Origin of the sequence: Natranaerobius trueperi (genome assembly GCF_002216005.1) — a bacterium.
Lineage (GTDB): Bacteria > Bacillota > Natranaerobiia > Natranaerobiales > Natranaerobiaceae > Natranaerobius_A > Natranaerobius_A trueperi.
The window spans coordinates 1-41575 of sequence record NZ_NIQC01000022.1 but is presented as its reverse complement, the minus strand read 5'-3'; the positions used below and the strand labels follow the sequence as shown (position 1 = coordinate 41575).

General features: G+C 34.5%; 39 protein-coding genes and 2 pseudogenes. 6 read left to right on the top strand and 35 right to left on the bottom strand.

What is annotated here, in order from left to right:
• Window positions 1-242 precede the first annotated feature (242 nt).
• The 14 genes from lysS to CDO51_RS09470 all read right to left on the bottom strand — a co-directional run bounded on the left by lysS (window position 243) and on the right by CDO51_RS09470 (window position 15350).
• A complete protein-coding gene (gene lysS / locus CDO51_RS09540; protein ID WP_089024040.1) occupies window positions 243-1724 on the bottom strand; it encodes a lysine--tRNA ligase in 1482 nt (493 codons plus the stop codon).
• Between the two features lie 124 nt (window positions 1725-1848).
• Window positions 1849-2337, bottom strand: coding sequence for a transcription elongation factor GreA (gene greA / locus CDO51_RS09535; RefSeq protein WP_089024039.1), 489 nt, complete (start codon window positions 2335-2337; stop codon window positions 1849-1851).
• 647 nt (window positions 2338-2984) lie between these two features.
• Window positions 2985-4082, bottom strand: coding sequence for a shikimate dehydrogenase (locus CDO51_RS09525; protein ID WP_089024037.1), 1098 nt, complete (start codon window positions 4080-4082; stop codon window positions 2985-2987).
• Window positions 4083-4104: 22 nt separating this feature from the next.
• A complete protein-coding gene (locus CDO51_RS09520; protein ID WP_089024036.1) occupies window positions 4105-5004 on the bottom strand; it encodes a quinate 5-dehydrogenase in 900 nt (299 codons plus the stop codon).
• Window positions 5005-5034: 30 nt separating this feature from the next.
• The gene (locus CDO51_RS09515) at window positions 5035-5568 is read right to left on the bottom strand and encodes a helix-turn-helix domain-containing protein (protein ID WP_205842200.1); all 534 of its coding nucleotides are present in this window, start codon (window positions 5566-5568) and stop codon (window positions 5035-5037) included.
• 133 nt (window positions 5569-5701) lie between these two features.
• Window positions 5702-6640 carry a tRNA dihydrouridine synthase DusB gene (dusB, locus tag CDO51_RS09510; protein WP_205842199.1) on the bottom strand — a complete coding sequence of 313 codons (939 nt, stop codon included), beginning with the start codon at window positions 6638-6640 and terminating at the stop codon, window positions 5702-5704.
• A 37-nt stretch (window positions 6641-6677) separates the two neighbouring features.
• A complete protein-coding gene (locus CDO51_RS09505) occupies window positions 6678-7649 on the bottom strand; it encodes an acyl-CoA dehydratase activase (protein ID WP_089024035.1) in 972 nt (323 codons plus the stop codon).
• Between the two features lies 1 nt (window position 7650).
• The gene (locus tag CDO51_RS09500) at window positions 7651-8730 is read right to left on the bottom strand and encodes a 2-hydroxyacyl-CoA dehydratase (RefSeq protein ID WP_089024034.1); all 1080 of its coding nucleotides are present in this window, start codon (window positions 8728-8730) and stop codon (window positions 7651-7653) included.
• A 2-nt stretch (window positions 8731-8732) separates the two neighbouring features.
• The gene (locus CDO51_RS09495; protein ID WP_089024033.1) at window positions 8733-9707 is read right to left on the bottom strand and encodes an acyl-CoA dehydratase activase-related protein; all 975 of its coding nucleotides are present in this window, start codon (window positions 9705-9707) and stop codon (window positions 8733-8735) included.
• Window positions 9708-9828: 121 nt separating this feature from the next.
• Window positions 9829-10338 carry a gamma carbonic anhydrase family protein gene (locus tag CDO51_RS09490; RefSeq protein ID WP_089024032.1) on the bottom strand — a complete coding sequence of 170 codons (510 nt, stop codon included), beginning with the start codon at window positions 10336-10338 and terminating at the stop codon, window positions 9829-9831.
• Between the two features lie 422 nt (window positions 10339-10760).
• Window positions 10761-10862, bottom strand: a complete 102-nt coding sequence (locus CDO51_RS15470) for a hypothetical protein (RefSeq protein ID WP_420811493.1) — start codon at window positions 10860-10862, stop codon at window positions 10761-10763.
• Between the two features lie 857 nt (window positions 10863-11719).
• Window positions 11720-13213, bottom strand: coding sequence for a complex I subunit 5 family protein (locus CDO51_RS09480; protein WP_089024031.1), 1494 nt, complete (start codon window positions 13211-13213; stop codon window positions 11720-11722).
• A 237-nt stretch (window positions 13214-13450) separates the two neighbouring features.
• On the bottom strand, window positions 13451-14872 hold the full coding sequence (locus CDO51_RS09475) for an aspartate aminotransferase family protein (RefSeq protein WP_089024030.1): 1422 nt from the start codon (window positions 14870-14872) through the stop codon (window positions 13451-13453).
• The gene (locus CDO51_RS09470) at window positions 14850-15350 is read right to left on the bottom strand and encodes a phosphatidylglycerophosphatase A family protein (protein WP_089024029.1); all 501 of its coding nucleotides are present in this window, start codon (window positions 15348-15350) and stop codon (window positions 14850-14852) included. The genes CDO51_RS09475 and CDO51_RS09470 overlap by 23 nt, the downstream gene beginning before the upstream one ends.
• A gap of 135 nt (window positions 15351-15485) precedes the next feature.
• On the opposite strand from CDO51_RS09470, the gene CDO51_RS09465 reads away from it, so the two are divergent.
• Complete coding sequence (locus CDO51_RS09465; protein ID WP_089024028.1) at window positions 15486-16085, top strand: c-type cytochrome; 600 nt, start codon at window positions 15486-15488, stop codon at window positions 16083-16085.
• Window positions 16086-16174: 89 nt separating this feature from the next.
• Here CDO51_RS09465 and CDO51_RS09460 read toward each other — a convergent pair whose 3' ends face one another.
• From CDO51_RS09460 to CDO51_RS09405, 12 genes are all read right to left on the bottom strand, one after another.
• Window positions 16175-17353 (bottom strand): NAD(P)/FAD-dependent oxidoreductase, encoded by a 1179-nt coding sequence (locus CDO51_RS09460; RefSeq protein WP_089024027.1) that lies wholly within the window; start codon window positions 17351-17353, stop codon window positions 16175-16177.
• 61 nt (window positions 17354-17414) lie between these two features.
• Window positions 17415-17573, bottom strand: coding sequence for a rubredoxin (rd, locus tag CDO51_RS09455; protein WP_089024026.1), 159 nt, complete (start codon window positions 17571-17573; stop codon window positions 17415-17417).
• 629 nt (window positions 17574-18202) lie between these two features.
• The gene (fdhF, locus tag CDO51_RS14730; protein ID WP_089024025.1) at window positions 18203-20902 is read right to left on the bottom strand and encodes a formate dehydrogenase subunit alpha; all 2700 of its coding nucleotides are present in this window, start codon (window positions 20900-20902) and stop codon (window positions 18203-18205) included.
• 43 nt (window positions 20903-20945) lie between these two features.
• Window positions 20946-22742, bottom strand: a complete 1797-nt coding sequence (locus tag CDO51_RS09445; RefSeq protein WP_089024024.1) for an NADH-ubiquinone oxidoreductase-F iron-sulfur binding region domain-containing protein — start codon at window positions 22740-22742, stop codon at window positions 20946-20948.
• A gap of 17 nt (window positions 22743-22759) precedes the next feature.
• A complete protein-coding gene (locus CDO51_RS09440; RefSeq protein WP_089024023.1) occupies window positions 22760-23137 on the bottom strand; it encodes a (2Fe-2S) ferredoxin domain-containing protein in 378 nt (125 codons plus the stop codon).
• Window positions 23138-23139: 2 nt separating this feature from the next.
• Entirely contained in the window at window positions 23140-23688 is a 549-nt protein-coding gene (locus CDO51_RS09435) for an ATP-binding protein (protein WP_089024022.1), read from the bottom strand.
• 2 nt (window positions 23689-23690) lie between these two features.
• Window positions 23691-24179 carry an NADH-quinone oxidoreductase subunit NuoE gene (gene nuoE, locus CDO51_RS09430; protein WP_089024021.1) on the bottom strand — a complete coding sequence of 163 codons (489 nt, stop codon included), beginning with the start codon at window positions 24177-24179 and terminating at the stop codon, window positions 23691-23693.
• A gap of 542 nt (window positions 24180-24721) precedes the next feature.
• A complete protein-coding gene (locus CDO51_RS09425; RefSeq protein ID WP_089024020.1) occupies window positions 24722-25066 on the bottom strand; it encodes a DRTGG domain-containing protein in 345 nt (114 codons plus the stop codon).
• A gap of 379 nt (window positions 25067-25445) precedes the next feature.
• Window positions 25446-25850, bottom strand: a complete 405-nt coding sequence (locus tag CDO51_RS09420; RefSeq protein WP_089024019.1) for a hypothetical protein — start codon at window positions 25848-25850, stop codon at window positions 25446-25448.
• A 16-nt stretch (window positions 25851-25866) separates the two neighbouring features.
• Window positions 25867-26232: a hypothetical protein gene (locus tag CDO51_RS09415; RefSeq protein WP_089024018.1), complete on the bottom strand. Its 366-nt coding sequence runs from the start codon at window positions 26230-26232 to the stop codon at window positions 25867-25869.
• 377 nt (window positions 26233-26609) lie between these two features.
• On the bottom strand, window positions 26610-27374 hold the full coding sequence (locus CDO51_RS09410; RefSeq protein ID WP_089024017.1) for a type III pantothenate kinase: 765 nt from the start codon (window positions 27372-27374) through the stop codon (window positions 26610-26612).
• A gap of 106 nt (window positions 27375-27480) precedes the next feature.
• Window positions 27481-28401, bottom strand: a complete 921-nt coding sequence (locus tag CDO51_RS09405; protein ID WP_276207020.1) for a biotin--[acetyl-CoA-carboxylase] ligase — start codon at window positions 28399-28401, stop codon at window positions 27481-27483.
• Window positions 28402-28604: 203 nt separating this feature from the next.
• On the opposite strand from CDO51_RS09405, the pseudogene CDO51_RS13545 reads away from it, so the two are divergent.
• Window positions 28605-28916, top strand: a pseudogene (locus CDO51_RS13545) (helix-turn-helix domain-containing protein); the annotation flags it as partial.
• A 29-nt stretch (window positions 28917-28945) separates the two neighbouring features.
• Here the strand turns inward: CDO51_RS13545 and CDO51_RS15060 are convergent.
• From CDO51_RS15060 to CDO51_RS09365, 9 genes are all read right to left on the bottom strand, one after another.
• Entirely contained in the window at window positions 28946-29080 is a 135-nt protein-coding gene (locus CDO51_RS15060) for a hypothetical protein (protein WP_276207019.1), read from the bottom strand.
• An 888-nt stretch (window positions 29081-29968) separates the two neighbouring features.
• Window positions 29969-31639: a formate--tetrahydrofolate ligase gene (locus CDO51_RS09395; RefSeq protein WP_089024016.1), complete on the bottom strand. Its 1671-nt coding sequence runs from the start codon at window positions 31637-31639 to the stop codon at window positions 29969-29971.
• Between the two features lie 402 nt (window positions 31640-32041).
• On the bottom strand, window positions 32042-32266 hold the full coding sequence (locus CDO51_RS13540; RefSeq protein ID WP_143824711.1) for a hypothetical protein: 225 nt from the start codon (window positions 32264-32266) through the stop codon (window positions 32042-32044).
• A 145-nt stretch (window positions 32267-32411) separates the two neighbouring features.
• A complete protein-coding gene (locus CDO51_RS09390) occupies window positions 32412-32960 on the bottom strand; it encodes an ECF transporter S component (RefSeq protein WP_420811492.1) in 549 nt (182 codons plus the stop codon).
• A gap of 117 nt (window positions 32961-33077) precedes the next feature.
• Complete coding sequence (gene ftsH / locus CDO51_RS09385; RefSeq protein WP_089024015.1) at window positions 33078-35033, bottom strand: ATP-dependent zinc metalloprotease FtsH; 1956 nt, start codon at window positions 35031-35033, stop codon at window positions 33078-33080.
• Window positions 35034-35130: 97 nt separating this feature from the next.
• On the bottom strand, window positions 35131-35658 hold the full coding sequence (hpt, locus tag CDO51_RS09380; RefSeq protein WP_089024014.1) for a hypoxanthine phosphoribosyltransferase: 528 nt from the start codon (window positions 35656-35658) through the stop codon (window positions 35131-35133).
• 13 nt (window positions 35659-35671) lie between these two features.
• Window positions 35672-37123, bottom strand: coding sequence for a tRNA lysidine(34) synthetase TilS (gene tilS / locus CDO51_RS09375; RefSeq protein WP_089024013.1), 1452 nt, complete (start codon window positions 37121-37123; stop codon window positions 35672-35674).
• Window positions 37124-37185: 62 nt separating this feature from the next.
• A complete protein-coding gene (spoIIE, locus tag CDO51_RS09370; protein WP_089024012.1) occupies window positions 37186-39645 on the bottom strand; it encodes a stage II sporulation protein E in 2460 nt (819 codons plus the stop codon).
• Window positions 39646-39800: 155 nt separating this feature from the next.
• Entirely contained in the window at window positions 39801-40166 is a 366-nt protein-coding gene (locus tag CDO51_RS09365) for a hypothetical protein (protein WP_089024011.1), read from the bottom strand.
• 118 nt (window positions 40167-40284) lie between these two features.
• Here CDO51_RS09365 and CDO51_RS15055 point away from each other — a divergent pair, with 118 nt between their 5' ends.
• The 4 genes and pseudogenes from CDO51_RS15055 to CDO51_RS15460 form a co-directional block, all read left to right on the top strand.
• Complete coding sequence (locus CDO51_RS15055; protein WP_276207018.1) at window positions 40285-40419, top strand: hypothetical protein; 135 nt, start codon at window positions 40285-40287, stop codon at window positions 40417-40419.
• Window positions 40416-40496, top strand: coding sequence for a hypothetical protein (locus tag CDO51_RS15465; RefSeq protein WP_089024010.1), 81 nt, complete (start codon window positions 40416-40418; stop codon window positions 40494-40496). The genes CDO51_RS15055 and CDO51_RS15465 overlap by 4 nt, the downstream gene beginning before the upstream one ends.
• Before the next feature lie 321 nt (window positions 40497-40817).
• Window positions 40818-41126, top strand: a complete 309-nt coding sequence (locus CDO51_RS09355) for a hypothetical protein (RefSeq protein WP_240503538.1) — start codon at window positions 40818-40820, stop codon at window positions 41124-41126.
• A 198-nt stretch (window positions 41127-41324) separates the two neighbouring features.
• Window positions 41325-41507: pseudogene (locus tag CDO51_RS15460) on the top strand (Mu transposase domain-containing protein); the annotation flags it as partial.
• Window positions 41508-41575: the final 68 nt, after the last annotated feature.

The window sequence follows — 41575 nt, the reverse complement described above, 5'->3', positions numbered from 1 at the left end:
AAGCACGCCGCCAGCGTTCGTCCTGAGCCAGGATCAAACCCTCCTAATTAAATTTAATTAGAAAAGCCGATCTGGCTTATTTATTCAAAACTTAACGCTTGCATCCTGTTCAGTTTTCAAAGAACAAAAGAAAATGTCGGCGAGGAACTTCCCCTCGCCATGGACAAGTAATACTATACCACACCATTTTTGATTTTTCAAGACTAATCTTAATATTTTTTAAATAAAATTATCAACAAAGTTTAACTCTCATCCTGTTTAGGTCTCATTGTCGGGAACAATATAACATCTCTTATAGATGTAGAGTTTGTTAAAAACATTATTAATCTATCTATTCCAATTCCAAGCCCACCAGTAGGAGGCATCCCATATTCTAGCGCTTGAATAAAATCTTCATCCATCATATGGGCTTCTTCGTCGCCTGCATCTCGTTTTTCAACTTGGTTTTCAAAGCGTTCCCTTTGATCTCTTGGATCGTTCAACTCTGTAAAGGCATTCGCTATTTCACTTCCCCAAACAAAGCCTTCAAATCGATACGTCAAACGCTCGTCCTGTTCATTCCTCTTTGCAAGAGGTGAAACTTCAACCGGATAGTCCGTGATAAAAGTAGGCTGAATTAACCTATCTTCAACTCTTTCTTCAAATATTTCGTTTAGAACTTCGCCCCAAGTACTATCATCTTCTATCTCTAGTCCAAGCTTTTCTCCAGCTTTCCTAGCTTCTTCGTGACTTGTAAGTTTAGAAAAATCTACGCCAGTTTCTTCATTTATAGCTTCTACCATAGTTTTTCTTGACCACGGAGGTGTAAAATCTAGTTCATAACCTTGGTATTCAACCTTTGATGAATTAAATAGCTTTTTAACAATTTCATATATCATATTTTCTGTTAGTTCCATCATATCATAGTAATCAGTATTAGCTTGATAAAGTTCTATAGAAGTAAACTCTGGGTTGTGCTTTGTTGAAATGCCCTCATTTCGGAATATCCTGCCGATTTCATAGACTTTTTCAAAACCGCCAACAATTAGCCTCTTGAGATGAAGCTCTGTTGCTATTCTCATATAAAGATTCATATCTAGCGCATTGTGGTGTGTTACAAACGGACGAGCATTAGCTCCACCAGGTATAGTATGAAGTGTAGGGGTTTCAACCTCTAGAAAACCTTGATTATCTAAATAATTTCTCATTTCTCTAATAACTTTACTACGAATTTCAAAAGTACTTCTTACGTCAGGGTTCATGATCATATCTAAATATCTTTTACGATATCGTAAATCTACATCTTTTAATCCATGCCATTTTTCAGGTAAAGGCCGTAAGGATTTACTAAGTATTTCAAATTCATTTACCGAAACTGTAACTTCTCCCTTTCGTGTAACAAAGACTGTTCCAGTCACTCCAATAATATCACCAATATCCAGTTCCTTGTATACTTCATATTTCTCTTCACCAACGTTGTCGATCCGAGTATAAATCTGAACTTGTCCATTAAAATCCTGAATATGTGCAAAACTTGCCTTACCATGACCTCTTTTCGCCATGATTCTCCCTGATAAACTTACAGTTTCTCCCGTTTCTTGCATTTTATCATAATTACTATTGATATCATTTGCATAATGAGTGACATGATATTTTTTACCATAAGGTTCAAAATTTTGGTTTTCTAATTCTTTAGCCTTTTCATACCGCACTTGCATGAGTTCATGTTGATTGTCACTAGTCATAGTCCCACTCCTTACTTTTATATTTCTATTTCTTTAGTTATCTTAAAACTGAATACAAAGTAAATTTCTAAGTCCCAGGTTAAATACCTGGGACTTAATTTACCATATAAGATTAAACATCTTATTATTTGATATCCATTATTTCATACTCAATAGTACCTGCCGGAACTTTTACATCTACAACTTCCCCAGCTTTCCTTCCAATAATCGCTTCTCCTACAGGTGATTCATTAGATATTTTAAATTCTGCAGGATCTGATTCAGCTGACCCTACAATAGTATATTCTACCTCTTCATCAAATTCAAGATCCTTTAATACAACTTTGTTTCCAACAGAAACAACCTGATTATCTGTATCCTCAACTATCTTAGCATTTCTCAACATTTTCTCCAATGTAGCAATTCTTCCCTCAACAAAAGCTTGCTCGTTTTTAGCATCATCATATTCACTGTTTTCACTTATATCACCAAAAGAAATTGCTGTTTTTATTCGTTCAGCGACTTCTTTTCGTTTCACCGTTCTTAAATGCTCCAATTCGTGTTCTAATTTCTCATATCCCTCTTGAGTAAGGATTACCTCTTTCTCGTTTGTATGAGTCCCTTTGCTTACCATAATACTTCTCCCCTCTTTCTAAAAGTTTCTTGTTTTAATAAATTATATGTTGATACTGTCAAGATATTTAAATAATGACCTATTCTTTAAATAAAAATTTAAAAATAGGTCAACACCACAACTTACATACATCAGATATTTTATTTGTAACATTAATATACTGTTACCTTATCTTGTTTCTTATTCCTTGCCATATCATCAAATTTTTGTAAATTTTGCTCTATTGTAAACTACACCTATGTTTTTGTCAAACACAACATCAAGTTTCCGTGTTCTATGATATTGTCACCCTGATCGTTCTAAGAAAATGTCATTATATCTAAAAGGTGACATATCAAATGACCTAATCAAACTATTGAAGGTAATATGACTATTAAGGAAGCAACCCTGATTTCAAACCTTAGTGAAAGACAAATCACACGATTAAAGAAAATAATTCAAGAACTAGGTTCTAGTTTTGTTATTCATAAAACCGAGGTAGAAAACCTGCTCATTCCATATCTAAAGAGGCTTGGTTCGGCACTGGATTTTCATGTGATCTGCACGGTGTCTGATGCTACAGAGACAATCCTTGGGATTAATTTGGTGCTCTAGAAGAACTAGGCGTAAATATTATTCCAGCTAACTTCATACTCAAAGTTTTACTATCAAGTTTTACTGATAACATTCTCCTGCTTTTTGTTTTTGAGAGCATTTTGTTTAATTCTTTGAATATTTTCCTGGCTTATCGCTCTTTCAAAACTTCTGAGCCCAGCTAACTTAAATCCATGCTTTTTAGCTAAACGTGAAATCTCATCAACTTGTTTAACTGTTAACTCTCTTCCTAGCGTAAAACTTTCATACTTTTGTTCTAAAGCAAGTATCATAGTCTCAGCCATACAGGCGTACGCAGTTTTCTTTGGAAATCCAAAATTAAAATTAAATTCTACTTCACCAGGAACTTCAACAACTCCTCCTTCAATAACTAATATATCATCTCTATTTTTAGCAACCCTCCAAGAAACATCTCTGGGGCGAGCTACATCACATACAATTGCTCCAGGTTTAAGCTCTTCACCAGTTATAACAGCATCCGCAGAACCAGTTACTGCTATAATTATATCAACTTCAGATAAACTTCTCTTTATATTCGTAGACACTTTTGCAGCTAACCCAGTATCATCATAAATACTATCTGACACTTGTTCAAGTCTTTTTTGATTTTTTCCTAGTAATGTTAACCACCTTACATCTTCTGCAAACTTACGTGCAACAACTTTACCAATTGACCCACTAGCACCTAGTACAGCTATGTGGCAGTTTTTGTAATCATACCCCATCATTTTGCTTGCATCTTTCACTCCATCAATAGCTGTTGCCACAGTATAACTATTTCCAGTTGTAACTGGTATATTCAAATTTTTTGCTATTGTAATACCAGCATCACCAACAACTGAAGTGAGTGCTCCTAACCCTAAAATATTTGCACCAAGTCGTTCAGCTTTTTTACCTGTTTGAATTATTTTACTTAAAACATAATCTTCTGATAATGTTAATATTTGATCACTTGATAAAGGACAACCGACAAACCAACCTTCGGCTTCATTATGGGGAGTTTTTACACCCTCAATGTAAGACACTTTAAAAGGAGGAAATCTTTTGAATACACTCTTTAAGACACTTTCAGGACAATTTTTAAAAAAAGGATATTTTCTTAATATATCACTATGATATATTGGGTGTAAAACAAACGCAAATTTTTCCATGTATATCCTCCTTGTCACAGCATTAGTAGAAGTCTACTATATGAGGAGAAAAGTTTAGATCATCTAGTAGTTCTTCATAAACTTTTGATTCTAGTTCTTTCTTTTTGCCTTTTAATGAAACTAGTAAAGCCTCCATAACATTAGTCCCAAATGTTCTCCCTTCTAAAGAAGGGGTAGTTGTTATCAACCTCTTCAATCCTCTAATCTTAAGTTTATCAATATCTTCACTAGTTACAGTATTAGTAATTATAGTTTTATTAGTAAGATTATTTGGTAAATACTTGTTTATATAATGAAAATCACCACAAATAATGTTAACTCTATTATAAAACTTTTCAAATCTATTTGTATTACTGTTTTGCTTATCGCCTGTAGGATATAGTAATTTGAATGGTAAGTATCTAATAATTGGTAAAGCCATCCGCGCCACTTTATCTAAAGTTGATAAAGAGTTTATTGGAATAGGTAAACCTAAACTAAATATCAAGTCTCCATAAGTTACATCACAATTGGTATCTGAAATCTTTTCTGCCATCCCAAAGCGATCTAATGCACTTACTACTAATACCTTTTCTTCGTTAACAAACATATTATATTTATTTTCCAGTTCTTGAATAGTCTTCCTTTCAAGGCTATTTTTTAAACCACTGCCATCCACAATCGGCGTTTTTTTTGCACAAGAAACAATCTTTTGTGCATCCTTTAATAAATAACGCCTATCTCCAATTGTTAAAAATAGATCCATACCTCCTAAACCAAAAGCATCGACGTGTCCATCTAAATCTAAAATAGTTTGTTTCATACGTTCTAGTGATCCGTCCATCCCTCTTCTTTCAATTAACACATTTTCTCCTAAAAACTCTTGTTCTACTTCGTGATCTCTTTTTGATGATCCTAAGCTCACACTAACAACACGCTTCATATTAAGCACTCCCCCAGTAACGTTACTATCTTACCCCTCTACTAGGTTTTTCATAACACTCTCTAGTCGTTTTGGATTAACATATATGTCTTCTTCAATTGGAGAATCACCAATTTTGACACCAACCACTTCTTTATTAAGTAATGCTTTAATTAGATTAATTCTATAGTTAGATCCTAAAACTACTATAATATCATAAGAACGCACTTCATTTACTATCTCCATAATTCTATTAATTAATACTTCTCCTGACTTACTTTTTAACCATTCCCAACGTTCTTTATCTGTCATTAGAAAGCTATATTCTACACCATACTTATTACAAAGTTTTTTCAATTCGCTTTTATTTGCAACTGGGAAACCAATTACAGCAACCTTTCCACCCTTTCTTACTTCCCCTATACTTTCAACTTTAGATATAAATGCTCTGTCTATATTAAGTTTTTTACTAACTTCACTTTGATTATAGCCTTGAGCTCTTAAATTCAAAATTTCTCTAATTATATTATCTATTTTATTAGGATTAATTACTTTATGTCCTATTCGTAAAAACTCTATACTCACTCTTAATCCCCCACATAATTATTATGTACACAAGTTGTTCACAATTAACCTTACCATTATTTTACTTTATATTTGTTAAGGATGCAAATTATTGAAATTAAAAAACTCCGATTTTAAATCGGAGTTATGTGAACTAATATATTTCTTCTATATATTCATTTAAAATATTCCAAACTGTATTCTTATCAGTTTCTTTCATGATTTTTTCTTTTATACGTGCATTGTTTGGTAACCCTTTTAAATACCATGCAATATGTTTTCTCATATGAACTACTCCGTGCTCGCCATAATAATTAATTGCTTCTCTAAAGTGGTCATTAATCACATTTATAAATTCTTCTTTTTTTAAAGAATAATGGGGTTCTTCATTAATTTCTTTTTTCACCCTGTCTATCAGCCATGGGTTCCCCATAGTCCCACGTCCAATCATAACAGCGTCACAACCAGTTTGGCTTAACATTTCTTTCGCATCTTCTGGCCTGAAAATATCACCGTTACCTATAACTGGAATATCAAGTTCTTCTTTAAATTTAGTTATGATATCCCAATCGGCTGTTCCGCTATATTGCTGCTCACAAGTGCGTCCATGTATCGCTATTGCTACTACATTTTGCTCTTGAATCCTATTAGCCAGTTCTAATACATCACAATTGTAATTATCAAAACCCTTTCTCATTTTTACAGTAACAGGAGTTTTTACAGAAGAAACTACTTTACGTACAATTTCTACTGCAATATCTGGAGTTTTTAATAAAGCTGATCCTTCACCAATTTTTGTAATTTTAGGTGCAGGACACCCCATATTAATATCTATTATATCTACACCTAATTTTTCAATCTCTTTAGCTGCTTTTGCCATTAGATCCGGGTCTTTTCCAAATATTTGCTGAGAAAAAGGCACAAAATGATTGTGGTGACTAACCATTTTTCGAGTCTTTTTATTTTGCTGAAGAAGTCCTTTCGAACTTACCATTTCACCACAAATTAATCCAGGTTTAAATTTAGCTATGATTTTACGATAGGGTAAGTCACTGACACCTGCCATAGGAGCAAAAATAACGGGGTTATCCAAATAGAATCCACCTAGTTGGATAACCCTAGCCCTGGAGTTATATGACATTCTTTTCTAAAACTTCCCATTTTTCGCAGCGACCGCCCCATCTAGCTAGTAACTCACCTTCACTCTTGATATTAACTATTTCACACATGTTAGGACAACTAGAACATTCGAAACTAGACGCTTCATATTGTAAATCACTTGCTTCAAACCCTCTAAAGTTTGTCTTTTTACCATCTCTTACTGCATCTCTCGCTAATATAGCTGACCCAATAGCTCCCATTACATTAAAGTTTTCAGGTACCGTAATGTCCATACCTAGTTCTTGCTCAAAAGCAGCTTTTATACCGTTGTTTGCGGCTACTCCTCCTTGAAACACTAGTGGTTCTAGTATTTCTTTGCCTTTGCCAACATTATTGAGATAGTTTCTTACTAAAGCTTCACTAAGCCCTCTTATGATATCTTCTGTTTCGTGTCCCATTTGTTGTTTGTGGATCATGTCAGATTCAGCAAACACTGAACATCTACCAGCTATCCTTACAGGGCTATCTGATTGCAAAGCTTTATCACCAAAATTCTCGATCGGCACTCCTAAACGTTCTGATTGATGATCTAAAAATGAACCTGTCCCAGCAGCACAAACAGTATTCATTGCAAAGTCTACTACCACACCTTCTCTTAATATAATAATCTTAGAATCCTGCCCACCAATCTCTAAGACTGTTTTTACATCTGGAACTTGTTGAGAAGCTGCTACTGCATGTGCTGTGATTTCATTTTTCACAGCATCTGCACCTAAAATAACACCTGCAAGTGTACGCGCACTACCTGTGCTTCCAACACCTTGCACCTCAACTTCTTCACCTAACTCATCTTTTACATCTCGCAATCCAGTTTGTATGGCTTGAATTGGTTGCCCTTTTGTCCTAAGATACCTTTTGACTAGCACCTTACTATTTTCATCCAACGCTACAAAATTAGTACTAACTGAACCAACATCCACACCTAAGAATACTTTTTTCATTTTAACTCACCTCTCCAAGGCGTTTCTTTTTAATTAAGTCTACAAAAGCTTCTAATCTTGTCTGAACGCCTGCTTTACCCGTCTGTTCATCTAAAAATAAAGTTATGACAGGTATATTATAATCTTGACTTACCTTAGGTATGATGCTTTTAGCTACGATTTCTGGTATACAGGTGAAGGGGGCTAAATGCACCACACCATCAAAATCATTTTCGGCATAATGAATAGTTTCTCCAATACTGTTTTGACCATGCCCACCTACTAATTGATCAAGGTAAGGCCTTGCAAGCTTTTTCACACCTTTTTCCCCATCTATCAGTGTATTATCTCTTGTCCAATTAGTTAAGTGTATTGAACGATCAACTTGAACTCCTAATTCACCTAATGTTTTCTCAACATCTGCGTTTATAAATGGCTCTAAAACAACATATATTTCACCAATCAGACCAACTTTGATGGGTTTTTCAGGCCGTTCAAGACACTTAACTTTTCTTATTGCTTTCAGCGCTTCATTTCTAGCTTCTTTAATTTCTTTCATACTTTGTGCCTCATCTAACATACTCTGACCTATTTTTAATTGTTTTGATGTCTCTCCCTTATTAAGCTCATATGGACGAATTTTATTCACTTCACTTTCTAAATCATCTAGCGCAATTAATTTATGCCATGTACGTCTAACAATATCAAGTAGAGCAATCCAAGAATTATTTCCTTTTAGAATTTTTATTTTACTCATGAAATCAGATAAAGATTTAAGAGGGGGTTCAAATATAACAAAGTCTGGATTATATCCAATATCTTGTAGTATTTTATTTTGCAGCTCACCATAATATCCTGCTCTACATGGCCCAACACCACCAGAGCTTACAATTGTATCTGCTCCCTTTTCTATAGCTTCAAGATATGTTCCCAATAATACCTTAAAAGGGATACAAGCAAACTCCGGAGAATGCTTAGTTCCATAAGTCAAAGTCTTTCTTGTCGGTGCAGGAGGTTTAATAACCTCATGACCTAATTCCTTAACTAACATAGAAAACGCAATGTGAGAGCTCCCCATATGAGGAAATGTTATTTTTTTCATAATTATCCCCTCTTTCTTTTTAACATATCAACAAAAGCTTCTACCCTAGTATTCATACCAGCTTCTCCAGTGTGTTCATCTAGTGATAACGTTAAAAAGGGTACACCACTATGCTTACATTCAAGTTCAACAAACTTATCTACCATAGCATCTGGACCACATCCAAAGGCGGTCACATGTATAACACCATCTACCCTGGGTTTTTCTAGATAGTATAAAGCTGATCGTACCACTTGATTACTATAATACCAAAACATTTCCTTAGCGAATTTCTTTCGCTGACGAAGTAAGTCCACAGACGGTACATTGTCTTTTGTTAATACTTTTACATTCATCTTTTTTAAATTATCTAAAAGTCCTACACTAATATAAGGATCATATATAGTATAAGGATATCCAAGTAATGCTATTGTTATATCACCTTTTTGCTGTATTTTGTCACCTCTTGATTGATCCTTATCAATTAGCTCCCAAGCTTCTTGTGGAGAATATTCTTTGAGTAACAGGCTTTGGTATTTATTGAATTTATCCCATGCAGCTCTATAAGACATCAGTATTTTCCAAAAACTTTTATCTAGCTTCCTACCTATCCGATAGAAAAATTTCCAAAACTCTAGTTTTCCTTTTCTTAAGTCTAATCGATTATCAATAATGGGTGGTAAACCATCTATAGAGTATCTAACCATATCAGGTAGCCCTAAGAATTTAGGACACACAGTTTCTTCACCATCTAAGCTAACAAGTCTAGGAATAAATAAATAATCTACCTTTTCCATAAGATCTTTTACATGCCCGTGATACATCTTAATTGGGACACACGCATCATTAACCGTTTCTTTTACTCCTTGGTCTAACACTTGCTTATTACTTTCATTTGATAGTAAAACTTCAACTCCTAGTTCTTTAAAAAAAGTATTCCATAACGGAAAATACGTATAATAAGCAAGTGATCGTGGCATACCTACCTTCAGGGCCATGCCTGCCACCCCTTTCTAATTTACTGAGTGAAGTATCCTCTTCGATTTTAAATTAAATTTCTAATTTTTGCAAGAAACAAAAAACTGCCGACAATAGCGTCAGCAGTCCTTTCAATGTATTCTATTCTTTAACTAGATACTTTTGTGCTTTTTTATAATAATTTTCAGCAGAATCTATTAATTTTTTAACTTCTTCTTCTGATAGTTCTTTAATAACCTTACCAGGAACACCTACCACTAAACTTCGTGGCGGAATTTCTTTACCTTCTGGTACCAAAGCTCCTGCTGCTACTATTGAATTCTCCCCTATTTTAGCTCCATTTAATACTGTTGCTCCCATACCAATTAGGGCACCTTTTTCTACTGTACATCCATGTAAAATTGCTCCATGTCCAACTGTTACATAATCAGCAATGATTAACGGCTCATCCTTATCAACATGACAGATACAACCATCCTGAATATTAGTTTTCTGACCAATTGATACTTTCTCTAAATCTCCTCTTAACACAGCATTGAACCAAATACTTGCTCCATTTTTTATTAAAACATCTCCGACAATTTGCGCGCCTGTAGCTACAAATACATCTTCTGAAATTTTTGGAGAATAACCTTCATATTTATGTATCATACATCTACCCCCTTAAACAATTTCTTTCTTTATAATTTTACGGATCTTACATTTAAATTGCAATCTAAATCAACTAATAAAAAGGGATTATCCAAAAATATAATTGAAATTTATGGGATATCTCTTACTTGTAAGATTGATTTAAGATTTTAAATGCTTTTTTTCATTTTTATATTTTCGGGTTCTTCCTCTAAACGATTCTAGTTTCGCTACGGTAGTTTTTAAGTCATCACTAGTTATTTGACTTTCTTCTCCTTACTCGTCTAAACCTTTATCTCCATAAAGCTCATTTTCATGATTAGCTTCATAACGATCGGTAGATCTTCCACACTAAGCTATAACAATTTACATTTACTTCTGTTTTGTTCTAGTACTGATGTAAACACTTCCTCTTTTACGTGTTTCATTCTCTCTGATGTTATCTATTTATAGGTACTTTTCTTCTTACACTGCTTACACAAGTACATCCGAATTCTGCATCTAACCCATTCGTTAAAGCAGTAATTTTGTTCTTCATACGCAATGGAGAAGTAAACGAGCCAACCTGTAGTGAATATTTTAAGCTCCTTAAGTGTCTGTTGAACTAACCTAACACATTACGAATTGTTATCTGTCGCACCTTGTCATTGAACCGTTTTATGGACTTTTGTGCGGTCGGATACCAGCCTTCCTTCTAGCTTTGGAGAAGGAGAAGCCAAGAAACTTAAGTTTAAGTGTGCTTCCAGTATTACTCTTTCTCGGTTCACCTTAAGTTTTAATACCTCTTCAAGCTGTTTTATACAGTTGGCCATTGCTCTTTAGCGGCTCTCCTATCCTACTCTTGATGTAGGTAACACAATCATCAGGTATCTCACAAATTTGTGCCTTTGCCTATCTCACCTTCTCTATAGTTTAAAAGACTACCATTGTTCGAGCCCTTCCATTTCGGGTAATATAACCTCTGCTGACTTCTTACGGTTCAACCGTGCATCACCGCACGATTTGTCGCTGTGGGTTGTTGGTTAAACCCTCTTGTCGGCAACCCCCGTAAGACCTCCCCTGTTAAGAACGGTAACTTTCCTCTCATATATCTGCCACATTTACACCGTAGAGCTCGGGTGGTATCGGATTTTTGTGTTGTTCAGCACACTTGTCCGCTCTACATATGCCTTGTATGTGGTTTCTGTTCGTCAGACCGAGATTTTGCATCAGGCTTCCTTCAGACTCCACCTCACGATGGACGCCCTTGCCATTTGCTAACAGTTCCTACCACCAAGCCTGTAGCGGACTTTCACCGCCTAGCTACCGCCCATGCAGGGCAAACTGAAAAAGGGCTGTCCTAAAGTTTTTACTTTTGAGACAGCCCTTAAATTTTTAGTATCTATGTTAACCCGCATGTTATTTAAAATGGTGTTCCATTTATAAGCGCTTTCGCTGCTAATTGAGATAATTCATACGGAAGGTTTGTCGGAAATAAGCTAAGAATTAAACAACCAAAACCAAGTATAACAACTGGTAGCACCATTGTCATTGGTACTTCAGAAGACTTAGATTTTACTGCAGTGTCCTTTTTTTCTTTCCCAAAAAAAGCTATATTTATAATAGGCAGATAATATACACTATTCATTAGACTACTTAAAAGTAATACTAAAACATAATATGGTTGCCCTGCCTCTAGCGCCCCTAAACTTAATGACCATTTACTGATAAATCCATTAAGTGGTGGTATTCCAATCATAGCTAAAGCAGCAATAGTAAAAGAAATCATTGTTAAAGGCATTTTGTAACCAATTCCGCTAAAATCGGAAATTTTATTTTTACCAGTTTTCTTAATCATTGCTCCAGCTGCTAAAAATAGTGTACTCTTCATAAATGCATGACTAAATATATGAAAGATATCTCCTATCATTGCTGTCTCTGTCAAAATTGCTAACCCAAGTAAAATGTAACCCATTTGTCCAATACTTGAATAGGCAAGTCTTCTTTTAAGGTTTTCTTGAGTAATAGCAACTGCGGATCCTAAAAAGATAGTAATTACTGCTACAACAGCTAAAATCCAATTCCACCCAGAATCTAAAATCATTTGATAATCAAAAACGTGAAATATAACTCTTATTAGTCCATATGCACCAGTTTTAATCATTATTCCAGATAATAAAGCACTAGCCGGCGATGGTGCGACCGGATGAGCTTCTGGTAGCCATACATGTAATGGGAACATTCCTGCTTTCATCCCAAAACCAATAACATAGGAAATAAAAGCTGCAAAAGCTAACATCGATGGTGTATCGATTATTGCCATTTGATTTAGAGAAATAGTTTGTGTTAATTCGAATGTCATTATAATCCCAAAAAAAAGAAATAAACCACCCATTATAGTGACAATTAAATATTTGTAACCTGCTTTTAATGCTTCTTTTGTCTCACTGTGAATAATCAGTAAATATGATACTAATGACATTAATTCGAAAAATATAAATAAACTAAATAAGTCACCTGCTAAAAACAACCCCATACAACCACTTAAGGTTAGAATTAGTGAGGGGTAATACCTATCAGTATGCTCTTCTTGTTTCATATAATCCAATGAATAAATTGAAACTAACATCCAAATAAAAGAAGATAATAAGCTTAAGCCAAAGCTAAGGGCATCAACTCTAAAGGATATACCAAAAGGCGGAACTATGTTTGCCAACTGATAATAAATAGTATCTCCATTCATTATAGTTGGATACATAGCTAGAACTAACACAAAGGTTACAATAGGTGTGATAACAGACAACACATTTCTTCCAAATGTAGACCGTCGTTCAACAAATGCGATGACAAAAGTCATCATAAATGGAAATACAAAAATCCAAGCTGGTAAAAAGTTGATAATATCAGAATAACTCAAGTAGATGACCTCCTCTTATTTTTTCTGTTCACTTAATATAACAGTTTATAAATAACCACTTTGCTCTTTTTATGCATTTTTTCCCCATCAAGGCACCTCCTCTTTTTTCAGAAAAATTTTAATATTCTAAAATCTCATATAATTATAATGTACGATTTTAATTATATGTTAACAGTTAAATAGAAACAGGTCAACATTTTGTTTAAACATTCACATGTTAGTTTAGAAAGGTCCAATTTAGGACCTTTTAAGAATTGAGCTTACCGCCTTTTTTCCGCTTGAAAACGCCAGTCTATAGAAATCACTATAACTATCAAGAAGCTGATCTAACGATTCTAAAACATATTCTATTTCTTGTTCGTTTACTATCAATGGGGGTTCAAGCCTAATTACATTTGGATTATTTAAAGTATAAGCAGTAATTATATTATAGTCATTTTGAAGTTTTTCTGCTACAAAGGCACCTATATATTCTTTACTTAACTTTGAAATCATACCTTGCGACACCTTATTTAAAAAGCCTTCTTCAGGGGAGGTAAATTCAACCCCAACTAATAAACCTTTTCCTCGTACATCCTTAATCAAAGAATACTTTGATTGTAGCTTTTTAAGCCCTTCTTTTAGAAGTTCACCTTTTTTTCTAGCTTGGTGATCTAGTTTTTGTTTTACTATTTGGTTAATTGACGCTATAGAAGCAGCACAAGCAACTGTGTTACCCCCAAAGGTTGAGGTATGTAATAATGCTTCATCTATTTTACCATAAGCATTATTCCAAACTTCAGAAGTAGTTACCATCGCACCTATAGGTACTACACCTCCACCTAAGGATTTTGCTAAGCATATTATATCGGGTACTACTTCTTCCCATTCACATCCGAATAGTCTACCTGTTCGACCTAAACCAGTTTGTATCTCATCAATTATAAGCAGTACATTGTTTTGAGAACATATGTTTCTTACCTCTTTAAGGTAGTTACTTGTTGGCTCGACAATCCCACCTTCGCCTTGTATTGGTTCAAGAATAATTGCTGCAATATCATCATCGATTTCATCTCTTAACGCTTCAATATCACCAAAAGGCACCTGTTTAGATTTTAATAACATGGGTGAAAAAGGTTGTTTATATTTTTCTCTACCAGATACAGAAAGAGCTCCCATTGTTTTACCATGAAATGATCCTTGAGTAGATATAATTGTTTGTTTACCAGTACTTTTCCTTGCTATCTTAATTGCAGCTTCTACAGCTTCAGCTCCACTATTACAAAAATATGAATGTTGTAATTTCCCTGGAGTGATACTAGCTAAGTTTTCCCCTAAAGATGCATTTAGTACTCCCATTGAAGCTTGTAGTAAATTCGGCTTTTTTTTAACCATATTAATAGCTTCAAAAACCTCTGGAGGATTATGCCCTAAGTTAAGTGAACCATAACCACCTAAAAAATCTAAATACTCTATTCCTGATTCATCCCAAACTTTTACTCCTTTAGCTTCAACAAATTTTTTATCAAACGATAATAAACTTAACATCTTTCTAAAAGCAGGATTAAGATAATCATCATGTTGTCTTTTAATATCATTAATTGACTTCTCTAACGCTTCCTCTACAGTTATTAGATTATTCACGTAATCACCCTTTCTATTCTTCGTCAAACTCACCATCTTTTGCCCTATGAGCAATACGCGAAGCTGATGCAGCTGCGAGTGCGGCAATTAAATCATCTAGGAAGGTGTTTACCTTGCCACTTTTTTCGTTATTAATCCGCTCAATAACACCTGGTTTCTCTTTATCTAAATAACCAAAATTAGTAAGACCTATAGATCCATATATATTTACAATACTTAATGCTAGTATTTCATCTACTCCATATAAAGGATCATCAGTTAACAGTAATGATTGTAAGGGTTCATCAACTTCTCCTTTTTCTGAGGCTATATCTAAATATATACCTGTTGCAACAGCATTTTGCACTTCTCTTTTTCGTAGCACAGCATCTACACTATTTCTTGCATCTTCAAAAGTTAAATTATCTAGATAAGGCTTTTGTAACTCAAGGACTAATTTAGCCACTTCATCTAAGTTAACCCCTCTATCTTTTAACATAGCAAGAGTTGCTTGATGTAATTGATTATATTCCATAAAATCACCCTTTCATAAAATCTTTCCTTTACACTATTATATTATACTCCAGTTGTTTCCATACAACAAATTGATTTATAAATATATAGTTTGGGAATACTTAAAAATAGGATTTGGTTTTAAGGAGGTATTATAATGAGAAAAGTTGTTTATGCTATACTAGGAGTATTAGTAGTAGGGCTTACGATTGGGAGTTTTGTCGGTCTTCTAACTATGGGACCACGTTTTATAGGGTATGACTCTCCTCGTTCAACAGATATGTTTGGGGCAGGAGATAGACGTTATGACTATAAAGGTGAATGGTTTTTCAAAAGTGGAAGAGATGGTGCATCACAGTGGCCACATACTGATACCTATGACCAAGATAGAAGATCAGGTACTTATCTTAATAACGGACAAAGAATATATTTCTCATCTGCCAGTAAATCATCTATTCCTGTCCAAGCAAGAATAGGCGCAATGCCTATGACCAGTCCAATGATAAGTTGTGCTGATTGTCATGGTAGTGATGGCAGTGGTAGTACTATTCAAACAAGACAAGGTGAAGTTAATGTTCCTGACATAAGATATGAACAATTATCAAGTAATTATACAAGAACAGAACTGAAAAAAGTTATTAGAGACGGCGTAGATCCTGAAGGCAATAGTTATGACTGGCCTATGCCTAATTGGGTAATGTCTCCTGATGACTATGAAGATTTACTTGACTATTTAGAAACTAAATCAATTGAATAATTAAAATAAAATGATATACAAAAAAATGAAAAGCTCCCCAATAGTACACATATTATAATAAAAGTTGTTTACCGAAGGGGAGCAGTCAATTAATTAAAGATCATTTCTGGGTTATCAACTTCTGTTTTAGTTCGTATAAGTTTATTTAAGCTAGGCAAGGCAGTTTTATCTCCTAATAGTATAGCTCCTATTAATACATTATCTCTGAAAACTGTTTTTTTATATATATTATTTTGAAAATCAACTTGAGCCACTACATTATCATTTTCACTTGGGTATATTTCTCCAATAGATACTAAATCTATTCCCAATATTTTTAAAGAAGTAGATGATACTGTACCATTATATTTTTTTGAATTAATATATACCATATTTTCAGCAACTAACTTCCCTTGCTCTATCGCTGCTGGTATAATGCCATAACATTTACCATTAGCTTCTGCAACATCACCAGCAGCGAAAACGTCTAAAGCACTTGTTGAAAGATAGTCATCAACTAAAATTCCTTTATTAGTCTCTATACCAGCTGAACTTGCAAGTACAGTATTAGGAATTACTCCAGCAGAAACAACAACTAGGTCCGTTTCAATCTCTTTACCATTAGTTAACACCAACTTTAAGTTACCTAGACTATCTCGCGTTATATTTTCAGTTTGACTATCTAGAATGATCTCTATGCCAAATTCTTCTATACTTTCTTTAAGTATATTACTTCCTTTCATATCTATTTGTTTCTTTAAAACCCAAGGATTTCGGTCCACAACTTTCACGTCTAACCCTAATTGTTTTAAACTATAAGCCGTTTCTAAACCTAAAAGACCTCCTCCTATAACAACACTACGAGTTTTATCCCGAGCATTCTTTTGTATTCTTCTAACATCTTCTATTTTTCGTATTGTAAATACTCCAGCTTGTTCGATTCCTTTTATAGGAGGAGTATTTGGGCTACTACCAGTAGCCAAAAGTAGTTTGTCAAAAAAAATTTTTTGATCACAATCAGTTACTATTTTTTTATTATCCACATCTAGATTTTTAACAATAACATTTAAATACAACTCTATATCATTTTCATAAAACCAATTCACAGGCTTTAAAGGAATATCTTCTATACCTAATCGATTACCTAGCACTTCTATTAGTTGAGGTCGACTATAACAATAAAAGGATTCATTACTATAGATTGAAATACGTGATTTTTTATCTAATTCTCTCAAACGTTTTGCGGCTGTTATACCCGCAATTCCATCTCCTACAATTACATAATGCATCCCATATCACCTCGCCTATACATAATATGCGGGCCACATCTGTGGTCCCGCATAATTTATATTACTCTTCTTCAAACATGCTTTTATCCACACCACATTCCGGACAAACCCATTCTTCAGGAATATCATCAAAAGCCGTTCCTGGCGCAACACCATTATCTGGATCACCTAGTTCAGGATCATATACCCAACCACAAACAGTACATACATATTTTTTCATAAAAACTCTCCTTTCTTAATAATAATAACTAATTAGTCATAATCATTTTAACATAAATTCATTCTATATTCTAGAAAAATAACCATAATTTTAACTGTTTACATTATCTAAATCGTGAACCTTTCATGTCTAAATTTACGAGAAATGAGTGACGACTCTTATAAATTCTGTGAATTAATTAATAAACCGCCTACTGCATCAGTAACAACAAACATATATAATAGCACTGTGAATTACTGCATCTACACCATATTATAAAGGCTTATGTGAATAAGGGGTTATGATAGTATTGTCTACAATTGTGCATAAATTATTATCTTTTGCTAGTTATGATAAAACCTCTAAGCGCTATTTTTAAGTAGAGTTTGTTGATGTTTCAAAGTAGAAGGTACAGAACAATAGTATTTTCTTTTATAACTTTATTAATCAGATTTCTAAACCTAGATATCCTTCTTCTCCAACAGTTTTGCTTATAGCTCCAGTTACTAGACAAGGGTCTTGCTGACCATGTACTGGCTGCGCTTTAAATTTAGCCTCCATTTTACCACTTTTAATTTACATTTTACTTTAAAGAGTTAAACATTAAAAGAACCTTTCCAAATCCCCTTATTTGGAAAGGTTCTCATCTACTATTTAGACTTAGTTTCTTTTATTTTTTCAATATTTACAGTACTCACTTTTAATTCAGGTGTTCTTGCTTTAGGATCAAGAGCATCATTAGTTAGTTGGTTGATAGCCTCTTCTGCAAAATGGAAGTTCATATAAACCACACCTGAAGCTATTTTTTCAGTTACCATAGCTTGTGTTTTTACAGCTCCTCTACGTGAAGAAACTTTCACTATATCACCATCGATAATCCCTAAATCTTCAGCATCTTCATTATTTATCTCTACATAACCTTTAGAAACCTTTTCATTTAACTCAGCTACTTTTCTTGTCATTGTTGCATGGTAGTGATATAACATTCGTCCAGTTGTTAAAATAAACGGATATTCCTGATCTACATTTTCTGCAGGCGGTTTGTAATCTATAGCCACAAACTTTCCCCTGCCTCTTTTGAAGTTACCATCTTTATGAAGATACTTTGTACCAGGATGATCTTCTGTTGGACACGGCCATTGAATGCCATTTTTCTCTATACGATCATAAGTAATCCCTTTATAACTTGGTGTAACTTCTCTAATCTCATCCATAATCTCTACTGGATGACTATATTCCATTTTCAGTCCCATTTTTGATGAAAGTTCACATATTATCTGCCAATCAGGTTTACTGTCTCCTACAGGTTCAATAGCTTTACGTACTCTTTGAACTCTTCTTTCAGTATTAGTAAATGTTCCATCTTTTTCTGCATATGAACTAGCTGGTAACACAACATCTGCCTTTTGTGCAGTTTCTGTTAAGAAAATATCTTGTACTACTAAAAACTCTAAACTTTCAAAAGCTTCTTCCACATGACATAAGTTAGCATCTGTTACCATAGGGTTTTCACCCATAATGTACATACCCTTGATTTCTTCACCTGCAGAGTTAATTATCTCGGTAACAGGTTTTCCTGGATGAGGGTTTAAATCTGTCCCCCACGCTTTAGAAAATTTATTAACAATTTCTTTATCAGCTATTTTTTGATACCCTGTATAGACATTAGGAAGTCCTCCTAGATCACAAGCACCTTGTACATTATTCTGTCCTCTTAATGGATTGACACCAGTGCTTTCACGCCCAAGATTCCCTGTCATCATTGCTAAGTTAGCAATTGAAGACACTCCATCTGTACCTGTTGTGAATTGAGTTATGCCCATTGTATATAGTATACAAGCTTTACCATTCTCACCATAAATCAAAGCTGCCTGTTCAATTTTCTCTTTTGGCACTTTTGTTATTTCTGATATTTGATCTAATGAAACATCCTTTAAGTTCTTTTCTAATTCTTCAAAGTCTTCTGTGTTATTTTTAATAAATTCTTTATCTATTAACCCTTTATCATATACAACCTTCATCATACCTTTTAATAAAGCAACATTAGTTCCCGGTAGATTCTGTAGCCAAACATCTGCTTTTTCCGCAATTCCTGTTTTCCTTGGATCAGCAACAACTAGTTTAGCACCTTTCTTTTTAGCTTTAAATATTTTTTGAGCAATTATAGGATGTGCCTCAGTAGTATTAGTACCTATAGCGAAAATTGCCTCAGTCTCTTCTATTTCACCAATACTATTTGTCATCGCTCCACTTCCAAACTGTGTGGCCAGACCGGCCACTGTAGGAGCATGTCAGAGGCGAGCACAATGGTCAACATTATTACTTCCAACAGCTGCTCGTGCAAATTTTTGAAATAGATAATTTTCCTCATTGGTACATTTAGCTGAGGTTAAAAATCCTAATGATTCCCCTCCATATTTTTCTTTTAACATTGTTAAGTTTTCTGCAACTTTACTTAAAGCCTCATTCCAGTTAGTTTCAACCAATTCACCATTTTTTCTAACTAAAGGCTTAGTTAGTCTATCATCACTTTGAATGAATCCAGTACCAAAACGACCTTTGACACATAAATATCCATCATTAACTACTGCCTCATCATTAGGGGACACCCCAACTACTTCTCCGTCCTTCACGTTTAGATTAAAGGTACAACCCACTCCACAATATGGACAAGTTGTTTTAACCTTATCAAATTCATAGAGTCTTCCTTTTCCCTTCGTAGGCTTTGATTCTAAAGCCCCTACTGGACACACTGTAATACAGTTCCCACAGTTGACACAGGAAGATTCATCAAGAGAGTGGTCATAAAAGGTAGAAACTTTTTTATAGAAACCTCTACCGATAAAGTCAATGGCTTGCGACCCTTGAATATCATGGCAAACTTTAATGCATTTACCGCACAGTATGCATTTTACTGGATTTTTCTTAATAAACTTACCTGAAATATCTGCATCTACTTTTCTTACTTCTCCTTCAAAACGAGATTCTTTGACCCCGTACTCATAACAATAGTCTTGTAACTTACAGTCTCCAGTTGCTTCACACGTTAAACAATCATTTGGATGATTTGCCCATAACAGCTCAAGAACCATTTTTCTGGCTTTGTGAACTTTTTCAGTGTTTGTTTTAACTACCATCCCATCTTTAACAGGTAACGCACAAGAAGCTGGTAAATTATCTACATTTTCAACTTCAACCACGCACATACGACAAGCTCCTACTATTTCTAGGTCTTTTTGATGACAAAGCGTAGGAATTTTTTTTCCCGCTTGTTCACAAGCCTCTAAAACTGTTGCAGTTTTAGGAACTTCTATGGTTTGTCCGTCAATAGTTACGGTAACAAAGCTCATCTTCCCTCTCCCCCTTTTCTTCATTTATACTCTAGAATGAAGGTTATCCTAAAACTACTGCTTCAAACTTGCACTTTTTTAAACATTCGCCACACCCAATACATTTATCAGGATCAATTTCATGTGGCTGTTTCTTTTCACCGGAAATCGCATCTACCGGACAAACTCTTGCACAAGCAGTACATCCAATACAATTATCTGGAACAATTTGATATTTAACTAAATCTGAACATACACCAGCAGGACATCTTTCATTCTCTAAATGCTCTTTATATTCATCTTCAAAACACCTTAGTGTACTTAAAACTGGGTTTGGTGCTGATTTACCTAGCCCACATAAAGAGGTATTAATTATCATATCGCCAAGCTCTTTCATTAATTCAATATCTCCAGATCGGCCTTTACCTTCGGTAATTCGCTCTAATATTTCTAACATTCTTTTTGTGCCTTCACGACATGGAGTACATTTTCCACAAGATTCAGATTGAATAAATTTCAAGTGAAGTTTAGACTCATTAACTACACATGTCTCTTCATCCATTACTACAAGACCACCTGAACCCATCATTGCACCTGCATCATCTAACGTGTCAAACTCAACAGGTAGGTCTAATTTATCTTCAGGAAGACAAAAGCCTGAAGGGCCTCCTATCTGAACTGCTTTTATTTCATTGTCTTGTTGTATTCCGCCGCCCCCGATATCAAAAACAATATCTCGAATACTTGTCCCCATTGGAACTTCAACCAAACCAGTGTTTTTCACCTTACCTGTTAACGCGAAAACTTTAGTTCCAGGACTTTTTGGGGTACCGTAATTAGTGAACCAATCAGCGCCATTTGCTAAAATATACGGTACACATGCTAATGTTTCAACATTGTTTACAACTGTTGGTTTGCCCCATAATCCTTGTTCTGTAGATCTTGGAGGAGTAGGTCGTGGCATTCCTCTTCTACCTTCTATGGCTCTAGTAAGCGCAGTACTTTCACCACATACAAATGCTCCTGCACCCTCTACTACTTTTAAAGTAAAGTTTACACCTGTTCCAAGAATATTTTCACCTAAAAGCCCCAATTGCTCAGCTTGTTCAATTGCCATCCTTAAACGACGCACTGCTAATTGGCATTCCGCTCTCACATATACATAACCAATTTCAGCCCCAATAACATATCCTGCTATTACCATACCTTCTATAACACTATGAGGGTCCCCCTCTAAAATACTTCTGTCTATAAATGCACCCGGGTCACCTTCATCAGCATTACACACCATATATTTAGGTTCGGCAGGTTCTTGACCCGCTAACTTCCATTTCTCCCCGGTAGGGAATCCGGCTCCTCCTCTACCTCTTAAATTTGATTTAATAACTTCTTCTGTAACCTCTTCTCTTTCAAATTCAACAAGAGCTTTTGCTAGTCCTTCGTAGCCACCCTGTGCAATATATTCATTAATACTATCTGGGTTAATATAACCACAATTTCTTAATACGATTCTTTCTTGCTGTTTATAAAAGTCAATTTCATTATAGTAAGGAATTTTCTCTTCACTGTCACGGTCATGATACATTAATCGATCTACAGTCCTACCTTTAAGCAAGTGTTCTTCAACAATTTCTGAGACATCATCTTGCGATACTTTAAAGTAAGAAGTCCCTTCTGGATATACTATGACTATAGGGGCTAGCTCACATAAGCCATGATAACCAGTTATTATTAACTTAACTTCATTAGTTAACCCATTTTTTTCTAATTCTTCAGTAAATTTCTCTTGTATTTGGGGACTATCGGATGAATTACAGCCTGTATCTCCGCATATTAAAACATGAGATCTATATGATTCCATTTTTACCCCTCCTCTCCCTATTTACTTTGAGGTTTTCCTATTACTAAATCGTTAACTATTTTTCCATTAACAACATGATCATTAATTATTCGTGGAACATCCTCAGGAGCAACATTACCATAGGTAATTCTCTCCTCACCTTGCTTTTTAACACCTACTAACACCTCATTTTCACACATCCCAATACAACCAGTTTGTGTAACTGTTATATCACTTAATTCTCTTTTATTTAACTCTTCCATGAACACATTAAGAACTTCCCTAGCACCTGCAGCTATACCACAAGTACCCATCCCTACTATAAGTAGATTTTCATTAGTTTTCCTAGCTTTTATAGTTTCTTTTGCTTGCTCTCTATATCTTTTTAAATCTTCTAATGATTTTAGTTTAGACAAATTTAGTCACCCCCATTTAACTGTATGTTTTCTTCTAAATACTCCTTAACCCAGTTAAGCACCTTCAAATTTCTAAATGCATCTTTATTGAGGACTGCTTTTACTTCCTCAGTAGAAAATTCAAAATTAGAATTTTCCACTTGATAACTAAATTCTAAATCAAGATCAGGATTAGCTTGAAAAACAGTTATTATAGTATTTATTAATTTACCAATTGGAGGCCTATCCCAGTGACTATATTTAAACCAAACTGATACCTTGGTTCCTAGCCCCTTTAAATTAGACTCTACCTTAATTCCACCATCACACTGCTTTGCTTTCATTTCAAGTAAGGATAACCCTAGTCCTACCCTTCGTGTTGTCCTAGTAGTTTTAAAAGGGTCTGTCACCTGTTCTTTCAAACTATCCTCTATACCTTTACCGTTATCTATAACTTCAATGATAAGTTGATCATTAACATAACTCAAATAAACTTTTACATATATCTTAGTTGCTGAAGCTTCGATAGAGTTTTGTATTAAATCTAATAAATGTAGTGATAATTCTTTCATATCTATTTATATTTTTCTATTATCTCAGGAATCTGATCAGGGGTTAAACGACCATGAGTATTGTCATTTACCATAATAACAGGCGCTAATCCACAGGAACCAATACAAGCTACAGGCGCTATTGTAAATTTCAGATCTTCGGTGGTTTCTCCTGGTTGAATGTCAAGCTCTTCAGTCAACCTGTCAATGATTTCTGCGGCCCCTCGTACATGGCATGCTGTACCAGTACAAACTCGAATCACCCATTCACCTCTTTGTTGTAATTGAAACTGATCATAAAATGTTGCAACTCCAAACACTTTACTTAGAGGCATATCAAAAGCATCGGCAACTTTTTTCATTCCTCTTTCAGGTAAATAACCATAAAAGTCTTGTACTTTTTGCAGTGCTGAAATCAAGGTACCTTCCTGGTCTTTAAACTCAGATAAAATTTCTTCTACTTGTTCCTCTTCTTGTTTCTTTACTGCATGATCGCACTTACATTCAGCCACAATACCTCCCCCTTCCTATTTATATTTATCCTGACTCTTTAAAAGTTAAAATTTCTCTTGTTCTTAAAAACTTTAATAAACACCACCTTTTCTGTTTAGTAAAAACTTCTTTTTTCATCCAACATGGTTCCTTTAAAAGAAACCATGTATAATTTGTATTCATTCTTATATGTATAAATTCATGCGTCTCTGAAAAAACTATTATAAGATATTCTTTTACTATGTCTTCATTGTTTCGTGTATTAGAAAGTGTTTTCGAAAATACAGATCAAATAAAGCCATTGTTTCATGATTCGGAAAATAGATAGACAGTGTATTTCTTATTTTGTTTGTACTTCCATTCTAGGTATAACTGTTTATACCAAATACTTTGGCTGTTTTTTAAAAGCTGGAATGTTTAACCCGGTATTATGATCTGTAATCGCAATAATATCAATCCAATTATTTTTACTAGTAGTTAGTATGTTTTTGGGGCCCATATCGAAACCTGTACATATAGAGATAACACACAATGAATGTGAGGATCTCCTTTATACCAACAATTATTCTTCACTATTAATACCTAGTTGGTATAATTTGCCTACGATTTGATAACAATTTTGATCTGTTCTTATAATAATCGTTTCTTCCCTTTTAGCTTTATTAATAGTTTCTTCTTCAACTTCGCCCCCTTCTGCTATCAGCACTGCTGATAACCCAATTAAAGATGCCAAAGCTACTATATTAGGGTGACTCTGAAGTGTGACCCAGATATTGTTTTTATTACAATTTGACATAACAAAACTCAACAAATCAGAACAATAACCACCTATAACTTCTTTATTTAGTTGATCATCTCCAACAATGACTTCTAACTTTAATTCATTGACCAATTCTTGTAATTTCAAACTCCCACCTCACTTAGATTAAGTTACATATTTAACTTACCTCTAGAATTATAAAAGTCTTTTTGACGCATTTTTAATATGTGAGGTATTCCTTTAGCTAAAAATCTACATGATGGGATTCACATGCACCACAATCTAATTGCGGAACTGTTCTGCTAACTTTTCATTTTCTGTTAACGTCTTTACTGATTGGCTAACCCATACTGTTAGTCAAATAAAATGATGTTTAAGCTAGCTAATTCGTAATATCAATAAAAAACCACCCCGTCAGTCTGTTTTGGAGGTTAACAAGTATTTATACTCTAAGTTCTACTTTAAAGTTAAATTCCTTCTACTTATACTTAATAAAACAGAATTACACGGGGTGATATATTTTAGTCTAATAGGATTTATTTACTTTTTTTGTATTTAAAATAGGCATGTCCACATTTTCTAGTAGACGCTGATACCCAAAGAAAGTTCCACATGATAGTGCCGCAATTGTACCTAGTCTACCTCCAATTCCAACATTTACAGAATCTGTTGCTAAAAATATCAACGCACAAATCAACCCTACCACTGCACAATCACGAAAATCTGTTACTTTTTCCTGTGAGACCATTCCTACATAAGAAGCAGCTGCTAGAATCCCTGCATAAGAAGTACCTAGGGGTTCTAAGATTATCCCTGCCAGCAAAACAACCACAGCTGAAGCCATAACATTTCCTTTACCTGAGTGTACACTTATATAATAAGTTAACATTGTACCTAAAATAGCAATTGAAATTATTATGATTTCTGACATTTTCAACACGCTCCTTTTACAAGCTGAAAATATTAATAACAGCTAGTGTCAACACCACAGACAATGCAGCTGTTGTTCCGCCTTTTCCTCCCCAACCAGCAAGAATAGGTTTAGTTATTATAATCATTATTCCAACTATCAGACCAGCCAAAGCAGCAATTGTTAATGACGGAATTACAAAGTCATCTGACATACCAACAAAAGAAGCCGTATATGTCGCAGCTGTTAAACCTTTTGGTAATAGTAAAGCTGCTAATATGCCAACAAATCCATTAGCAATAAATGGACCATACCCTACAATAACATTTAATGTATATGTTATTAATGCAGATACAATCGATAACCCAACTATTGTGATATGCTCTTTATTTTTTTCATTCATTTTCCACTCTCCTTTTCATAGATATGGTAGATAGCTCTATCAGAAACTCTTGCTTCCTTTTCAAATAGTTCTTTTGTATGAGCTTTATTTACATAATAACTGACTCTACATTGGCTAGAGAGTACAACATCATTTCAATAGCAACCACATTAAACAAGGCCAACCCTAAACCTCGTATATAGCCTCCTTGTATAATAGAGTTAGTTTTGACATGCTATTTTCATAGTTAAGAATTCACTGATCTTTGAAATTTTATACTATTGATAGCACGTCTTTAAATTATCGGCTTTTTAAATGTTAAAGTTTTCACTTTCGCTTTGCAATCTTAGTTTACTATGCTACGAATTATCTGTCAAGATTATGAAAATTCTCTATTCTTACTGATTTCTTTCATGTATTATTCTTAAACCTTCTAATGTAAGGAAAGTATTTAAAACATCAATTGTTTCACTCTCTCGATATATAAATTGTGCCATTCCTCCAGTAGCAATTACCTTTGGTTCTCTCGAGAATTCTTTTTTCATTTTTTTAATTATCCCATCTACTTGCCCTATGAAACCATAAAATATACCAGATTGCATACTTGAAATAGTATCTTTCCCTATTACTCTTTCAGGTTTTGTTAATTCTACTCTAGGTAGTTTTGCTGCAACTTCAAATAGAGCATTTGTAGAAATAGAGATACCTGGGGCTATAGCACCACCTAAGTAATTCCCTTGTCTTGATATAGCACAAAAAGTGGTCGCAGTACCAAAATCCACAATAATTAGAGGTGCACCGTACAGTTCGTACCCTGCTACCGCATTTACTATTCTGTCTGCCCCAACTTCTTTTGGGTTATCATATTGTATATTTACCCCAGTCCTTATCCCAGGCCCCACAGTCTGCGGCTTTATGTTCATAAACTTAACACTCATTCTAGTAAGTGTTTGAGTTAAAGGCGGGACAACTGAGCTTATTATTATATTATCTATAGAATTTGGTTCTAAATGGCTGTGATAAAATAAATTTTCAATTAGCACTCCATATTGATCCTCCGTTTGGGACTTGTCGCTCTCTATACGCCAATGGCCTAGAAGTTCATCATTTTTATATAATCCAAGAACTATATTTGTATTACCAACATCGATAGCTAATAACATATTATTACCTCCTTATACAATAGAGTTAGTTAGACATGCTATTGATAGTTAAGAAATCACTGATCTTTGAAAAATTTATACTTGACTATTCATAGCACGTCTAGTCTTAATTATGGAATGTATCTCCACTTAAAATTTTCTCTTTCCCATGTTTAGTCTCTATAATTAGTGCACCTCGCTCATCTATATCTATTGCATATCCCGCTAAATTTCTTGAAGAAACCTGTTTAACAGTAATTTCTTTTCCTAACGTACAGGAAAATTCTTTCCATATGTTTAAAACATCAGATATGTTTTCATTAAGCATGTTAAGTAGAATTGTTATTTCATCAAGAACTTTACATAGTAAAACTTTACGATCAATAGGTTTTCCCTTTATCTTCTTTAAGGTAGCTACCTTATCTTGTAGCTCAGAAGGAAAGTTTTCAACTGTTTGGTTTGCATTGATTCCTACGCCAATAATAGCTTTTTGAGGTGCATCAGTTTCACCAGAAAGCTCTACTAATATACCAGAAACTTTTTTATCATTAACTAACACATCATTTGGCCATTTTATTTGAGCATGTATATTTAAATGATTTCGAAAAACTCTAGCAATAGCAGTGGCTATCACTAATGGTAAAGTAGGAATCTCATCCATTGAACAGTTAGGATTAATAACTAACGAAAAATATATTCCACCATGAAAAGAAGCCCAGCTTCGTCCGAGTCTACCTTTACCACTAGTTTGTTGTTCAGCCAATACAATGTGTGGTGAAGTTACTGAATGTCCATATCTATTGGTAGAATCAATTGTACTAAAATGTGTCATATCAAATTGTTCTCTAATATTTTGATCTAATTCCCAAGGATATAATAAATCTGGTATAGATATAAGATAGTACCCTTTGCCTCTCACTCTATCTATTCCGTAACCGAGATCAACTAATCCTTCTATATTTTTCCAAATTGCTGTGCGAGAGATATTAAGATCAGCTTTCATATTTTCTCCAGAAACATAAGTATTAGACTTTAATAGATCTAAAATATTTAATTTTGTTCTATTTATCTTAGTTTCAGTAGTAATAGCTACTCACCTCATCAATATTAACTTAAAAACTCAATAAGATTTTAACACCTTGTTCAAAACTGTCAAGTCTAAATAGTAAATTAGTGTAATTGTTCTGTGATATTGTCACCCTAAGAATGTTCTGTAAAAATGTCACTATGACTAAAAAGGTGACATATCAAATGACTCAAGAAGAAATAAAAAAACTGAATATTATCAATCAAATAATTGATGGTTACTTGACCATTAAGGATGCAGCTCAGGCTTTATACCTCAGTGAGCGACAAATCAAACGACTAAAGAAAGGAGTACAACTAGAAGGACCTAGTTTTGTCATACATAAAAACCGAGGTAGAAAGCCCACCCATTCTGTTTCAGAAAATACTGAAAAGCTCATAGTCGGGATTTCTAGCCCTAAAAAGCACAAGAAGAGTAAAAGCCATCACAGACGCAAACGCAAGGATAAAATGGGACTTTTAGTACAAATAGATGCTTAACCTTATCAAATTTTAGATAAAAATAGTCAACTGGTTCCTAAATCTAAAGTTGCTGTCCTATCTACTCCTAAATTTGGAGTTAAAGCGAAATATAAAGATATAGTGTTTGACACAAAAATAGTAGACAAGCATTCCACTTCTAAAGCAGTAAATAAAGTCAAATAAACTCGATCACCTAAAACTAAAACAATTCCAAATGAAAGGCATCCTTGAAAAAAACAGAACAAAAGAACTGATGTGAGTTTCGACTTGGATGACTAAGAACTTTTAGATGCTATACTTAATTCCAGAGACCGAGTTTAAGACTCGGTCTACCTTCCTGGGGGGTGACATTTTCTCTGAACAAATTTATGCGTTTTTAGGTGACATTTTCAAAGAACATTGACAGTCTAAATAGTAAATTAGTAGAATTACCTAAATATATTACATGATTTAAATAAACTAAAATCATTAGCCAAAATTACTATGGCTTCCATTCTCATAGTTATAATATTTGACCATGTCAATCATATATTATTACCTATTATAGCTGTAATCAGTTTATTACCACTTACCCATTGAAACTTTATTTACTATTTTTCTATTAATATTATTAAAAGAACTTGTATCAATAGGGATTATTTGTATGAATTTGACGGGCATCTTATCAACACATTACCGCCACTGTTCTTTTCTACCCTCTTTAGGGCTTCGTTCACGTTCTACCGTAACATGACCATTTTCAACATTAAGACATGATCCCCTGAGTGAACCATTCCCCCCCTAAGTCCCCCGTGAAATTCACCACTTCCTCAACAAGGTAGGTATTTAGTTTATCTGTTTTTCAAAACAGATAAATGTCTAGTAATTATCTTACATAATTGCATCGGTCCTTCCTTGCTCTCTTAAACTACCAAGTACTATGACATCTGTCAACGCTATTCTAATCCCTCACCCTATAGCTTATACTCATGCTGAGCACACATAAAAAAAGATGGCCTCTTAGATCAGAGACCATCTTTTTTATTTAACTTTTGTGAATTGTAGTGGGAAGTTTCTGTTTTATCACACTAAAATAAACCAGTAATCTGCCCATTATCATCAATATCAATTCTTTCAGCCGCTGGTTCTTTCGGCAGCCCTGGCATTGTCATAATATTTCCACTCTTAGCTACCGCAAATCCTGCCCCAGCAGAAATTTTTATTTCTTTTATAGTAATGTTGAAATCTTTGGGTCTTCCCATAAGTTTAGGATCATCAGAGAATGAAAATTGCGTTTTAGCCATACATACTGGAACACGATCTAATCCTCGTTTTTCTAATCCTCTAATATTTCTCTTAGCTTGAGGAGTAAATTCAACTCCAGAAGCACCATAAATTTCTTTCGCGATTGTTTCTATCTTTTCCGGTATTGACTTATCTGTATCATACAAGGTTCTAAAGTTAGAAACTTCATTTTCAACAATGTCTATAACTTCTTTAGCTAATTCTTCACCACCTTCGCCACCTTTAGTGAACACTTCACTTAAAGCAACACGATAACCTTTTTCCTGGCATTTCTTAATTAATAAATCAAGTTCTTTTTCTGTGTCAGTTGGGAAACGATTCACAGCAACAACTGCAGGAACCCCAAACTTACTTACATTTTCTAAATGTTTTTCAAGGTTTTCAACCCCTTTTTCAAGTGCCTCTAGGTTCTCTTCTTTAAGATCATCTTTAGAAACTCCACCGTGCATTTTTAAGGCTCTAACAGTAGCAACTACTACTGATGCTTTAGGTTTAAGTCCTGAAAATCTACACTTAATATTGAAAAACTTCTCAGCACCTAAATCAGCTCCAAAACCAGCTTCTGTTACAAGATAATCAGAAAGTTTAACACCCATTTGTGTTGCCATCACTGAGTTACAACCGTGAGCAATGTTAGCAAAAGGTCCACCATGTACAAAAGCTGGAACATTTTCATAAGTCTGGACTAAATTAGGTTTAATTGCCTCTTTTAATAGTACAGCTAATGACCCCTGCATTTTTAAATCCGCAACAGTTATTGGTTCTCTATCTTTAGTGTATCCTATGATGATTTTAGATAATCTTTCTTTTAAGTCTTTAATATCAACTGCTAAACAAAGGATGGCCATAATTTCACTAGCAACTGTTATATCAAACCCATCTTCTCTTGGGAAACCATTCGTTCTTCCGCCTAAACTAACTAATGTATTTCTTAGAGCTCTATCGTTAAGATCTACTACTCGACGCCAGCTCACTCTTCTTACATCTAAATTTAAATCATTGCCATGATGTACATGATTATCGATTGCCGCTGCAAGTAGATTATGTGCGGTAGTAATAGCATGAATATCTCCAGTAAAGTGCAGGTTAATATCTTCCATAGGTACAGTTTGAGAATATCCGCCTCCAGCAGCTCCTCCTTTTACTCCAAAGCTTGGACCTAAAGAAGGTTCTCTAAGTGCAACCATAGATTTTTTTCCAAGTTTCTTTAAAGCTTGACCTAACCCTACAGTAATTGTTGACTTACCTTCACCAGCAGGAGTAGGACTAATTGCAGTCACTAGGATCAGGTTACCATCTTGTTCCTCTTTCAGTCTTTGCCAAGCTGTAAAAGATATCTTTGCTTTATAATCCCCGTACAACTCAATTTCTTCGTCTTTAATTCCTAAGTCGTAAGCAATGTCTCTAATAGGTTTCATAGGAGCTTCTTGTGCAATCTGAATATCACTTTTCATACATTAACCCTCCTTTATAGTTTCTGGCAAAAAAGTACCAATTTTGCCACTATTTTATATTTATTCTATATAAAAATTTTTTTTCCTGTTTCTCTTCATTATTTATTATTAGAAAAATAAAGAATAAAAAGGGACTGTCCCAAACATATATGCTCTACTCTCCACTTCGACCTTTCTTTTTGAAGAGAGCTTTTTTCCATGGTGACGATCTTTTTTATAGTTTTGACTTTTTTGTGAATTTTCGGTTTTTAATCTTCCTCTAAACGTGATTCCAGTTTATCTGCGGTATTTTTAAGTCATCACTATTTATCTGACCTGCTTCTCCTAACTCGTCTAAATCTTTATCTCCATAAAGTTCAATTTCATAAACGTTTTCGGAATCTATTTTTTCTAATAATTTTCTTATTTTGGCTTGTAAATCAGCTTCATAACAATCAGTAGATTTCTTCCATACAACGCTATAGGATTTGCATCACCTCTATTTTTGTTCCATCTAAAAAGTAATTCTCTAATTTTAGGTAACCTCTTGTACAAAAACTCTATTACTGATGTAAGTACTTCATCTATTACATGTTTCATTCGTTCTGATCTAAAGCTAGAATCAGGTTTTATCGTACTGCTATCCACATAAAAGGTAATTGTTCTCTAACTGCTTTTGCTCTTTACCTTGAAGTATAATACATGATTCTTTGCTTGTTTTTTATATTCATTTAAATAAAAAGGGGCTTTAATCCCAAAAGCTTTTACTTTTGGAACAGCCCCTTTTTATTCTTTAACTGTGTATTTTTTTCTTTGAAGTACCACCAATATGGTTTACAATCACTCTACCGATAATTACAGTTACTACTATAGCAATGATTATCTCTGGGATTCCGTGAGTCAGTAATATTATATAAGCACCTTCTACTGGAATATACCCTCGTATTGAAGCTAATATCAATACACCCACAGTATTAATTATAGTTCCAATAAATGCCCCTATTGAAATAGAGAAATTTTGTGATCGAAAGATTTTCTTTGTAAGCTGCATAAAGTAATAAGCTCCCGGACCGATTAGTAATCTTGGTAAAATAGCTATTACAGGATCACCAAAAAACTGTCCTCCCCTTATGAAGCTAGTTAAACCAAAGATACCACCAACTACTCCTCCAACTATAGGTCCTTCTAATATCCCAGCAATAATGACTGGTATATGCATTGTGGTTACAGCACCAGCAGGTGTCGGTACAGGCACAAACCCCAAGGGAGTAAGGCTCATCACAATACATAAGGCAGCTAAAATACCACCAATAGTTAGCTTCCTAGTATTCAATAAGTCCACCTCCGTTCCAGCTTCCTAAAAGGAATGCCGGACATTTCGTAGAATTTAAAACACATTTTTGTAATCCAACTATTATCCCAGCCAAAGGTCTAGGTAATAGCTCACCTCTTAATAAATCTATTCCTCATCTTTATTTTTGTTTCGATAGTCAATCTTAACATTAATATCATCAGAGTCTTTCTGTCCAGTATGTTCATCTTTAAAGTCTATAGTATCTTTTTTATCTTCTTGTTCTTCAGCTAATAAGTCTAACTCTTCTGAGCTCTCCTCCATGGGAGGTAGTTCCTCACCTTCCATTAAGAGCTTTACTTCCTTTGCTGTGAGAGTTTCTCTTTCCATTAATGCTTGAGCAATATTTTCAAGTACATCAGCATTTTCTCTAAGAATATTTTCAGCCTTTTCATACGCTGTTTCAACCATTGTACTAATTTCTTTATCAATTGCATATGCAATGTTTTCACTGTAATCTTTGTCTCTAGCTATATCTCGACCTAAAAAGACTTGATCTTGCTTACTACCTAAGGTAATAGGTCCTAAATTATCACTCATTCCGTACTCCATAATCATTTGCCTAACTATAGTGGTTGATCTTTCTAGATCATTCTGAGCCCCTGTACTGATTTCATCAAGAGTTAGCTGCTCAGCTACTCTTCCTCCAAGTAATGTACTTACCCGTTCTAAAAGTTCAGTTTTCGTCATAAAATATCTATCTTCTTCTGGTAGCATTAATGTGAAACCACCAGCTCCTCCACGAGGGATAATAGACACCTTATGCACTGGGTCTGTATGGGGGAGCAGATACCCTACTATAGCGTGACCTGCTTCATGATAAGCAACAATTTTCTTCTCGAATTCACTTATAACACGGCTCTTTTTCTCAGTACCTGCCATCACACGATCTATGGCTCCTTCGAGTTCTTTCATACTAATTTTCTTTTTGTTCTTCCTAGCGGCATAAATTGCAGCTTCATTAATTAGGTTCTCAATGTCAGCACCAGTGAACCCAGGAGTCCGTCTAGCTATCACATCCATATCTACAGTATCTTCTAAAGGCTTATTTCGTGCATGTACCTTTAAAATTTCTGATCTTCCCTTTAAATCAGGTGCATTAACTGTTATCTGTCTATCGAATCTTCCAGGACGTAATAAAGCAGGGTCTAAGATGTCAGAACGGTTTGTAGCTGCCATGATTATTATTCCTTCATTAACATCAAAACCATCCATCTCAACAAGTAATTGGTTAAGAGTTTGTTCTCTTTCATCATGACTTCCACCTAATCCAGCACCTCTTTGTCGCCCGACAGCATCAATCTCATCAATAAAAACAATGCAAGGTGAATTCTTCTTAGCGTTTTCAAATAAATCACGAACACGAGAAGCACCTACACCAACAAACATTTCAACAAAGTCTGAACCACTGATACTAAAGAAAGGTACACCAGCTTCACCAGCAACAGCTCTTCCTAGTAGGGTTTTACCCGTCCCTGGTGGACCTACAAGTAAGACACCTTTAGGAATCCTAGCCCCTAGGTCAATAAACTTTTGTGGTTCCTTTAAGAATGTCACAACTTCGACAAGTTCTTCTTTTTCTTCATCTGAACCTGCTACATCGTCAAAGCTAACATTAGTCTTCTGTTCTCCTTCATGAAGCTTAGCTTTGCTCTTCCCAAAGTTCATCATTCGACCGCCGCCACCTTGGGATTGCTGCATAAAAAAGAAGAATATGGCTATAATTAACACAAATGGGATTATATACGTAAATAACGATGCCCACCATGGGGGACCTGGTGGTTCATGACCCATTGTATCAACATTGTTTGCTAATAACCTTGGTACTAATTCCGGATCACCGGGATCCCTTGTTACAAATTCTGTCCCGTCCTCTAAAGTTCCTTCAATTTCACCATCTGTGATATCTACGTCCTTAATATTTCCTTCTTCTACATGCTCAACAAATTTATTGTAAAGGATTTCTTCTTGTGCCTCTGGTCCCTGGGTAATTTGTTGATAAATACCGACTACAATCATTAAAATAAGTAGATATAAAACAGCCTGTCTTGTGAAGCGATTCAACTAGAGCCCTCCTCTCTTATCAAACACATTTCAACAAATATACATCATAATATTATAACACAGGTATAATATTAAAACAACTCATATCTACCAAATGTTATTCATCACTTTTAATATAAACTCCAGGTAAGTTTCTATAGTATTCGGCAAAATCTAACCCGTAACCAATTACAAACTCATCTGGAATTTCAAAGCCCACATAATCAGCCTTCATATCAACTTCCCTTCTTTCCGGTTTATCTAAAAGTGTGCATACCTTAAGTGATGCAGGTTTTCTTGTAGATAAAGTTTTCATAAGGTAGTTTAGAGTTAATCCTGTATCGATGATATCTTCTACAATTACTACATGCTTGCCTTCAATGCTACAATCTAGATCTTTTAAGATTCTAATAATACCACTTGACTCGGTACTTGCTCCATAACTAGACACAGCTAAAAATTCCACTGTACTTGGAACAGTCACTTCTCTTAATAGATCAGCTGTAAAAACAAAAGAACCCTTAAGTACGCAAATTGCAAGAATTTCCTCACCCTTATAATCTTCAGATATTTGCTTTCCAAGCTCCTTCACTTTATTTTGAATTTCTTTTTTACTTATTAATTCTTTTAAATTTTCTTGTTCCATATTATTTCCTCCTTTACCCCTCTTCGTTATTCATAACTTCTAAATATAATATTTTCTTTGTCTTAGAGGTGACCCTAAACTTATGATTAATCCGATATCCAACAACCCATAAAACTTGATCATCTAAAGTTACTAAAGGTAGCTTATCTCTATACGCTTTAGGCACTTTATTGTCAATTAAAAAATCCTTTAATTTTTTATTATTAGTCATTCCTAAAGGAATTAACCTGTCTCCTGGTTTTCTACTTCTAATTATAAGAGCTGAATTAATACATTCATAATCAAGATATGCTTTTTTTTGATTCTTATTCTTGATATTATCATTATTTCCATTAAATTCACTAATATCCTTAATTTCTGCATAAATCCATTCATCTGTAAGTGGCCAATACGTCCAACCATTTAAGATAAGATTTTTTTGAATCATATCTTCTGTTTTTATATGTGACAATGGTTTGATTTTAAGAGTTTTCCCGTAAGTAGTCACATCCAAAAATGCAGATAATTTTCCAGGTAAACTAATATATTTACCTGTGTTTCCACTCTCTACAGTTTCAAGTAAAAGGTCAATATGATGCTTCGTGACATCGTGTTTGTTGTGAGCGCCAATAAGGTTTAAAGCAAGACGCACCCCTTTTATTAAAGTTCGCCTTAGAATAGGTTTTAGAGCGCTAACTAGTTCACTTACTTTCAAAGCAACTACTGTTTCTTCAGAATCTATTAATGCATCATTAAATTTATTTTGAGCTTTTTTATCTAAATAGTTATCTTCTTCTTCCAAAATCTCCATAGTCTCAAAAATTCTTTCTGGTAATTGTGGGTTAATATTAGTCAAAAGAGGGACAACTTCGTGCCTAATTTTATTTCTTTGATAATTTGTTTCCTCATTAGTAGGATCAGTTTGAAACGTTAAATTAAGTTTATTTAAATAATCAATAATTTCTTCTTTTGTTACATTTAAAAGAGGCCTTATTATTTCGATTTCTTCAGTTAAAAAACGTTTCACAGGAATCCCTGATAAGCCTTGAGTTCCTGTTCCTCGTAGTAACCTTAATAAAAACGTCTCTACTTGATCGTCTTTGTGATGTGCTAATGCGATTTTATTTGCACCTAACTTTTCGGCTACATACTCAAAAAATTGATAACGTTTAATTCTAGCCCCCTGTTGGGAGGATAGTTTATTTTCTTTAATATATTTTGTCACATCCCACTTTTCCTCCACAATAGGAAGCTTATATTGTTTAGCTAAATTTCGCACGAATAAAGCATCTTCTTGAGCTGATTTTTCCCTGAATCCATGGTTTAAATGAGCAATATATATGTTACATAAGAGTTCTTTAGAGAGCACATATAACACATGAAGGAGGGCTACCGAATCAGGCCCTCCCGAAACTCCCACAACAACATTGTCATCTTTTCTAATTAGCTCATTTACAGTAATGAATTTTTTTATTCGCCTTTTCATATGTAACCCCTCAAGACACTAAATTTATTTCTTAATCGATACATAATTAGTTCGTCATCACTTTATGAAATCCTGCTAATATCATAATAATTTATTGTTGCAGCTTTATTAGAGTTTTTAGAAACAACCTTACTAACCAAAATTGTTATGTCATCAGGCACTTCACCGTAATACCTTCGCTTCACTTTATCCATTAACGCATCCGCCATCACTTGGGGGTGTCCAGGCTGCAATTCAGAAATAGCCTTTTCTAACCAACGATCCCCTTCTTCTGCATCATAAATACCATCACTAACTAAAACAATATAGTCACCATGATTCAATTTCTGTGAGATTGTTTTTGGCTCTACTTTATCAATTATCCCTGCAGGTAGTGCACCTGTACTTACTCGTTCTACCTGTAAATCTTTTGTTAAAACATAGGAAGAAACAGCGCCAGCCTTATAAAACTCTCCACTACCAGTATAAAGGTCAACTAGAGCTAAATCAACAGTAGCAAAGCTTTCATCGCGATTTTTTATGGAAAGAAGAGAATTTGCAGACTTAATTACTAGGTCTTTATCTAGCCCAAAATTAAGCATTTTCGATATTAGATCTATTGTTTCCCTACTTTCTTGGTTAGCTTTAAAACCTGAACCCATTCCATCACTTAATAATAGAAGATGTTCTCCTGTAGTTAAAGTCTTTGAAATATAATTATCTCCTGATAAAGATTCACCTTCTTTCGTTGCCTGACAACTTCCGGATACTATATAATAATTAAGCTCTGGTCTTAACCGTAACAAGCAATTATCTTCATTATAAGAACAATCCCAGTTATTTATTGCTACTTTTCTTCCTAAAGTTTCTGTAGCGAGTATGGAGAGGTGTTCTCCTTGGCACTGTCCACACTTACATTGTGGCACTACAACTTCAATCTGTAAGTCATTTAATGATTTTGAAATTATATTTATTGCATTAAAATTATAACCATGTTCCTTAAGCTTTGTTTTGAATTTCTCTTCTAGTTCTTCGTCTTGCGAATCTTCAATACTTTTTTGCTTTGATAGATTTTTCAATACATTCCCGATACCTTTAAGCTGTTGTGCTAAAAATCTTTTTTCTTCTTCTGTTTTTTCTCTTTGTTTTAAATATGAATACTGCCGTTTAAAAACATTTTCCATGTTACTTATTAACATATTTGGCCTAATACAATTTTTCGTGAGATATAATGGTAAATCTTCTTGTGTTAGCTTTTTATTTTTGTCTAGACCACTTACAATATTAAGAAAGTTTTTGTATGTTATAAAAAAATATTCCTCCCAGCAATTTTCCATCTTTGAACAAGTTCCACATACTTTTTCAGCAGCCGTTTGAACAAACTCTTCTAATTGACTCTCTTGCCTATCATTATTATGGTCTCTTACACCAAAGATATCAGCAATTTCGCAAAATAGATCAGCGAACTCATCCATTTTATAATTAACGATTTGTTTAGATTTCTCTTGCTCCACACTTCCGTCGATATCATCTATTATATCCGGAAAATATGTTTTGTAAACTTTTTTAGGTATTGCTAAAAACACCCCAGTGGCAATAACCACTTCAGATAAATATGTTACAATGAGATATGGCTCACCAAGATAAAAAGTCATTAAGAAATTTGAGAACACAAAGGCTGTTGCTGTAAGCAGTTTCCCGAACTCTCTAAAAATACCAGATCCTAGCCCACCAAAAGCTAAAGCCCCTATACTTAAATAACTTAAACTATTGAAGCTAATAATAGTACCAAATAAGGTTCCTATAGCAGCACCTTTCCCTCCTCCATAATTAAACCCTACTATTAAAACTAATATCATCCCAAGAAGACGCTGAACTGATAACGATACTATGTAAAGTCCATGAATTCCTAAAAATACAGCAGCTATTAAAATAGAGATACTTATCATATCTTCCTTATTTTGTAGATTAATTAAATTGTTTCTTTCAAAAAAACTTACTGCAGGAGAGAATAATATACTAAACAACAAAGCCAGTACACCTTCAAACATAATTGGAAGTACCTCTAGTGTTCCCACTCTAACATATTCTTGATATATAATATTTAGAATACAATAAGTAGTAATTAATATAGTAATCCTTGTCCAAACAGAATTTGTTAAATTACTTTTCTCTAATAATTGAAAAATTGCTATAGGTACTAAAAGAATAAAAGCTTCTAATAAACCTTGAGTCAAAAAAAATCCAGTAATTGTTCCTGTTAGTGCTATACTAAACTTGCTAGATTGTTCCTTTTTTAATGAGATAAGAAAAGCTAATGCTAAGGGAGCTAACCCTCCCCTTATTTCTGTTCTCGTTAATAGTAAAGCAGAAAAAAAGTAAAAAGCCAAAGTTATAACATAATACATAGATATTTGAATCTTAAAACCTGTTAATTTCCTACCTATAGCTGTTAATATATCTACTATCTTTTTTCTAGAAACTGTGTTCTTCTCATACGTTCTTTGGTAAGGTTTAACAGTATCTGTGTTGTATGAGTTCATATAACCCTCACCCCTATTTTTAAAAGTTAGTCACGTATCAATCATTATAAAGGGTAGGGTTTAGGAATAATGTCAAAACATAAGGGTCGTCTAATTTTTTTTATCGACATTAACCGCTAGAATCGAGTGAGGAGGTAGATAATTAATTTATTTATCTACCGACCTCCCACATCACCAAAAGCGTAACCGCTATTACGTTTTTTCTCATTTTCTTGAAGATGGTACTTAATTTGATCTAATACTTCATCGGTTAATTTTACTTTACTGCGGTTGTTAGTAGCATATCTTGGTTTTTCCTCTATACTTTGAACTAATTCCTCACTTTGGTCTTTCCCATTTGAAAGTTCAGCTCTATTTGCCTCGTATTCTTTAATGTATTTCCTGACTGCTTTTCTATCAACCCCGATTTCTCGATGAATTGCCCTATGTGATTTGCCACCAATGAGAGGGAAGTTACCGTTCTTAACAGGGGAGGTCTTACGGGGGGGGTTGCCGACAAGAGGGTTTAACCAATAACCCACAGCGACAAATCGTGCAGTGATGCATGGTTGAACCGTAAGAAGTCAGCAGAGGTCATAGTACCGGAGACGGGAAGGGCCAAACAATGGTAGTCTTTTAAACTAGAGAGAAGGTGAGATAGTGCAAAGAGAGCAGAAAACTGTGAAAACAGGCTACCCTTGCGAGGGTATGGTGGAACCAGAGACAGATAACAATTCAAAAGAATTTAAAATATCACTACAGGCTGGTCAGGTTATTTTGCCATTGCAGAAATGAAGAATAGAATTACTGTCTTTAACGAATGGATAAGGCGTAGAATTGAATGTACTTGTGGAAGCAGAGGAAGAAAATAAGTGCGAGGCTTAAGAACCTCAGACGTTGGAATAACCAAAGAAAAATCCTGGAAAAAGGCGGGCACTCGGAAAGGCTATTGGCGGATAGCCAATAGCGGATATTATCAAGGTCATTAACGAAAGATACGAGGTACTACACTCAAATCATTGAACCGCCAAGTACCCAACCATTGGCTACACAACAGTATGTAAACGATCATTAGAAAAAAATATAGAAAGTCTTACATAAAGCAAAGTTATTCCCCCGGCCAAGTTTGTGAATTTGACTGGGGAGATGTAAAACTAACCATCGATGGCAAGCCTATAACATTACAGCTAGCAGTGTTCACAAGTGCCCTTGGTAATTACAGGTATGCCGTACTGTTTTACAATCAAAAAACAGAAAGTTTTCTACAAGCTCATGCAGTTTTCTTTGAACACCTTATAGGGAGTTACCATCAGTTAGTATACGATAACACTAGAGTAGCAGTTAAAAAATTTGTTGGCCTTTCAGAAAAAGAACCGACTGAATCACTATTAAAATTATCCCTATACTATGGCTTTGACTTTAGATTCTGTAACGCTAAATCTGGATGGGAGAAGGGCCATGTAGAGAGAAGTGTGGAGTATTGTCAGAAGAAAAGCTTTTAGCTTTCAAGATGAATTTGACTCTATTCTAAAAGCTCAAGAATACTTGGCCCAAGTTTGTGAACATCTAAACTCTAAGCCCCAGGCGGCAAACAATAATAAAAGTGCTCTAGAAATACTAGAGGAAGAAAGAGAGTTTTACTCCCTCACCTCCCTCCGTATGATTCAGCACGGACTGCTGAACTTAGAGTAGACAAATACTCTACTGTCTGTATTGATAATTGTCACTATTCTGTACCTGATCGGTATGTGGGGGAATTTATTTTTGCCAAAATTTATCCTAAACACATTAAGTGCTACTATAATAGCCGGTTAATGGCAGAGTACCAAATGAGATATCTAATGAAAAGATTCAGGTTCTCTGTAACCGAAATGAGGAATTAGAAATTCCTAAAAACGAAACAGTTACAGAAATTAGATCAAAAAATACATTATCATCCTATGATCAGCTT

Coding starts and splice junctions, on each gene's coding strand:
- lysS (WP_089024040.1), bottom strand. CDS start 1,724: ATGACTAGTGACAATCAACATGAACTCATGCAAGTGCGGTATGAAAAG.
- greA (WP_089024039.1), bottom strand. CDS start 2,337: ATGGTAAGCAAAGGGACTCATACAAACGAGAAAGAGGTAATCCTTACT.
- CDO51_RS09525 (WP_089024037.1), bottom strand. CDS start 4,082: ATGGAAAAATTTGCGTTTGTTTTACACCCAATATATCATAGTGATATA.
- CDO51_RS09520 (WP_089024036.1), bottom strand. CDS start 5,004: ATGAAGCGTGTTGTTAGTGTGAGCTTAGGATCATCAAAAAGAGATCAC.
- CDO51_RS09505 (WP_089024035.1), bottom strand. CDS start 7,649: ATGAAAAAAGTATTCTTAGGTGTGGATGTTGGTTCAGTTAGTACTAAT.
- CDO51_RS09500 (WP_089024034.1), bottom strand. CDS start 8,730: ATGAAAAAAATAACATTTCCTCATATGGGGAGCTCTCACATTGCGTTT.
- CDO51_RS09495 (WP_089024033.1), bottom strand. CDS start 9,707: ATGGCCCTGAAGGTAGGTATGCCACGATCACTTGCTTATTATACGTAT.
- CDO51_RS09490 (WP_089024032.1), bottom strand. CDS start 10,338: ATGATACATAAATATGAAGGTTATTCTCCAAAAATTTCAGAAGATGTA.
- CDO51_RS09475 (WP_089024030.1), bottom strand. CDS start 14,872: ATGGTGAGTTTGACGAAGAATAGAAAGGGTGATTACGTGAATAATCTA.
- CDO51_RS09470 (WP_089024029.1), bottom strand. CDS start 15,350: ATGGAATATAATCAATTACATCAAGCAACTCTTGCTATGTTAAAAGAT.
- CDO51_RS09465 (WP_089024028.1), top strand. CDS start 15,486: ATGAGAAAAGTTGTTTATGCTATACTAGGAGTATTAGTAGTAGGGCTT.
- CDO51_RS09460 (WP_089024027.1), bottom strand. CDS start 17,353: ATGCATTATGTAATTGTAGGAGATGGAATTGCGGGTATAACAGCCGCA.
- rd (WP_089024026.1), bottom strand. CDS start 17,573: ATGAAAAAATATGTATGTACTGTTTGTGGTTGGGTATATGATCCTGAA.
- CDO51_RS09445 (WP_089024024.1), bottom strand. CDS start 22,742: ATGGAATCATATAGATCTCATGTTTTAATATGCGGAGATACAGGCTGT.
- CDO51_RS09435 (WP_089024022.1), bottom strand. CDS start 23,688: ATGAAAGAATTATCACTACATTTATTAGATTTAATACAAAACTCTATC.
- CDO51_RS09420 (WP_089024019.1), bottom strand. CDS start 25,850: ATGTCAGAAATCATAATAATTTCAATTGCTATTTTAGGTACAATGTTA.
- CDO51_RS09415 (WP_089024018.1), bottom strand. CDS start 26,232: ATGAATGAAAAAAATAAAGAGCATATCACAATAGTTGGGTTATCGATT.
- CDO51_RS09410 (WP_089024017.1), bottom strand. CDS start 27,374: ATGTTATTAGCTATCGATGTTGGTAATACAAATATAGTTCTTGGATTA.
- CDO51_RS09395 (WP_089024016.1), bottom strand. CDS start 31,639: ATGAAAAGTGATATTCAGATTGCACAAGAAGCTCCTATGAAACCTATT.
- hpt (WP_089024014.1), bottom strand. CDS start 35,658: ATGGAACAAGAAAATTTAAAAGAATTAATAAGTAAAAAAGAAATTCAA.
- tilS (WP_089024013.1), bottom strand. CDS start 37,123: ATGAAAAGGCGAATAAAAAAATTCATTACTGTAAATGAGCTAATTAGA.
- spoIIE (WP_089024012.1), bottom strand. CDS start 39,645: ATGAACTCATACAACACAGATACTGTTAAACCTTACCAAAGAACGTAT.
- CDO51_RS15465 (WP_089024010.1), top strand. CDS start 40,416: ATGAAGAATAGAATTACTGTCTTTAACGAATGGATAAGGCGTAGAATT.